The sequence below is a fragment of the Variovorax humicola genome (genome assembly GCF_037889915.1).
In the GTDB taxonomy this organism is placed as follows: Bacteria; Pseudomonadota; Gammaproteobacteria; order Burkholderiales; family Burkholderiaceae_C; genus Variovorax; species Variovorax humicola.
This window is the reverse complement of the sequence record NZ_JBBKZV010000038.1, coordinates 1-50,536: the sequence shown is the minus strand read 5'-3', so window position 1 is coordinate 50,536 and position 50,536 is coordinate 1. Positions and strand designations below refer to the sequence as shown.

Annotated in this window: 49 protein-coding genes, 1 tRNA gene, 2 pseudogenes and 1 riboswitch; of the genes and pseudogenes, 30 read left to right on the top strand and 22 right to left on the bottom strand. The window is 64.4% G+C overall.

All coding sequences use genetic code 11. The features are described 5' to 3' along the window. Together WKW80_RS32430 and arfB are read left to right on the top strand one after the other, a co-directional pair. Positions 1-733, top strand: a 733-nt coding sequence (locus WKW80_RS32430) for an acetyl-CoA C-acyltransferase (RefSeq protein WP_340367703.1), incomplete at its 5' end; no start/stop codon positions are given. A 2-nt stretch (positions 734-735) separates the two neighbouring features. Then, positions 736-1,143, top strand: a complete 408-nt coding sequence (gene arfB / locus WKW80_RS32425; RefSeq protein ID WP_340367702.1) for an alternative ribosome rescue aminoacyl-tRNA hydrolase ArfB — start codon at positions 736-738, stop codon at positions 1,141-1,143. Between the two features lie 41 nt (positions 1,144-1,184). Here the strand turns inward: arfB and WKW80_RS32420 are convergent, their stop codons facing one another. The 4 genes from WKW80_RS32420 to WKW80_RS32405 form a co-directional block, all read right to left on the bottom strand. Next, entirely contained in the window at positions 1,185-1,835 is a 651-nt protein-coding gene (locus WKW80_RS32420; protein ID WP_340367701.1) for a PDZ domain-containing protein, read from the bottom strand. Between the two features lie 10 nt (positions 1,836-1,845). After that, a complete protein-coding gene (locus WKW80_RS32415) occupies positions 1,846-3,540 on the bottom strand; it encodes a SulP family inorganic anion transporter (protein ID WP_340367700.1) in 1,695 nt (564 codons plus the stop codon). 240 nt (positions 3,541-3,780) lie between these two features. Next, entirely contained in the window at positions 3,781-4,164 is a 384-nt protein-coding gene (locus WKW80_RS32410; protein ID WP_340367699.1) for a DUF2501 domain-containing protein, read from the bottom strand. Between the two features lie 22 nt (positions 4,165-4,186). Then, complete coding sequence (locus tag WKW80_RS32405) at positions 4,187-5,062, bottom strand: AraC family transcriptional regulator (protein ID WP_340367698.1); 876 nt, start codon at positions 5,060-5,062, stop codon at positions 4,187-4,189. An 88-nt stretch (positions 5,063-5,150) separates the two neighbouring features. On the opposite strand from WKW80_RS32405, the gene WKW80_RS32400 reads away from it, so the two are divergent. After that, the gene (locus tag WKW80_RS32400; protein ID WP_340367697.1) at positions 5,151-6,401 is read left to right on the top strand and encodes an MFS transporter; all 1,251 of its coding nucleotides are present in this window, start codon (positions 5,151-5,153) and stop codon (positions 6,399-6,401) included. Between the two features lie 19 nt (positions 6,402-6,420). Here the strand turns inward: WKW80_RS32400 and arsC are convergent. The 3 genes and pseudogenes from arsC to WKW80_RS32385 form a co-directional block, all read right to left on the bottom strand. Continuing rightward, positions 6,421-6,771, bottom strand: a pseudogene (gene arsC / locus WKW80_RS32395) (arsenate reductase (glutaredoxin)); the annotation flags it as partial. Positions 6,772-6,784: 13 nt separating this feature from the next. Beyond that, positions 6,785-7,297 carry a 6,7-dimethyl-8-ribityllumazine synthase gene (locus WKW80_RS32390; RefSeq protein WP_340367696.1) on the bottom strand — a complete coding sequence of 171 codons (513 nt, stop codon included), beginning with the start codon at positions 7,295-7,297 and terminating at the stop codon, positions 6,785-6,787. Positions 7,298-7,390: 93 nt separating this feature from the next. Further along, positions 7,391-7,547, bottom strand: a riboswitch (FMN riboswitch). Positions 7,548-7,578: 31 nt separating this feature from the next. Continuing rightward, entirely contained in the window at positions 7,579-9,480 is a 1,902-nt protein-coding gene (locus tag WKW80_RS32385) for a sigma-54-dependent Fis family transcriptional regulator (RefSeq protein WP_340367695.1), read from the bottom strand. Positions 9,481-9,697: 217 nt separating this feature from the next. Between WKW80_RS32385 and WKW80_RS32380 the strand changes: the two genes are divergently transcribed. The 5 genes from WKW80_RS32380 to WKW80_RS32360 all read left to right on the top strand — a co-directional run bounded on the left by WKW80_RS32380 (position 9,698) and on the right by WKW80_RS32360 (position 14,929). Beyond that, positions 9,698-9,913: a hypothetical protein gene (locus WKW80_RS32380; RefSeq protein ID WP_340367706.1), complete on the top strand. Its 216-nt coding sequence runs from the start codon at positions 9,698-9,700 to the stop codon at positions 9,911-9,913. 73 nt (positions 9,914-9,986) lie between these two features. Then, positions 9,987-11,411: an ethanolamine permease gene (gene eat / locus WKW80_RS32375; RefSeq protein WP_340367694.1), complete on the top strand. Its 1,425-nt coding sequence runs from the start codon at positions 9,987-9,989 to the stop codon at positions 11,409-11,411. A 6-nt stretch (positions 11,412-11,417) separates the two neighbouring features. After that, positions 11,418-12,812 carry an ethanolamine ammonia-lyase subunit EutB gene (locus WKW80_RS32370; protein WP_340367693.1) on the top strand — a complete coding sequence of 465 codons (1,395 nt, stop codon included), beginning with the start codon at positions 11,418-11,420 and terminating at the stop codon, positions 12,810-12,812. Next, positions 12,809-13,588: an ethanolamine ammonia-lyase subunit EutC gene (gene eutC, locus WKW80_RS32365; protein ID WP_340367692.1), complete on the top strand. Its 780-nt coding sequence runs from the start codon at positions 12,809-12,811 to the stop codon at positions 13,586-13,588. Before WKW80_RS32370 ends, eutC begins: the two co-directional genes overlap by 4 nt. Positions 13,589-13,666: 78 nt before the next feature. After that, the gene (locus WKW80_RS32360) at positions 13,667-14,929 is read left to right on the top strand and encodes an HAD family hydrolase (RefSeq protein ID WP_340367691.1); all 1,263 of its coding nucleotides are present in this window, start codon (positions 13,667-13,669) and stop codon (positions 14,927-14,929) included. Positions 14,930-15,135: 206 nt separating this feature from the next. On the opposite strand, the gene WKW80_RS32355 is transcribed toward WKW80_RS32360, so the two are convergent. Continuing rightward, positions 15,136-16,227: a DNA glycosylase AlkZ-like family protein gene (locus WKW80_RS32355; RefSeq protein WP_340367690.1), complete on the bottom strand. Its 1,092-nt coding sequence runs from the start codon at positions 16,225-16,227 to the stop codon at positions 15,136-15,138. Between the two features lie 210 nt (positions 16,228-16,437). On the opposite strand from WKW80_RS32355, the gene WKW80_RS32350 reads away from it, so the two are divergent. Beyond that, positions 16,438-18,147 (top strand): thiamine pyrophosphate-binding protein, encoded by a 1,710-nt coding sequence (locus tag WKW80_RS32350; RefSeq protein ID WP_340367705.1) that lies wholly within the window; start codon positions 16,438-16,440, stop codon positions 18,145-18,147. A 327-nt stretch (positions 18,148-18,474) separates the two neighbouring features. Here the strand turns inward: WKW80_RS32350 and WKW80_RS32345 are convergent, their stop codons facing one another. Beyond that, entirely contained in the window at positions 18,475-18,918 is a 444-nt protein-coding gene (locus WKW80_RS32345) for an SWIB/MDM2 domain-containing protein (RefSeq protein ID WP_340333857.1), read from the bottom strand. Between the two features lie 156 nt (positions 18,919-19,074). Then, complete coding sequence (locus WKW80_RS32340; RefSeq protein WP_422823007.1) at positions 19,075-19,935, bottom strand: DMT family transporter; 861 nt, start codon at positions 19,933-19,935, stop codon at positions 19,075-19,077. A 93-nt stretch (positions 19,936-20,028) separates the two neighbouring features. Between WKW80_RS32340 and WKW80_RS32335 the strand changes: the two genes are divergently transcribed. Then, a complete protein-coding gene (locus tag WKW80_RS32335) occupies positions 20,029-20,439 on the top strand; it encodes a gamma-glutamylcyclotransferase family protein (RefSeq protein ID WP_340367688.1) in 411 nt (136 codons plus the stop codon). A gap of 243 nt (positions 20,440-20,682) precedes the next feature. Then, positions 20,683-22,014, top strand: coding sequence for an isocitrate lyase (aceA, locus tag WKW80_RS32330; protein ID WP_340367687.1), 1,332 nt, complete (start codon positions 20,683-20,685; stop codon positions 22,012-22,014). 158 nt (positions 22,015-22,172) lie between these two features. Here the strand turns inward: aceA and WKW80_RS32325 are convergent, their stop codons facing one another. Continuing rightward, complete coding sequence (locus tag WKW80_RS32325; RefSeq protein ID WP_340367686.1) at positions 22,173-23,135, bottom strand: GlxA family transcriptional regulator; 963 nt, start codon at positions 23,133-23,135, stop codon at positions 22,173-22,175. Between the two features lie 120 nt (positions 23,136-23,255). On the opposite strand from WKW80_RS32325, the gene WKW80_RS32320 reads away from it, so the two are divergent. The 11 genes from WKW80_RS32320 (at position 23,256) to WKW80_RS32270 (ending at position 32,711) form a co-directional block, all read left to right on the top strand. Next, positions 23,256-23,558, top strand: coding sequence for a putative quinol monooxygenase (locus tag WKW80_RS32320; RefSeq protein WP_340367685.1), 303 nt, complete (start codon positions 23,256-23,258; stop codon positions 23,556-23,558). 23 nt (positions 23,559-23,581) lie between these two features. After that, complete coding sequence (locus WKW80_RS32315) at positions 23,582-24,370, top strand: thioesterase family protein (RefSeq protein ID WP_340367684.1); 789 nt, start codon at positions 23,582-23,584, stop codon at positions 24,368-24,370. 196 nt (positions 24,371-24,566) lie between these two features. After that, a complete protein-coding gene (gene thrS, locus WKW80_RS32310; RefSeq protein ID WP_340367683.1) occupies positions 24,567-26,474 on the top strand; it encodes a threonine--tRNA ligase in 1,908 nt (635 codons plus the stop codon). Positions 26,475-26,562: 88 nt separating this feature from the next. Then, positions 26,563-27,168 carry a translation initiation factor IF-3 gene (gene infC / locus WKW80_RS32305; protein WP_340367704.1) on the top strand — a complete coding sequence of 202 codons (606 nt, stop codon included), beginning with the start codon at positions 26,563-26,565 and terminating at the stop codon, positions 27,166-27,168. Positions 27,169-27,313: 145 nt separating this feature from the next. Further along, the gene (gene rpmI / locus WKW80_RS32300) at positions 27,314-27,517 is read left to right on the top strand and encodes a 50S ribosomal protein L35 (protein ID WP_132733279.1); all 204 of its coding nucleotides are present in this window, start codon (positions 27,314-27,316) and stop codon (positions 27,515-27,517) included. 24 nt (positions 27,518-27,541) lie between these two features. Then, positions 27,542-27,901: a 50S ribosomal protein L20 gene (gene rplT, locus WKW80_RS32295; protein WP_340367682.1), complete on the top strand. Its 360-nt coding sequence runs from the start codon at positions 27,542-27,544 to the stop codon at positions 27,899-27,901. Positions 27,902-28,020: 119 nt separating this feature from the next. Then, positions 28,021-29,091, top strand: coding sequence for a phenylalanine--tRNA ligase subunit alpha (pheS, locus tag WKW80_RS32290; RefSeq protein ID WP_340367681.1), 1,071 nt, complete (start codon positions 28,021-28,023; stop codon positions 29,089-29,091). A 21-nt stretch (positions 29,092-29,112) separates the two neighbouring features. Next, entirely contained in the window at positions 29,113-31,557 is a 2,445-nt protein-coding gene (gene pheT, locus WKW80_RS32285) for a phenylalanine--tRNA ligase subunit beta (RefSeq protein WP_340367680.1), read from the top strand. 163 nt (positions 31,558-31,720) lie between these two features. Continuing rightward, a complete protein-coding gene (locus WKW80_RS32280; protein WP_340367679.1) occupies positions 31,721-32,083 on the top strand; it encodes an integration host factor subunit alpha in 363 nt (120 codons plus the stop codon). 64 nt (positions 32,084-32,147) lie between these two features. After that, positions 32,148-32,609, top strand: coding sequence for a MerR family transcriptional regulator (locus WKW80_RS32275; RefSeq protein ID WP_340367678.1), 462 nt, complete (start codon positions 32,148-32,150; stop codon positions 32,607-32,609). A gap of 25 nt (positions 32,610-32,634) precedes the next feature. Beyond that, positions 32,635-32,711, top strand: a tRNA-Pro gene (locus tag WKW80_RS32270). 33 nt (positions 32,712-32,744) lie between these two features. Here WKW80_RS32270 and WKW80_RS37515 read toward each other — a convergent pair. Both WKW80_RS37515 and WKW80_RS32260 read right to left on the bottom strand, forming a co-directional pair. Beyond that, a complete protein-coding gene (locus WKW80_RS37515) occupies positions 32,745-33,089 on the bottom strand; it encodes a hypothetical protein (RefSeq protein ID WP_422823006.1) in 345 nt (114 codons plus the stop codon). A gap of 76 nt (positions 33,090-33,165) precedes the next feature. Next, complete coding sequence (locus WKW80_RS32260; RefSeq protein ID WP_340367677.1) at positions 33,166-34,257, bottom strand: IS630 family transposase; 1,092 nt, start codon at positions 34,255-34,257, stop codon at positions 33,166-33,168. A gap of 381 nt (positions 34,258-34,638) precedes the next feature. On the opposite strand from WKW80_RS32260, the gene WKW80_RS32255 reads away from it, so the two are divergent. Together WKW80_RS32255 and WKW80_RS37510 are read left to right on the top strand one after the other, a co-directional pair. Beyond that, entirely contained in the window at positions 34,639-35,859 is a 1,221-nt protein-coding gene (locus WKW80_RS32255; protein WP_340367676.1) for a DUF4382 domain-containing protein, read from the top strand. Between the two features lie 246 nt (positions 35,860-36,105). Continuing rightward, a pseudogene (locus WKW80_RS37510) lies at positions 36,106-36,971 on the top strand (alpha/beta hydrolase fold domain-containing protein). A gap of 38 nt (positions 36,972-37,009) precedes the next feature. Here the strand turns inward: WKW80_RS37510 and WKW80_RS32250 are convergent. From WKW80_RS32250 to WKW80_RS32235, 4 genes are all read right to left on the bottom strand, one after another. Next, positions 37,010-37,189, bottom strand: a complete 180-nt coding sequence (locus WKW80_RS32250) for a hypothetical protein (RefSeq protein ID WP_340367675.1) — start codon at positions 37,187-37,189, stop codon at positions 37,010-37,012. Further along, a complete protein-coding gene (locus WKW80_RS32245; protein WP_340367674.1) occupies positions 37,186-37,626 on the bottom strand; it encodes a TolC family protein in 441 nt (146 codons plus the stop codon). Before WKW80_RS32245 ends, WKW80_RS32250 begins: the two co-directional genes overlap by 4 nt. A 608-nt stretch (positions 37,627-38,234) precedes the next feature. Next, on the bottom strand, positions 38,235-39,632 hold the full coding sequence (locus WKW80_RS32240) for a DUF5666 domain-containing protein (RefSeq protein ID WP_340367673.1): 1,398 nt from the start codon (positions 39,630-39,632) through the stop codon (positions 38,235-38,237). Further along, positions 39,629-40,477, bottom strand: coding sequence for a DUF6502 family protein (locus tag WKW80_RS32235; RefSeq protein WP_340367672.1), 849 nt, complete (start codon positions 40,475-40,477; stop codon positions 39,629-39,631). Before WKW80_RS32235 ends, WKW80_RS32240 begins: the two co-directional genes overlap by 4 nt. Positions 40,478-40,634: 157 nt before the next feature. Between WKW80_RS32235 and WKW80_RS32230 the strand changes: the two genes are divergently transcribed. From WKW80_RS32230 to WKW80_RS32205, 6 genes are read left to right on the top strand one after another with little or no spacing between them, the layout of a single operon-like run. Further along, positions 40,635-41,063 carry a type IV pilin protein gene (locus WKW80_RS32230; RefSeq protein WP_340367671.1) on the top strand — a complete coding sequence of 143 codons (429 nt, stop codon included), beginning with the start codon at positions 40,635-40,637 and terminating at the stop codon, positions 41,061-41,063. A 32-nt stretch (positions 41,064-41,095) separates the two neighbouring features. After that, entirely contained in the window at positions 41,096-41,551 is a 456-nt protein-coding gene (locus WKW80_RS32225) for a GspH/FimT family pseudopilin (protein WP_340367670.1), read from the top strand. A gap of 2 nt (positions 41,552-41,553) precedes the next feature. Further along, positions 41,554-42,162 carry a type IV pilus modification protein PilV gene (gene pilV, locus WKW80_RS32220; protein ID WP_340367669.1) on the top strand — a complete coding sequence of 203 codons (609 nt, stop codon included), beginning with the start codon at positions 41,554-41,556 and terminating at the stop codon, positions 42,160-42,162. Continuing rightward, the gene (locus WKW80_RS32215; protein WP_340367668.1) at positions 42,159-43,229 is read left to right on the top strand and encodes a PilW family protein; all 1,071 of its coding nucleotides are present in this window, start codon (positions 42,159-42,161) and stop codon (positions 43,227-43,229) included. The genes pilV and WKW80_RS32215 overlap by 4 nt, the downstream gene beginning before the upstream one ends. Then, positions 43,226-43,780 carry a pilus assembly PilX family protein gene (locus WKW80_RS32210; RefSeq protein ID WP_340367667.1) on the top strand — a complete coding sequence of 185 codons (555 nt, stop codon included), beginning with the start codon at positions 43,226-43,228 and terminating at the stop codon, positions 43,778-43,780. Before WKW80_RS32215 ends, WKW80_RS32210 begins: the two co-directional genes overlap by 4 nt. Before the next feature lie 55 nt (positions 43,781-43,835). Next, positions 43,836-47,177, top strand: a complete 3,342-nt coding sequence (locus WKW80_RS32205) for a pilus assembly protein (protein WP_340367666.1) — start codon at positions 43,836-43,838, stop codon at positions 47,175-47,177. A 77-nt stretch (positions 47,178-47,254) separates the two neighbouring features. Here the strand turns inward: WKW80_RS32205 and WKW80_RS32200 are convergent, their stop codons facing one another. The 5 genes from WKW80_RS32200 to WKW80_RS32180 all read right to left on the bottom strand — a co-directional run bounded on the left by WKW80_RS32200 (position 47,255) and on the right by WKW80_RS32180 (position 50,259). After that, on the bottom strand, positions 47,255-47,884 hold the full coding sequence (locus WKW80_RS32200) for a voltage-gated potassium channel (protein WP_340367665.1): 630 nt from the start codon (positions 47,882-47,884) through the stop codon (positions 47,255-47,257). A 305-nt stretch (positions 47,885-48,189) separates the two neighbouring features. Continuing rightward, entirely contained in the window at positions 48,190-48,555 is a 366-nt protein-coding gene (locus WKW80_RS32195) for a 6-carboxytetrahydropterin synthase (RefSeq protein ID WP_340367664.1), read from the bottom strand. Further along, positions 48,552-49,187 (bottom strand): 7-carboxy-7-deazaguanine synthase, encoded by a 636-nt coding sequence (queE, locus tag WKW80_RS32190; RefSeq protein ID WP_340367663.1) that lies wholly within the window; start codon positions 49,185-49,187, stop codon positions 48,552-48,554. Before queE ends, WKW80_RS32195 begins: the two co-directional genes overlap by 4 nt. After that, positions 49,184-49,327, bottom strand: coding sequence for a hypothetical protein (locus WKW80_RS32185; protein WP_340367662.1), 144 nt, complete (start codon positions 49,325-49,327; stop codon positions 49,184-49,186). Before WKW80_RS32185 ends, queE begins: the two co-directional genes overlap by 4 nt. Positions 49,328-49,461: 134 nt before the next feature. Then, entirely contained in the window at positions 49,462-50,259 is a 798-nt protein-coding gene (locus WKW80_RS32180; RefSeq protein WP_340367661.1) for an IclR family transcriptional regulator domain-containing protein, read from the bottom strand. Positions 50,260-50,536: the final 277 nt, after the last annotated feature.

Sequence of the window (50,536 nt, the reverse complement as noted above, 5' to 3'; positions counted from 1 at the left end):
CGACCCGTGGGAAAAGATGCACATGGGCATCACGGCCGAGAACGTCGCGGCGCGCCACGGCATCACGCGCGAGCAGCAGGACCAACTCGCGGTCGTGAGCCAGCAGCGCGCGGCGGCGGCCATCGCGGCCGGGCGCTTCAAGGACCAGATCGTTCCGGTCGAGGTGAAGACGCGCAAGGGCGTGGTGCTGTTCGACACCGACGAGCATGTGCGCGCCGACACCACGCTCGAGACGCTCGCGAAGATGAAGCCGGCGTTCAGGAAGGACGGGCTGGTCACCGCCGGCAATGCCTCGGGCATCAACGACGGTGCAGCCGCCGTGGTGCTGGCCGAAGGCGCACGCGTGCAGGCGCTCGGCCTCAAGCCGCTGGCGCGGCTGGTGGGCTACGCGCATGCCGGTGTCGAACCGGCGTACATGGGCATCGGCCCGGTGCCGGCCACGCGCAAGGTGCTGGAGCGCACCGGCCTGAAGGTCGCCGACCTGGACGTGATCGAGTCGAACGAAGCCTTTGCGGCGCAGGCTTGCGCGGTGATCAAGGAGCTGGGCTTCGATCCGGCCAAGGTCAATCCCAACGGCTCGGGCATCTCGCTGGGCCACCCGGTCGGTGCGACGGGCGCGATCATCACGGTGAAGGCGATTGCAGAGTTGCACCGCACGGGCGGACGCTATGCGCTGGTGACGATGTGCATCGGCGGTGGACAGGGCATCGCCGCGATTTTCGAGCGAGTCTGATCATGGCGTTGGCCTCTGCGCAAGTCGACGAGCGCGAGGTCGAATTCAGTGCCATCCGCGCGCAAGGCGCGGGCGGCCAGAACGTCAACAAGGTGTCGAGCGCTGTGCACCTGCGCTACGACATTCCGGCTTCATCCTTGCCCGAAGGCGTGAAGGAGCGGCTGCTCGCGTTGCGCGACAGCCGCATCACGCAAGAGGGCGTGCTGGTGCTGAAGGCGCAAACGCACCGCAGCCAGGAAATGAACCGTGCCGATGCGCTGGCCCGGCTTCAGGAACTGGTCGACAGCGTGGCCACCGCGCCTCGCGTGCGGCGCGCCACCAGGCCCACTTATGGCTCGAAGCAGCGCCGTCTTGAAGGCAAGAGCCAGCGATCGGCGATCAAGCAATTGCGCGGTCCGCTGAAGGACTAGGAAACCGGGCTCGAGCCAACGACAACAGCCTGGTTCGGGCGCTACTTGGTGGCAGCCAGTACCACGGCGGACCCCGGCGCGGTGATCTCGATGGTCAGTTTGACGATCGCACCGTCGCGCCACACGCGCAGTGGTGCCTTGTAGCCGGGGGCCATCAGCCCGACGATGGTCTTGAGTTCGAGCGGCGTCTGCACGCGTTGTCCCGAGATCTCGACGATCACGTCCTGTGCCCGCAGGCCCGACTGCCCCGCAGGTGCCACCACCAATGCGCCGTAGGGCGCTTGCATGCCGAGCGTGCGTGCCATGGCTGGCGTCACCGCTTCGAACTGGACGCCCAATTGCCCGCTCACCACCGGATTGGAAGGCGTTCCAGCCTTGGCATTGGCGCATCCCTTTTCCTGCTGCACCTGCTGGATGGCGTCGACGTGCCAGCCGTAGACCTTCTGCGGGAAGCCGACCGTGACGCGATAGCCCTGCTGCATGGCGCCCAGGAAGCGGCCGAGCATGTAGCAGTCATTGCCGCGGTAGTCAGCGGCTGTCGCGTTCATGCGTTCCGGCGTCTGGGCCGACAGCGCCGCGGCGGTGTCTTCGCCGACGATCGGATTGACCTGGCCCGCGCAACCCGACAGCAGCGCCGCGATCGAGAGCACCGTGCAAAGCGGCACACGCCGGAATGAACCCTTCCTCTTCATGACCCCGAGCCTACGCGGGTTCGCTTGTCAGTGCTGCCAGCGCGTCCGCATCGGTGCGGTAGACGAACAGCAACGGCCCCGGCGCGAGCAGGCCGGCGCGTTCCAGCACCCGTTGCGCCGGCAGCTTGAGGCCGCTCAGGTGCAGGCGCACACCCTCGTTTTCAAGCGCCCGTCGGATCGAGCCGAACACCTCCGCGCCGGTAATGTCGATGCGGTTGATGGGTTGCGCGAACAGGCACACGTCGGTCAGGCCCGGCCGCGCCGCGATGGCTTCGAGGACGGCACGCTCCAGCGTGCTGGCGGAAGCGAAGTCCAGTTCGGCATCCATGCGCAAGGCGTAGAGGTGTGGGGCCAGCGGCGGCAGTTTCCAAAGGTGGCGGTCACGAAGGCTGCCATCGCCGTGCAGGCCGACTTCGATGATGCGCGGGTGCAGGTGGCGGTACATGTAGTTGGCCAGGCTGGCGAGCAGGCCGCCCAGCACGCCCCAGTAGATCGACGGCGCCGTGGCCATGGTGAGCACGAAGGTGGCAAGCGCGATGCCGGCCTCGACACGCGAGATCTTCCACAAAGCCACGAAGGTACGCGGCTTGAGCAGTCCGAGAATCGCCGTCATCACCACCGCCGCCAGCACCGCCTGCGGCACGTGGTACATCAGCGGCATCAGCCACAGAAGCGCGATGGCGACGACGAGCACGCTGAACAGCGTGGCCCAGCCGGTTTGCGCGCCGGCATAGAGCGTGATGGCCGAGCGCGAGAACGACGAACTGGTCGGGAATGCACCGGTCAACCCTGACGCGACCTTGGCCAGGCCCTGGCCGATCAGGTCCTGGTTTTCGTTCCAGAGCGTGCCGGCGCGGGCGTTGTCGATCTTGGCGCTCGACGCGGTTTCCAGGAAGCTCACCAGCGTGATCATGAGCGCGGGAAGCAGCAGCGCCGAAAGACGGTGCAGCGACGAGAAGTCGGGCAGGTACAGCGACGGCAACCCTGAAGGCAGCGCACCCACCACCGCGCCGCCGAGCAGCGCGTAGCTCATCGCATAGCTGATGGCTGCCGCGCCGCCGACCAGCGCCATCGTGGTCGGGAATTTCGGCGCCCAGCGCTTGCCGAGCCACAACACGGCCATGCTGCCGAGGCCGAACGCCATGGCCGTCCAGTCCGGTGGCGTGCCGCCTTGCAGGGCCTGCATGACGGTACGGCCGGTGAACCCCAGGAGGGAAGGCAATTGAGACAGCGCGATCAGGATGGCCGCGCCCTGCGTGAAGCCACTGAGCACCGGCGAGTTGACCAGCCGCAGGATCCAGCCGAAGCCGCCCACGCCGATCACGATCTGGATGGCGCCGGAGATCAGCGTGAGCCACACCGCCATCGCGACCCATTCCGCGCTGCCCGCCACGGCCAGCGGCGCCAGCGATGCGCCCACCAGCAGGCTGGTGAGCGCGGTCGGCCCGACGGACAGACGTTGCGATGAACTGAACAACACCGCCACCAGTGCCGGCCAGAGCGCCGCATACACGCCGGTGACGAGCGGCATGCCCGCCAGCGCGGCGTATGCCACGCCTTGCGGCAACACCATGAGCGCGACGGTGATGCCGGCCAGTGCTTCGTTTTGCAAAAGCGTGCGGCTCGGTCGCGGCCAGCCGAGGCAGGGCATGAAGCGCGAGAGGCGCTGGCGCAGTGGAATGGAGTTGTTGGCGATCGAATTCATGACTGCTCGCGCCGCGCCACGAATTCGGCTGGCTTCAGGATTGGAATGCGATGAAACGGATGAGACACCCGCAAGTCTTCAGGACTTGGTGGAGTCTGCCAGTGTCAATTGATCAGCGGCTTGCTACCTTCCCGCACTGCCCATGCAATTCATCGGACGGGTCTTCCAAAGTAGGATTTGCCCAAATTGTACGAATCCAAGCTCCCGAGTCGTAAATCCGAGGGGGACGCGCACCCCACATCACACCATCGACTTCGCGTTTTTCAACACATAGTCGCAAGCCTTCGTCTTGAGCTTGCCCGACACGCTCTTCAGGTCGAACGACTGGCCGTCGGTGCCCTGCAGCAAGCCCTTGGCGCCGCTGGCGTAGCCGGCCTGCTGCGGTGGCTCGCCGCTGACCATGCCGAGGAGCTTGTCCTTGACAGCGCCGGCGTCGCCGCCAGCCAGGTAGTTGTTCTTCATGCAGTACTGCAGCACGCCGGCGGCGTTGCCCATGGTGCTGGAGCCCATCTCGGGCATCGAGAAGTTCCCGGCCTGGGACTTGAGGCTGCCCAGCAGGTCGGTTGCCGAGGCAGTACCGGCGACGGTGAGTGCGAGGCCGGCGATGGCGATGCGGATTTTCATGAGGAACTCCTTGGTAGCGGCCTTACGACTTCTTCTTGTGTTGAAAAGCGGTTGGCGACTGACCTGTCGCCGCCTTGAACATGGCGCAGAAAGCGCTGTCTGTGGCATAGCCGCTGGCGGTGGCGACCTGGCTCACCGGCATGCCGCGCGCCAGAAGCGGCAGCGCATGCGCCATGACGGCTTGCTGGCGCCATTGCTGCCAGCTCATGCCGAGTTGGTCGCGGAACATGCGCGCCACGGTGCGTTCGCTGGCGCCAATGGCCTGGGCGCGTTCGGCCAGCGTGGCGCGGCTGGCGGGGGCGCGCAGCATCGTTTCGCACAACTGGCGCAGGCGCTTGTTGGCGGGCAGCGGCACGTCGATCCGGATCTGCGTGGCGCGCTCCAGTTCATCGACCAGCAGCGGGGCGATCCAGCGTTCGCGCTGTGCGGCGTGCGGGTCGGCGGGCGGCAGGCCGTCGGGCGTGGTGTCGAGCGCCAGCATCAGTGCGCGCATCAGGCGGCTGATTTCGAGCACCTCGCACTTCTCCCAGCTTGGCGCGATCCACCCATGCAGGTATACCGTGCGCAGTTCGGCGTCTTCGATCAGCGTGATGCTGTGCGGCATGTTGGCCGGCACCCAGAGCGCACGCGAGGGGGGCACGATGTAGCTGCCGTCCTGGGTGCTCAGGCGGATCACGCCCCGCGTCGAGAAGGTGAGTTGCGGCCACGGATGCTGGTGCAGTTCGACCAGTGTGTCCGCCTTCAGGAAGTGTTCCTTGGCGCGCAGCGGGCGCACCGCGTCGGGTGCGTAGAGATGCGGCGTGAGGGGGCCGACGCTGTTGATGGGGGCGGGTGCGGCGCCGCGCGATACGTTTCGCGGCAACTCGCGGATTCGGTCTGGCGTTTCAGTGCTTGGCATGATTACGACAAATGTTGTCCCTCTATCGCCATTCTGACGCTGCTTGCACGGCTAGCATCAAAGTCCGCTTTTGAATTTGTTGCCAGACATGACCGCCGCCTCCCACCCTGCCGCCGCCAACCCGACCTTGCGATCCGACGCGAAGTTGATCGGCCTGGTCGGCCTGGCCCACGCCATCAGCCATTTCAGCCAGTTGACGCTGGCGCCCCTTTTCCCATGGATCAAGGACGCTTTCAACGTGAGCTACACGGAACTCGGCGCAGTGCTGACCGTGTTCTTCGTCGTCTCCTGCCTGGTTCAGGCGGCTTCGGGTTTCGTGGTCGACAAGCTCGGGCCGCGGCCGGTGCTGTTTGCGGGGCTCGGCCTGCTGGCGCTGGCTGCCATCGGCTATTCGGCGGCGCAGAGCTACTGGATGCTGCTGGTCTGCGCGGTGTTCGCGGGCATGGGCAACGGCGTGTTCCACCCGGTTGACTACACCCTGTTCAACCGCAAGGTGGCACCGTCCCGGCTGGGTCATGCCTACAGCGTGCACGGCATTACCGGGAGCCTGGGCTGGGCGCTGGCGCCGGCTTTCGTGGTGCCGCTGGCCATTGCGTTCTCCTGGCGCGTGGCGCTGGCGTCTGCCGGCGCGGTGGCGCTGGGCGTGCTGCTCGTGCTGTGGCTTTTTCGCGAGGTATTGGCGCTCGACGTCAAGGCGGTGCACAAGGCAACCGGGCATCGGGACGGCACACACGTCGGCAGTGACTTCGACTTCCTGCGCATCCCCGCGGTATGGATGTGCTTCGGATTCTTCCTGTTCTATGCAATGGTGATCAGCGTGGTGCAGACCTTTGCGCCGGTGGCGGCCGGCCACTTGCATGCGGTGCCGGTGGCGCTGGTGGCGACGTGCCTCACCGTGTACATGGTGGCGAGCGCAGGCGGCATGGTGGTGGGCGGCTTCCTTGCCTCCGACCCGTCGCGCTGCGAGCGCATCGTGGGCGCGGGGTTTGGCATTGCAGCCGTGCTGGCGTTGGTGCTGGCCTTCGCCAGCTTCCCGGCGGCGCTGGTGCCGGTGTTGTTCGGCGCGATGGGTTTTGCGTCTGGCATTGCCGGACCCTCGCGCGACCTGCTGGTCAAGAAGTCGACGCCCCCCAATGCCACCGGCCGCGTCTATGGCGTGGTGTATGCCGGCCTCGACATCGGGCAAGCGGTGGCGCCGCTGATCTTCGGCCGGCTGATGGACAACGGCCAATACCTGAGCGTGATCCTGGGCCTGGCGCTGACGCAGGGCGTGCTAATTGCAAGCGCATTCAACGTCCGGCGCGTGCGACGCACGCTGCTGGTTCCCGCGTCGGCCTGAACGCCGTCGATCAGCTCGGCGGCAGGATCTCGTTCACCACTTCCTTGGGCCGGCAAATGCGCGCGCCCGTCGGCGTCACGACGATCGGGCGTTGCAGCAGCACGGGATGCGCCTGCATGAAGTCGAGAATTTGCTCGTCGGTCCACTTCGCATCGTCCAGGCCGAGTTCGTCATAAGGCGTGCCTTTCTGGCGCAACAGGCCGCGCACGGTCGTGCCCATGGCGCCTGCGAGTTCTCGCAGCTTCTCTCGCGACGGCGGCGTCTTCAGGTACTGGACTACTTCAGGCTCGATGCCGTGCTCGCGAATCATCGCCAGCACGTTGCGCGAGGTGCTGCAGTTGGGGTTGTGAAAGATGGTGACCCTGGTCATTGCAGCCCGCCGCTCATGCTGTCGTCAGCGCCTCGATCTTGCGCAGGCTCTCCAGCGTCTTGATGCAGGCATCGGCCGCCTCGGTGCCCTTGATGGCGAAGTGGCGGTGGAAGTACTTGCGATGCTCCACGTGCTCGTGGAAGTGGTGCGGCGTGAGCACGGCCGACAGCATCGGCACGTTGGTTTCGAGCTGCAGCGACATCAGCGTGCTGACGACCGTATTGGCGACGAACTCGTGACGGTAGATGCCGCCGTCCACCACCAGCGCGCAGGCGACGATGGCGGCATAGCGGCCCGACAGCGCCAGCCGCTTGGCATGCAGCGGGATCTCGAACGCGCCCGGCACGTCGATGACGTCGATGCGGTCGCGCGCGAAGCCCTGGCGCTCCATCTCGTCGAGGAAGGCATCGCGCGCCTGGTGCACGATGTCGGAATGCCATTGCGCCTGCACCAGGGCAATGCGCAGTCCGCGTGATGCGTCGGACGCCGGAATGGCGGAAAGGGGAAGGTCGTTGATCTGACTCATGGTGCCTCTTGTGTTAAAGCAGGTTTCCTGAATCAGGGCTCGCGAAACCACACACTGGCCGCGCAACGAACAGCGCGCAGCCAAGCCTGCGGTTCGCGCTCTCTTTCATCCGGACTGTGACCGTCGGCTTCGGAATCGCACCGAAATCTGCTGACCCTCGGCCCCGTGGGAGCCAAGGCGCTCGCGGGCTTGTGCAACTTTCGCTGCCATCACCGCCGGTGGGGAATTGCACCCCGCCCTGAGAACGCTTCGCCCCGGCTTGCGCCGGAACAGTGTGGATTCTAGTTAATCTGCCGTGAGTAGTCCTGTTTGTGACGCCGGTGCGCGAGATGTCGATAAATAGTGCTGCGATGCACGCCCAGGCGGCGCGCCGCATTGGCGATGTCATGGTCGCAGGCGTTGAGAGCGTCGTCGATGGCGCAGCGCTTGATGTCCGTCAACTGCACCGTTGCAGGTGATGCGGAAATGCGGGACGGGTACTCTTCATTGGACGTTGCGCAGGCATCGCGCAGATGCTCGGGAAGCATTTCGGTCGTAACTGCATCGCCCATGTCTGCCAGCGCGACGACGACGCGCAGCGTGCTTCGCAGCTCCCGCATATTGCCGGGCCACCGGTATGCCGCAAGCACCTCGAGCGCATCGCTTTCCAGCTGCAGGTGCTTGGCCGCACCGCCCGATTCGAGAAACAGCCGCGCGATCAGCGCATGCCTGTCGCTGCGCCGGCCCAACGAAGGCAGGCAGACGCCGAAGCCCGCCACGCGGTACATCAGGTCGGCGCGGAAGCGTCCAGCCTCGACCAGTGCTGGCAGGTTGCCGTGCGTGGCGCAGATCAGATCGAAATCCACCGCCACGCCCTGGCCGCCGCCCAGCGGCATGACCACGCGTTCCTCCAGTACACGCAAGAGACGTGTCTGCAGTGCCAGCGGTATCTCCGCGATTTCGTCGAGAAACAGCACGCCACCGTGGGCTTGACGGATTCGGCCTGCCATGCCCTTGCGCCTGGCACCGGTGAAGGCGCCGTCTTCGTAGCCGAACAACTCGGATTCGATCAACGTCTCGGGCAGCGAGGCGCAGTCGACCGCGACGAAGGGGCCCGTTTTGCGGCGGCTCGCGGCATGCAGGCGTCGGGAGAAAACTTCTTTGCCGCTGCCGGTTTCCCCGTTGACCAGCACCGAGACGCCTTCGTTCAACACCCGGACGGCCCGTTCCAGCAAGGGCACCACGTCGTCGGCTTCTGCTGTCGCCGTGCCTTCGGGCGCATGCATGCGCCTGTTTGCGGTGCGTGGGCTGCCCGGCGTGGCCGAGCGCTCCATCACGGTGGCGATCTGGCGTCCGCCCGGCAGGGTGAGCAGGCTGCGCCGGTCTTCCATGCGCGGCCAGTTCGCGCCGAGGAAGTCGCGGGCGTCGAGGTCGAGCAGATCCTCCCACGACCGGCCGAACAACTCGAGCGCGACACGATTGGCTGCGGCGATCCGCCCGCCCTCGATCACCATGAGCCCCTCGCGGGCGGTGCCGATCAGCGACGGCCGCGCGTGAAAGCGCAGCACATGGCCGCCGGCCTCGGCCAGCATCATCCGGTGTTCAACCTGCTGCGCGGCCATCCGAACCAAGCCCAGCGCATGCTGGTTGACGCGCGCGGTCTCGCCCGAGATGTCGAGCGCGCCCGCCAGTTCGCCGCGCCCGGTGAAGATGGGCGCCGCTGCGCAGCCCAGTGCGCCGTTCTGCACGAGGTAGTGTTCGCCGCCCAGCACCATCAGCGCCTCGCGTTCCGCCAGAGCGGTGCCGATGGCATTGGTGCCTCGGTGGTTTTCAGACCATTCCACGCCGGGCTGCAGTGCGACGCGCTCGGCCTTGGGCAGGAAGTCGGGGCTGCCGATTTCTTCGAGGATCAGCCCGCTAGCGTCCGACAGGATGACGACGCAGCCGTTGCCGACTGCGTGCTCGGCCAGGCCATCGAGTTCGGGTTGCGCGCAGTTGAGCAGTCGCCTTGCGTGTTCGCGCCTCTCGCTCAGCCGCGCCAGCGCCATCGGCTCGGGATCGATGCATTGGCGGTCGACCGGCCGGCTGCGCTGCCACGAGCGCGAGATGTGCGGCGCGATCCACGGCGCGGGGCCGCGGCCCTGCCTGAAGAACAGCTCGCGAGCCTGCTCCACTCCGTCGGATGGCAACTGCGCTTCACTCATGCGTGTCTCCCTGGGTTTCCGTTCGCCTTGTGCGACATCCTAGTCCCCATGTTCGCGCGTGCATGTCGCACATTGCGAATGGAAACCCTCTGCGGGGCTTTGCTGCCACGAGGAAGTACTCAGGGAATGTCCCGATCCGCACGGGTACGCGCCTTGCGGTTGTCAGCGCGGGTCGCCGCATGTCGTGGCGCCATCAGCAGCAAATGGGGACGAGTCAATGGACATGCTCGAATCGGGCAAATTCGACACCGCGGTGCTGTTCAAAAAATGCGCTACGGCTATTTCATCGGCGGTAGATGTCGGCCGGCGCGGAGCGCGGCACCTCGTGGAAGAACTTGCCGGTGACGGGTGTGATGTTCTCGAAGTACTGGTTGTCCACCGGCGCAACCCACTGCTCGCAAACTGCAGAGAGAACAAGCTGGGCTTCTTCTGATTGCGGCAGGCTCCATTCCTTATTTGAACCATGACAACGCGCTGTCCACATCCACAAACGAGAGGAAGCCCCCATGCACCCTACTGAAGCCTCGACGACCGCATCGACTGCCCATGCCGGCACAGGTCATTTGAAAAAGGTACTCGGCCCCATCCAGCTCTGGGGCATCGCGGTGGGCCTCGTCATCTCGGGTGAATACTTTGGCTGGAGCTATGGCTGGAACACCGCCGGCACGCTCGGCTTTCTGGTGGCCACAGTGCTGGTGGCGACCATGTACACCACCTTCATCTTCAGCTTTACCGAACTGTCGACGGCCATCCCGCATGCGGGCGGGCCCTTCGCGTATGCGCGGCGCGCCTTCGGGCCGCATGGCGGTTTCGTTGCGGGCTTCGCGACGCTGGTCGAATTCGTCTTTGCGCCACCGGCCATCGCGCTGGCCATCGGTGCGTACCTCAACGTGCAGTTCCCGGGCGTCAACCCGAAATGGTTCGCGCTCGCCGCGTATGTGATTTTCATCGGGCTCAACTGGATCGGCGTAGGAATCGCGGCGGCCTTCGAGCTGTTCGTCACGGTGCTGGCCATCGTCGAGCTGCTGGTGTTCATGGGCGTGGTCACGCCGGGCTGGACCATGGCCAACTTCGTGGCCAACGGCTGGGCCGGTGGCGACGTGCTCAATGCCGCAGCCCTCTCGGGCATCTTCGCGTCGATCCCGTTCGCGATCTGGTTCTTTCTTGCCATCGAGGGCGCGGCCATGGCGGCCGAGGAAGCGCGCGATCCGCACCGCACCATTCCCATCGCCTACACCACGGGCATCGTCACGCTGGTGGTGCTGGCCTTCGGCGTGATGATCTTCGCGGGCGGCGTGGGCGACTGGCGCAAGCTCGCCAACATCAACGACCCGCTGCCGCAGGCCATGAAGGCAGTGGTAGGCGACAACAGCGGCTGGCTTCACATGCTGGTGTGGATCGGTCTGTTCGGGCTCATCGCCTCCTTCCACGGAATCATCATGGGCTACTCTCGCCAGATCTTCGCGCTGGCGCGCGCGGGCTATCTACCGCGCTACTTCGCCGGCCTGAGCCCGCGCTTCGACACGCCGCACCGTGCGCTGCTGGCGGGCGGGGTCATCGGCGTCATTGCCATCTTCAGCGACGAGTGGGTGCAGTTCGGCGGCCAGACGCTCACCGCCAACATCGTGACCATGGCCGTGCTCGGCGCGATCGTGATGTACCTGATCTCGATGGCGGCGCTGTTCAGGCTGCGCCGCACCGAGCCGAGCCTGTTGCGCACCTACCGCGCGCCCTTTTACCCCGTGTTCCCGGCCGTCGCGCTCGGCCTGGGCGTGGTGTGCCTCGGTGCGATGGTGTGGTTCAACTTCATGCTGACCGTGTTGTTCCTGGTGCTGATGGGGGTGGCCTACGGCTACTTCCTGCTGACATCGGCGCAACGCAGGGCGGCCGCACCGGACGAGATGCTGTCTTCCTCGGCCACCGGCGTCTGAGAAACGATGCGCTATCGCACCACCATCGCATCCCGGGTCTTCGCCTTCGAGGACCTGCGGCAGGTCATGGCATTCGCCAGCCCCGCGCGCTCGGGCGATTACCTTGCGGGTGTCGGTGCCGCCACGGCGCAGCAGCGCATGGCCGCGCGCCATGTGCTGGCCGACACGCCGCTCAGGCAGTTCCTGACGGAAGCGTTGATTCCGTACGAGAACGACAACATCACGCGGCTCATCATCGACAGCCACGACGCGCAAGCCTTCGCGTCGGTGTCGCACCTCACTGTCGGCGACTTTCGCAACTGGCTGCTGTCCGAGAAGGCCACCACCGCCACGCTCACCGCGCTGGCGCCCGGCCTCACGCCCGAGATGGTGGCGGCGGTGTCGAAACTCATGCGCAACCAGGACCTGGTGTCAGTCGCCAAAAAGTGCAGCGTGAGCACGCGTTTTCGCAACACGCTCGGCCTGCCCGGCCATCTCGCAGTGCGCCTGCAGCCCAACCACCCGACCGACGATCTGCGCGGCGTGGCCGCCTCCACGCTCGACGGACTGCTCTACGGCGCCGGCGACGCGATGATCGGCCTCAACCCGGCGTCCGACAGCATGCAGGTGCTGGGCCAATTGCTGCACATGCTCGACGAGGTCATCCAACGCTTCGAGATCCCCACGCAAAGCTGCGTGCTCACGCATGTGACGAACACGCTCAAGCTCGCGGAAGCGGGTGCACCGGTCGACCTCGTGTTCCAGTCCATCGCCGGCACTGAAAAGGCGAACCTGTCGTTCGGCGTGACGCCCGAGTTGCTCGACGAAGCCTATGCAGCCGCGCTGGCGCTCAAGCGCGGCACCATCGGCGAGAACGTCATGTACTTCGAGACCGGCCAGGGCAGCGCGCTTTCGGCCGATGCCAACTTCGGCGTCGACCAGCAGACCTGCGAGGCGCGGGCCTATGGGCTGGCGCGGCGCTACAAGCCCTTTCTCACCAACACCGTGGTCGGCTTCATCGGGCCGGAGTATCTGTACGACGGCAAGCAGATCATTCGCGCCGGGCTCGAAGATCATTTCAGCGGCAAGCTGCTGGGCTTGCCCATCGGCTGCGACATCTGCTACACGAACCATGCCGAAGCCGACCAGGACGACATGGACACCTTGCTGGTGCTGCTGGGCACGGCGGGCATCAACTTCATCATGGGCATTCCGGGCGCGGATGACGTGATGCTCAACTACCAGAGCACCTCGTTCCACGATGCGCTGTTCCTGCGCGACACGCTGGGCCTGAAGCGCGCACCGGAGTTCGAGGCCTGGCTGCAGCGCATGCGGATCACCAATGTCGCGGGGCAACTCGCACCACCGTCTTCCAACAGGCTGCTGGCCGACATGAGCGGGCTGGCCGCCCTTGCGCCATGAGCGAATCGGTCACACCCAACCCCTGGGCGCAGTGGCGCTCGGCCACGCCGGCGCGCCTGGCGCTCGGCCGAGCCGGCGCCGGCATGCCGACCGACGAGACGCTGCGCTTCGGCTGGGCGCATGCGATGGCGCGTGATGCGATCCATGCGGCGCTCGATGTCGATGTGCTCGACGCCGCCTTGAGCGCGCAGCACTGGGAAGTGGTGCGCGCGCGCAGCCGCGCCGCCGACCGCACCACCTACCTGCGCCGCCCCGACCTGGGCCGCCGGCTCGACGAGGACGATGGCGGCCGCTTGCGCGTCACAGGGCGCCATGGCTGCGATGTCTGCGTCGTCATCGGCGACGGACTCTCTTCGCTCGCCGTGGCGCGTCATGCCGCGCCGCTGCTCGCGGCCCTGCGCTCGCACCTGCCGGCCGAGACGCGCTTCTCGCCGGTGGTCATCGCCACGCAGGCGCGCGTGGCACTGGCAGACGAGGTGGGCGAGCTGTTCGGCGCCATGCTCTCGGTCATGCTGATCGGCGAGCGGCCGGGGCTGAGCTCGCCCGACAGTCTCGGCATCTACCTGACCCATTCGCCCCGACGCGGGCGAAACGACGCCGAGCGCAACTGCATCTCGAACGTGCGGCCCGAGGGCCTGCCTTGCGAAGCCGCCGCCCTCAAGCTGGCATGGCTGATGCGGGAGTCCTTGCGGTTGGGGCTGACCGGCGTCGGACTGAAGGACGAAAGCGATCTCGCGGTGCTCGATCAACGCCTGGCGCCGCTGCTGGTGCGCTGAACGGCGAACTGTCCCAGACCTGTCACTGGTGTTTCGCATGCCCGTCTTTTTCATCGCTTTGATCACAGGGAGAAAACAATGCAACGTCGTCTCGTCCTTCACACGCCGACGGCCGCCGCGCTCGTCGCTGCCGGCTGCGCCAGCCTGTCGCCCTCCAGGGGTTTGACACCGGGCCACTGGGACGCCTTCAACCGCGGGCAGATCGAGGGCCTCATTGCCAGTCTCGGCAAGGGCAGCGCGGGCTACAACCCCGCGAAGCCGCCTTATGTGGTGTTCGACTGGGACAACACCAGCGTCTTCCTCGATATCGAGGAAGCCTCGCTCATCTACCAGCTCGAAAACCTCGTCTTCGGTGCCACGCCCGCGCAGCTCGAAGTCGCGCTGCGCAAGAACATCCCGAAAAAGGACTTCCTGCCTGCATACGACAACGCCGCCGGCCAGCCGGTCAACATCGACCGCGTGGTGTCCGACATCGTGGCCAGCTATGCCTGGCTCTACCAGAACTACAAGGGCCTGAAGGGCGACCAGTCCCTGGCCGTGGTTGCACTGAGCCCGCACTACTCGGCGTTCACGACCAAGGTGCGCTATCTCTACGAGGCCGTTGGCGGCACTTTCGACCACGATACGGCCTACCCCTGGGTCACCTACCTCTTTGCCGGCATGACCGAGTCGCAAGTACGCAAGCTCACGGCCGAAACCCTGGCATGGCAGCTGAAGGAGCCGATCGCCAAGGTCAAGTGGACTTCGCCCGCCGTCCTGCCGGGCCGCGCGGGCGTGGTGTCGGTGAGCTGGAAGAACGGGCTGCGGCTGCAACCCGAGATGCAGGAGCTGTACGCGGCCTTCCGCGACGCGGGCTTTGACGTCTGGGTGTGCTCGGCATCGTTCGTCGATGTCATCAAGGAGATTTCGTCGAACCTTGCCTTCGGCTACAACAACCCGCCCGAGCGCGTGCTCGCCATGGAACTGGAGCGCGACACCTTCGGCGTGATCCAGCCTGAGTTCCGCCACGGCTACGACCAGACGCAAGGGCCTGGCAAGACGAAGAACATCCGGCGCTTCCTGGTCAGCAAGTACGGCTACGGTCCGAGCTTCGTGGCCGGCGACAGTGAAGGTGACCAGAACATGATGGCCGACTTCGCCGACACGAAGAACGTGCTGATCGTCAACCGCCTGCGCGACCCGAAGACCGACATCGGCAAGTTCTCGGCGATGGCCGTGCAGAACTACGGCAAGTCTGACACGCGATACCTGTTGCAGGGGCGCGATGACAACACGGGCGCGTGGGTGCCCTCGCAGCTGCACACGCCGCTGGGGGCCGCGCAGGGCAAGGCGCTCAAATAGACGACTTGCCAAGGTGCGCGATCAATCCTGGCCAGTCGCACAACGATCGGTCAACTCCGTTGTACGGCTTCCGGTGGCGAAATTTCCCCGGATTTTGGCAACGCGGCTCTTGATCGAACGACGCAGCGCCATCGAGCCAGCGATCGGGCACCTGAAGCTCGCGCTAACGCGCCGTCACGCAGGGGCCAGGCCCCCCCGGCACGGGGTCAGCGTCGCGCCAGGAACTGCGTCATGCGTTGCAGGTCGTCGTCGAGCGCGGCTCGGAATGCCGCCCCGCGCGGCTGGACGCCCGCATAGCCCAAGGCCGGCTGCAGGCCGCCTGCGCTGGCCGTGACGTTGGCCCAGCCGATCACGCGGTCGTGCCACAGCATCGGCAGCGCGTAGTAGCCGAACTGCCGCTTCGAAGCGGGCATGTAGGCCTCGAACTTGTAGGTCCAGCCCCAGAGCAGTTCGAAGCGGCGCCGGTCCCAGACCACCGGGTCGAAGGGTGCGAGCAGGCGCACCGCATCGTCGGGCGCGTGGCGCCTTGAAGCGGGGTTCTCGTCGCCGGGCCAGTACCAGGTCGTGCCGTCGATGCGGCAACTGGCCAGTTGCTCGCGCGCCTGGAGCAGCGCAGCCTGCGTCTGTGCTGCCAGGTGCGGCGCGCCATAGCCGAGCAGCCGCACGAGGTAGGTGAGGCTGGCTGCCGGCAGCGGCGCGTACTTGCGCACCACGAGTTCGACCAGCGCGGCCGCGCGCCGAGCGCGGCCGGCGGGGCTGTCGTCGCACGGCGCATGAGCTACCGCCTCGTAGACACGGGTGCCGCTGTCGCGCCGCGCCACGCGCAGCATGCCACGGTAGTGCATGCCGTCGAGCAGGTGCGTGGTCGCGTTGCTGGAGCCGCCCCAGTAATTCTGGATGCGTCCGTGCGCGAAGTGCTGCTCCACCTCGCGCGGGTGCACTGGCCCATGTTCGCGCACGAAGGCCAGCACGTCGGCTGCCTTGCGTCGGGTTTCCGCATCCCAGTCGCGCCTGGCTTCGCGCGGATGCATCAGCGCCAGGTGTTCGCGGGGCAGGAAGCCGTAGTTGACGAGGCAGTCTTCCTCCACGGCCAGGCGGGCGTATCTGCGCTCGAGGTCGCCCGCGCGATAGTCCTTCACGCGGTGCCGCAGCGTCAGGTCTTGGGCCCGCGCCGGTGCCCGGATCGGGTCTGCCTGCACGAAACCCAGGCGCTGGATGGCGCGCGGCAGTGTCGTGGGCTTGAAAAGTGTTCGTGCGATGGCGTAGCGCCGAAGATCATCGAGTGTCGGATCGAGCATGGGGTCGATTGCAGCACAGACCCATAATTCACCGCGACACGAAGAGCTGCCACAGCGCTTTCCCGAGGGGCCACGGTGAATCGAGCGTTCCCGATAATCGGCCATCAATCGAGATCACCTGAATCACCTGAGAAGAGGCCCCGCGTGACACAAGCCAACCCCACCCCCCCGCAAGACGTCGTGAGCGGCGCAACCTCTCCGTCGCCTGTCATGGCCGGCCACCTGCTCGTGTCGTGCCTCGTCGCGCAAGGCGTGACGCACGCATTCGGCGTGCCTGGCGAGAGCTTCCTCGCGGTGCTCGACGGCTTTCATGCGCATGGCGATGCGATCCGCTTCATCATCAACCGGCAGGAAGGCGGCGCTGCCTTCATGGCCGATGCGCATGCGCGCATCACCGGCCGGCCCGGCATCTGCTTCGTCACGCGCGGACCGGGCGCAACCAACGCGTCGATCGGCGTGCACAACGCGTTCCAGGATTCGACGCCGATGGTGCTCTTCATCGGTGACGTGGGCAGCGACTTCCGCGACCGGGAGGCGTTCCAGGAAGTCGACTTCGGCAGCTTCTTCGGTCCGAGCACGAAGGGGTTTGCCAAGCGCGTCGAGCGTATCGACGATGCCAGTCGAATCCCGGAGTACGTTGCGCGCGCCTTTTCAACTGCGATGAACGGACGGCCTGGCCCCGTCGTCCTGGTACTGCCCGAGGACATGCTGCGCTCGATGACGACGGCGCAGCCGCTGCCGCGCGTAGAGGCGGTGCAGCCGTGGAGCGACCCCGGTGCGCTGCGCACGTTGCGCGAGATGCTGCTCGAGTCGAAGCGCCCCTTCGTGATCGCCGGCGGCAGTGGATGGACGCCCCAAGCCGCGCAAGCCCTGCAGCGATTCGCCGAGAACTGGCAGCTGCCGGTCGGCAACGCCTTCCGCTTTCAGGATACTTTCGACAACCACCATCCGCTCTATGCCGGCGATGTCGGCATCGCGATCAACCCCAAGCTCGCGCAGCGCGTGAAAGACAGCGACCTTGTCATCGCGATCGGCCCGCGCCTGGGCGAGATGACGACCAGCGGCTACACGCTGCTCGAAGCACCGCGGTCGAAGCAGAAGCTCGTCCACATCCACGCGAGCGCCGAGGAGCTGAATCGCGTCTACCAAGCCGACCTCGCGATCAACGCCGGCATGAGCGCGGCGGCGCGCAGCCTCGAGGTGCTCACGGCGCCGACCGAGCTGCCCTGGCAGGCGTGGACAGAAGCAGCCAATGCCGACTACCTGGCCAATCTGCAGCCACAGCCTCTGACCGGGCTTCCGCCCGAAGCACCACGCGGCGCGGTGGACATGGCCGCAGTCGTCGCGCTGCTGCAGAAACACCTTCCGCACGACGCCGCCATCACCAACGGCGCCGGCAACTTTGCCAGCTGGGTGCATCGCTTCTTTCGCTATCACGGCCTCGTAAAGGGCCACAAGACGCAGTTCGCGCCCACCAGCGGCGCCATGGGCTACGGCGTGCCGGCAGGCATCGCTACAAATCTGGTGAGCGGACGCATCGCGTTCACCATCGCCGGCGACGGCGACTTCCTCATGAACGGGCAGGAGCTTGCAACGGCCACGCAGCACGGCGGCAAGAGCATCATCGTGCTGCTCAACAACGGCATGTACGGCACCATCCGCATGCATCAGGAGCGCGAGTATCCGCAGCATGTGAGCGGCACTGCATTGCGCAACCCCGACTTCTGCGCGCTCGCGCGCGCCTACGGCTACGCGGCCGAGCAGGTCACCGCTACCGACCAGTTCGAAGGCGCGTTGCTGCGCGCGCTGAAGGCCGATACGGGCACGCTGATCGAGATCCCGCTCGACCCCGAGATCATCACCACGCGGGGCACGCTGAGCGGCATCACGAAGTCCGCGCTCGGAAAAGAGTTGAAATGAAACACCCCCGAAGCGCCTGCGGCGCCTCCCCCTCGAGGGGGCGATACCAGCGGCCCGGCAAAGCCGGTTCCGCGGTATCCCTGGTGAAATTGAAACACCCCCGAAGCGCCTGCGACGTCTCCTCCTCGAGGCCCCTCGAGGGGGCGCACCCGGTGGCCCGGCAAGGCCGGTTCCCTGGGTGCCCACGAACGGCCTTCGCAGCGCGCGTCCTGGTTTCATGCGTTGCGGCGAGTCACTCGATAGCGTGGTGGAAATCCGGCGTCGAGACGAAAAAAAGCCGGCACGCGAGGCCGGCTTTTTTGGGCAAGCGCACAAGGCGCCTGCGGCTTACTTGACGTGCTTGCCGATCAGCGAAGCGAGCTCGAACATCGACACTTGCGGCTTGCCGAAGATTTCCTTCAGCTTGGCGTCTGCGTTGATGTTGCGCTTGTTGGCCTTGTCCTGAAGGTTGTTCTTCTTGATGTAGTCCCACAGCTTGCTGACCACGGCGGTGCGCGGCAGCGGGGTGGAACCGACCACGGCGGCGAGTGCCGGGCTGGGGGTCAAGGCCTTCATGAACGCAGCGTTGGGAGTGCGCTTCTTGGCGGGAGCCGCCTTCTTTGCCGGTGCGGCCTTCTTGGCCGGAGCTGCCTTCTTTGCAGGAGCAGCCTTCTTCGCCGGGGCTGCCTTCTTCGCAGGAGCAGCCTTCTTTGCCGGAGCTGCCGCCTTCTTGGCCGGAGCGGCCTTCTTCGCGGGAGCCTTTTTGGCCGGAGCCTTCTTTGCAGTTGCCATGATTGATTTCCTTTTTTTGGGTGAGACATTCACCAATGAAAAACACCGTATCCACTGGCACTGCGGATGCTAAATGAGAAAAAACGCGTTTCCAAGGGAAAACAGGGTTTTTTCATTGGGAGATGTTGTTTTTTCAGAGGAGAGAACGCCCTTGCTTCACTCGCGACGCGCGGGCCATGTCGCGAGTACCACGCCCAGCAGTGCGAGGGCGAAGGCCAACAGTTGCATCAACGACAGCGTTTCCCCTAACACCAGCACGCCGACGAGTGCTGCGCTGACGGGCAACATCACCGTGAACACGCCCGCTTGCGCAGCAGGGATGTGCTTCAGCCCGGTCATCCAGAGCCACACGGTCCAGATGCTCGCAGCCACTGCATACACGACAAGCAGCAGCCATGTGCCCGCATGCACCGCGTCGAAATCGAAGCGCAGCGCGAACCAGATGCCGAACGGTGCAGACAGCAGGAAGCCCCAGAGATTGATCAGCGACGAGATGCGCTTCGGCCCGAGCTGCCCCGTCAACGACTTGCCGATCACCGCATAGGCGGCTTCGCAAAGCACTGCGCAGAACACCAGCAGATTGCCGAGCCATGGCATTGCAGCGGTCCGCGCGCCCGGTGCGACAGCGTGCGCAGGCGTGAGCGCAAGCAGCCCGATGCCGATTGCCGCGCAACCGATCGCCATCACCACGCGCGCCGTGATGCGTTCGCGCAGGAACATCCAGCTCAACACCGCGACCACGGCAGGAAGCGATGCCATGATCACACCCGCCGACACCGCACTGGTCAGGCTGACGCCGAACAGCATGCAGATCGAGAACATGAAGTTGCCAAGGAACGATTCGAGGAACACGAGGCCACGCGTGCGGCGCGTCATCGGTGGTTCGTTGGCGGGTCGGCGCAGCCAGTGCGGCATCGCCAGTCCGGCAATCCCGAAGCGCAGCCAGGCCAGCAGCAGGACCGGAAAGGTCGCGACCAGCGGCTTGGAGAGTGCGACGTAGCTGCCCACAAGCGACATGCTGAGCGCGAGGCACGCGTAGGCCAGCAAGCGCTGGCCGGTGGTGTGATGGGGGTTCAATAGACTGCGAGCCGTTCAAACGAAAGAGATTCGATGATGCCGCAGTCGACCCACGCAGACCGATGCGCAGACCGATACGTGTTCGTCTATGGCACCTTGCGTGCCGGCGGCAGCAATGACATCGCGCGGTATCGACCGTTGCCGCAGCGCGTGGCCGATGGCGCGATCGCCGGCACGCTGTATGACCTGGGCGCCTATCCCGGCGCGGTGCTGGGCGGCGAGGGACGCATTCGCGGCGAGGTCTATCGCATCGGGCCCGCAGTCGAAGCCGAACTCGACCTTCTGGAAGGCGTGATGCCGGACGGCAGCGGCGAGTACCTGAAGCGTGAACTCGAAGTGGTGATCGGAGCGCGTCGACTGATTTGCCTGGTCTACGAAATCCACCCGCGGCACATCGACGGGCGCAGTGTCATCGCGAGCGGTGACTGGTTCGCGCGGGACTGAGTGCGAAAAGGGCAGTGTTTTCACGGCAAAGGAGCGAGTTGCACATCGTGAAACGATTGGGTGTTGCGCTGCAATAAATTTTCTCGATATGAGAAAGAGCGTTTTACATTGAGGGAAGTTTCCGTAACTTGTTGATTTTGTTGAGAGAAAATTATGTCTTCTATAAGACATAAGACTCGGGATTGCGGCTACAGTAAGACCCAAGGCGCCAGCCGACCCATCAACCAACACTCCGGAGTGACCATGCCCCAAACCATCACTGAACAACTGAGCCGCGAGCAGCAAATCGCCGCCCTCGAAAAAGACTGGGCCACCAACCCCCGCTGGAAGGGTGTCAAGCGCGGCTACAGCGCCGCCGACGTCGTGCGCTTGCGTGGTTCGCTGCCGATCGAGCACACGCTGGCCAAGCGCGGTGCCGAGAAGCTCTGGGAAAAGATCAACGGCGGTGCCAAGAAGGGCTACGTCAACGCATTCGGCGCGATCAGCGCCGGCCAGGCCATGCAGCAAGCCAAGGCCGGCCTCGAAGCCGTGTACCTGTCGGGCTGGCAAGTCGCTGCCGACGGCAACACCTCGGAAACCATGTACCCCGACCAGTCGCTCTACGCGTACGACTCGGTGCCCACGATGGTCCGTCGCATCAACAACACCTTCAAGCGCGCTGACGAGATCCAGTGGGGCCGCGGCATCAACCCGGGCGACAAGGAATTCATCGACTACTTCCTGCCGATCGTGGCCGACGCCGAAGCCGGTTTCGGCGGCGTGCTGAACGCCTTCGAGCTCATGAAGAACATGATCGCCTCGGGTGCTGCCGGCGTGCACTTCGAAGACCAACTGGCTGCCGTCAAGAAGTGCGGCCACATGGGTGGCAAGGTGCTCGTGCCGACGCAAGAGGCATGCGAGAAGCTGATTTCGGCCCGCTTCGCGGCTGACGTCATGGGCGTGTCGACCATCGTTCTGGCTCGCACCGACGCAGAAGCCGCCAACCTGATCACGTCGGACCACGATGCGAACGACAAGCCCTTCCTGACCGGCGAGCGTACGCAGGAAGGCTTCTACCGCGTCAAGAACGGCCTGGAGCAAGCCATCAGCCGCGGCGTTGCCTACGCGCCGTACGCCGACCTGGTGTGGTGCGAAACCGGCGTGCCGGACATCGGCTTCGCCCGCGAGTTTGCGCAAGCGGTGCATGCCGCCTGCCCGGGCAAGCTGCTGTCGTACAACTGCTCGCCGTCGTTCAACTGGAAGAAGAACCTGAACGACAGCCAGATCGCCTCATTCCAGGAAGACCTGTCGGCCCTGGGCTACAAGTACCAGTTCATCACGCTGGCCGGCATCCACATCAACTGGTTCAACACGTTCCAGTTCGCGCACGCCTACGCCCGCGGCGAAGGCATGAAGCACTACGTGAACATGGTGCAGGAGCCTGAATTCGCGGCTCGCGACAAGGGCTACACCTTCGTGTCGCACCAGCAGGAAGTCGGCGCAGGCTACTTCGACGACGTGACCACGGTCATTCAAGGCGGCTCGTCCAGCGTCAAGGCGCTGAGCGGCTCGACCGAAGAAGAACAGTTCCACTGATCAGGTTCGCTGTCACATTCTTCGAGCCCGGCGTGTGCCGGGCTTTTTTTTGTCTGCGCACTGCATGGGCGGCAAGTCGTCCCCGCACTGGCGCCAGCGTCGCGAGGTGCGAGGTGCGAGGTGCGGCGGCGCCTTGATCGGCACCGTTCCGAATCCCGTTATTCGTTCATTCGCATTTCGCGCACACCGCGACCGAGCTTTTGCCGCAGCAGGCTGCGCAGCGTGACCCCATCCGCGTAGCCGACCATCCCGGCGATCTGCTCCAGGCTCTTGTCGCTGGTCTTCAGCAGATGCACCGCCCGTTCGACGCGCAGGTCCTGGAAGTACGACAGCGGACTCTTGCCGAGCACCTGCTGCATGCGCCGCGCCAGCGTGCGCTTGCTGGTGCCGGCCGCATCGGCCGCGTCGTCGAGCGAGAAGCCGTCGGCCAGCCGGCCGCGGGCCCAACGCTCGAAGCGCTCCACCAATGGGTCCGAGTGCGCGAGGTGGTCGGAGATCACATAGGCCGATTGCGAAGGCCGCGAATCGACGATCAGGTAGCGCGCGACCAGACTCGCCAACTCGGGGCTGGCTTGCCGAACGAGCCAGAGCGCCATGTCGACGTGGCTCAGCGCCGCGCCCGCAGTCACCACGTCGCCGCAATTCACCACCATGCGGGAGTCGTCCAGTTGCACGGCCGGGTAGCGCTGCCTGAACATCGACGCGAGCCACCAGGTCGTCGTGGCCTTGTGGTGGTCGAGCAGGCCCGACTCGGCCAGCACGAACGTGCCGATGCAGGCTGCCGCAATCTTGCTGCCGGCGGCCGCGCCTTCCTTCAATGCGCTGCAGGCATCACGCACGTCCGGGCGTTGCAGCGCAGGCACCAGCACATCCGGCATCTTGCAGCCCAGCGCAGGCACGATGAGCCAGTCGGCCACATTCGCATTGGCGAGCCGGGCCACCGGGACCGTGAAGCCTTGCGAGGTCCGCACCCTCGCGCGCATCCCGACCACGGTCACCTCGAAGCGCGCGACATCGAGCTGCAACATGCCTGCAAGTTCGTTCGCCGTGGTGAGCACGTCGAGCACCGTGGAGAGACCCGTATCAAAAACGCCGTCGAGCACGAGGACTTGGAGCTTCATGGCAATAACAATATCAAAGATGTCAAAAATGCCAATAGCTTCAACCAGAATGGTTGCCTAAAGTCCATTCCGGGTCGCGCAATACCGCGCGTCGCACCACGCACATACCGGAGTACCGAGATGATCAAGCTCGCACTGTTCGCCCGCCTTGAAGCCAAGCCCGGCAAGGAGGCCGATGTCCAGAAGTTCCTTGAAACCGGCCTTGCGCTGGCGCATCAGGAAAAGACAACGCCGATCTGGTTCGCTCTGCGCATCGGCCCGACGACCTTTGGCGTCTTCGATGCGTTCGAGGACGAGGCCTCCCGCCAGGCGCACCTCAAGGGCCCCATCGCGCAGGCGCTCATGGCGAAGGCCGACGAGCTGTTCAGCGAGCCGCCGTCGATCCAGCCGATCGAGGTGCTGGGTCTGAAGAACGTCGCCTGATGCCCGTCAAGCGAGGGACAACGATGACCGATGTTCGCAATGCCGTGTTTCGCACTGATGGCGCGGCCTTCATTCCCGGCGACGCGGCCATCGGTCCATGGTCAGCCGATGCGCTGCAGGGGAGCGCCACCGCCGCGTTGGCTGTGCGCATACTTGAAGCCGACGCTTCCACGCAGGGGCGCCAGATTTCGCGATTGAGCTTCGACTTCTGGAGGCCAGCCAACCGTTCGCCCATCGAGGTACAGATATCGACGGTGCGCGATGGGTCGAAGGCACGCACGGTTGCGATCGATTTCGAGCAGCAGGGCAAGCCCGTGATGCGATGCAGCGCCTTGCTCCTGCGCACCGGCCTGACGCCCGAGTTGCCAAGCTTCGAGGAAGAAGCGCGCTTTGAGCCGCCAGAACAAGGCGCCGAAGTGCCATCTGCCGCGTTCCGTATGAGCCCGTTCTTTGCGGGCGTCGGCGTGCGCATGGCACGTGGCCAGATACTTGAGCCTGGCCCGGCAGCTGCATGGATGAAGCTCGAACGGCCCCTGGTCGACGACGAAGCACCATCGCCCCTCGCTCAGGCTGCGTCCGCATCCGACCTGGTGGCGGGCATTTCGCAATGGGTCCATCCGTCGAAGCTCGGCTTCGTCAACGCCGATCTGACGATCAATTTGCGACGTCCACCCGCAGGCGACTGGATGCTGCTCGATGCCCGGACCTTGCCGGGCCCGAACGGCAGCGGCTACGCGACCGGCGCGCTGCATGATCGCAGCGGACCCTTTGGGCAATGCAGCTCAAGTTTGCTTTTCGAGGTGCGCGGCTAGAATGGAGGGCTGTACTCTCAACAAGGGCGAGAAAGGCAATCTGGTTATGACACCGCGAACTACGGCAACCGTTTTCAACGGCTCTTTCCTTCAAGGAAGCGGCCGGTAGCCCGCGCACGCTGGTCGCACCAGCACTCAGACCATTGCAAAGCGCGGCTTCCCACCGCGCTTTTTGTTTTTCCGCCAGAGGTTTTCCATGATCCAGATCACGCTCCCCGACAACTCGCAGCGCGAGTTCCCCGGCCCCCTTTCCGTCGTGGAAGTGGCCCAATCCATCGGTCCCGGCCTGGCCAAGATGACGCTGGCCGGCAAGGTCGACGGCAAGCTGGTCGACGCTAGCGACATCATCGACCACAGTGCCAAGCTGCAGATCATCACGCCGCGCGACGACGAGGGCCTGGAAATCATCCGCCATTCGACGGCGCATCTGGTCGGTCACGCGGTGAAGCAGCTCTATCCGACGGCCAAGATGGTGATCGGCCCGGTGATCGAGGAGGGCTTCTACTACGACATCTCGTACGAGCGCCCCTTCACGCCCGAGGATATGGCGGCCATCGAGGCGCGCATGCGCGAGCTGATCGCGCAGGACTACGACGTCGTCAAGAAGATGACGCCGCGCGCCGAAGTCATCGAGGTCTTCAAGTCGCGCGGCGAGGATTACAAGCTGCGCCTGGTGGAGGACATGCCGGACGAGCAGGCCATGGGCCTCTACTACCACCAGGAATATGTCGACATGTGCCGTGGCCCGCACGTGCCGAATACGCGTTTCCTGAAGGTCTTCAAGCTCACGAAGCTGGCCGGCGCCTATTGGCGCGGCGACGCCAAGAACGAGCAGTTGCAGCGCATCTACGGCACGGCCTGGGCCGACAAGAAGCAGCTCGACCAATACATCCAGCGCATCGAGGAGGCCGAGAAGCGCGATCACCGCAAGCTCGGCCGCGAGCTGGACCTTTATCACATTGACGAAGTGGCGCCGGGCGTGGTGTTCTGGCATCCCAAGGGCTGGGCGCTGTGGCAGCAGGTCGAGCAGTACATGCGCCGCGTCTACCGCGACACGGGCTACCAGGAAGTGAAGGGCCCGCAGATCCTCGACAAGAGCCTATGGGAGAAGACGGGGCACTGGCAGAACTATCGCGAGAACATGTTCGTCACGGAGTCGGAAAAGCGCGAGTACGCGCTGAAGCCGATGAACTGTCCCGGCCACGTGATCATCTTCAAGAGCGACCTGCGCAGCTACCGCGACCTGCCGCTGCGATATGGCGAATTCGGCCAATGCCACCGCAACGAGCCGAGCGGCGGTCTGCACGGCATCATGCGCGTGCGCGGCTTCACGCAGGACGACGGGCACATCTTCTGCACGGAAGACCAGATCCTCGACGAGTGCATCGCCTACACGGCACAGTTGCAGAAGGTCTATTCGGACTTCGGGTTCACGGACATCCTCTACAAGGTCGCGACGCGGCCCGAGAACCGCGTCGGTTCGGACGATCTGTGGGACAAGGCCGAGTACGCCGTGATGGAATCGCTGCGTCGATCCGGCGTCGATTTCGTCATTGCCCCCGGCGATGGCGCCTTCTACGGCCCGAAGATCGAATACACGCTGAAGGACGCCATCGGCCGCCAGTGGCAGTGCGGCACGATGCAGGTCGACTTCAACACGGCCGAGCGCCTCGGGGGCGAATACGTCACGGAAACGAGCGGCCGTGCCTATCCCGTGATGCTCCACCGCGCGATCGTCGGCAGCCTGGAGCGCTTCATCGGCATGCTGGTCGAGCACCACGCCGGCGCAATGCCCGCCTGGCTCGCGCCCACGCAGGTCGCGGTGCTCAATATCAGCGAAGGGCAGGCCGATTACGCGTCGGAGGTTGCGAAAGCGCTGCAGAATCAAGGGCTTAGAGTCCAGCTAGACCTGCACAACGAGAAGATTACGTATAAAATACGGAAGCATTCGTTGCAAAAGCTTCCCTACATCCTAGTCGTGGGCGACAAAGAGAAGGAAGCAGGTGCCGTCGCAGTGCGCGCCCGGGGAAATAAAGACCTCGGAGTCATGTCGATGCAGGCGTTCTCTGAACTGATCGCCGGCGACATCCAACACAAACGCTGATTTTCTGGTTCGGTTTCTGGTAAACGGTTGTTTGTGGGCGTGGTTGCTACGGTGTTCGCTACATTTTTTGTAGCAAATTGATTGAAGGATTCTGACCATCGCTACTGCATTTCGCGACCGCCGCCACCGCGAGGAACGCCAACACCGCCTGAACCGGGAAATCATGGCCCCGGAAGTTCGCCTGATTGGGCCCGAGAACGAGCAATTGGGTGTCGTCAGCCTTGCTGAAGCGCTGCGCATGGCAGGCGAAAGCGACGTGGATCTGGTCGAGGTTGTCGCTGCGGCCAACCCGCCGGTCTGCCGCCTGATCGAGTACGGCAAGTTCAAGTACCACGAGCAGAAGAAGGCGGCCGAAGCGAAGTCCAAGCAGAAGGTCATCGAGGTCAAGGAAATCAAGTTCCGGCCCGGTACCGACGACGGCGACTACAACATCAAGATGCGCAATATCAGGCGCTTTCTTGAGGATGGCGACAAATGCAAGATCACGCTGCGCTTCCGCGGCCGCGAGATCACGCACCAGGAGCTGGGTCTGGCACTTTTGCAGCGCATTCGCGACGAATTGGGTGACACGATCATGGTCGAGCAGTTTCCGAAGCTCGAAGGCCGGCAGATGATCATGATGATCGCGCCGGGCCGCAAGAAGGCCGGTGGCGGCGCGCCAAAGGCCGCGACCGAGCCGGCAACCGCCGCTTGAGTCGGCAAAAGCTGTAGCCAGCAGAGGATTGAAGGGATTTCGCCCTTGCCTGCAAAGGCAGGGGCGGGATGAAGAAGTGTCTCGGGGCCAACAAGTACGCGGAGCATCCACGTCGCCTCACGAGCACAAACTAAAGGAGCATTCAATGCCCAAAATGAAGACCAAGAGCAGCGCGAAAAAACGTTTCCGCGTTCGTCCCGGTGGCACCGTCAAGCGCGGTCAAGCCTTCAAGCGTCACATCCTGACCAAGAAGACCACCAAGAACAAGCGCCATCTGCGCGGTGCAGTGACGGTTCATGAAACCAACATGGTTTCGATGGCCGCCATGTTGCCCGGCATGGGCATTTAACTCAGACGAACAAGGAGTACTCACATGCCTCGCGTCAAACGTGGTGTAACGGCTCGCGCCCGCCACAAGAAAGTTCTCGCACTCGCCAAGGGTTTCCGCGGTCGTCGCGGCAATGTCTATCGCATCGCCAAGCAGGCGGTGATGAAGGCGGGCCAATACGCCTACCGTGACCGCCGCACCAAGAAGCGCGTTTTCCGTCAGCTGTGGATCGCGCGTATCAACGCCGCCTCGCGTGAACTGGGCCTGACCTACAGCCAGTTCGCCAATGGCATCCGCAAGGCTGGTATCGAGATCGACCGCAAGGTCCTTGCCGATATCGCCGTGCACGACAAGGCCGCTTTTGCCGGCATCGTGGAGCAGGTCAAGGCCAAGCTGGCTGCTTGATCCTGCAATCGCAAGTCGCCGTCTCTCGGGATGGCACCTTGTGTTCACGGCCTGAACGGCATTGAGGGCTGGCGCTAGAAATGGCACCAGTCCTTTTTTATTTCCCTTCCTGAATTGCTATGAACGAGTTGGACACCCTGGTCGACACCGCCCGCGCTGACTTCGCCCAGGCGAGCGCACCGGCGGACCTGGAAAACGCCAAGGCACGCTTCCTCGGCAAGGCCGGCCGAATCACCGAACTCATGAAGGGCATGGCCCAGTTGTCGGTTGACGAGAAGAAATCTCGCGGCGCGGCCATCAACGTGGCCAAGCAGACAATCGAGGCGGCCTTGAACGCCCGCCGCCAGGCGCTGGCCGATGCCGAACTCGACGTTCAACTGCGCGCAGAGGCACTCGACGTGACCTTGCCCGGCCGCCAACGCGTGGGTGGCGGCTTGCATCCGGTGAGCCGCACCATGGAGCGCATCGAAGCGATCTTCTCGAGCATGGGCTTCGACGTGGCCGACGGGCCCGAGATCGAGAGCGACTGGCACAGCTTCACCTCGCTCAACAACCCGCCGAACCATCCCGCGCGTTCGATGCAGGACACCTTCTACGTCGACATCGACGGCGAGGACGGCATCCCGTACAACCTGCGCCCGCACACCAGCCCGATGCAGGTGCGCTATGCGCATCAGCAGATCAAGAAGCACGCGGCCGTGTTCAAGGCCGCGGAGACCGACCCGAACGTCAGGCCGCCCGAGATCCGCGTGATTGCGCCGGGCCGCACCTACCGTGTCGACAGCGATGCGACGCACTCGCCGATGTTCCACCAGTGCGAAGGCCTGTGGCTGGGCGAGAACGTGAGCTTCAAGGACCTCAAGGTCGTGTTTACCGACTTCTGCCGCACCTTCTTCGAGACCGACGACCTGGTGCTGCGCTTTCGTCCCAGCTTCTTCCCGTTCACGGAGCCGAGCGCCGAGATCGACATCCAGTTCCAGAGCGGCCCGCTGGCCGGCCGCTGGCTCGAAGTCGCGGGCTCGGGCCAGGTCCACCCGAACGTGGTGCGCAACATGGGGCTGGACCCCGAGCGCTACATCGGCTTCGCCTTCGGCATGGGCCCGGACCGGCTCACGATGCTGCGCTACGGCGTGAGCGACCTGCGCCTGTTCTTCGACGGCGACCTGCGCTTCCTTTCGCAGTTCCAGTAACCAGACAGAGAGCTAGACGACATGCAATTCCCAGAGTCCTGGTTGCGCGAGTTCTGCAACCCGCCACTCACGAGTGAACAACTGGCCGAGACGCTCACGATGGGCGGCTTCGAGGTCGAGGAGCGCCGCCCTGTAGCGCCGCCTTTCACGAAGATCGTGGTCGGCGAGATCAAGGAGGCCGAGCAGCATCCGAACGCCGATCGCCTGCGGGTGTGCAAGGTGGATGTGGGGCAAGGCGACCTGCTCAACATCGTGTGTGGTGCGCCGAATGCGCGCGTGGGTATCAAGGTCCCCTGCGCATTGGTTGGGGCTGAACTGCCGGCTGGCGAGGATGGGAAACCGTTTCTCATCAAGCTGGGCAAGCTGCGTGGGGTGGAGAGCCAGGGCATGCTGTGCTCGGCGCGTGAGCTGAAACTCAGCGAAGACCACGGTGGGCTGCTGGAGTTGTCTGCCGATGCGCCCATCGGCGGGGACATCCGCGAGGTCCTGAAGCTTGATGATTCGCTGTTGACGCTCAAGCTCACGCCGAACCTTGCGCATGGGCTGAGCGTGTTCGGCATTGCGCGTGAACTGGCTGCGCTGACTGGTGCGCCGCTGCAAGCGCCGGCCGTTCCGAAAGTCGCGGTCTCGTTCGCCGACGTGCTGCCGGTCAAGGTCGAAGCGCCTGACCTGTGCGGCCGATTCTCGGGCCGCATCGTGCGCGGCGTGAACACCAGGGCCGTGACGCCGGCGTGGATGGTCGATCGTCTCGCGCGTTGCGGTCAGCGCAGCGTGACGGCGCTGGTCGACATCTCGAACTACGTGATGTTCGAACTGGGCCAGCCCTCGCACATCTTCGACCTCGACAAGATCCACGGCGGCAGCCTGACGGTGCGCTGGGGCAAGGCCGGCGAACAGCTCAAGTTGCTGAACGGCAACACGATCACGGTCGACGAGCAAGTCGGCGTGATCGCCGACGAGCGCGAAGTCGAGTCGCTGGCCGGCATCATGGGCGGCGACGCCACTTCGGTGACGGACGCCACGCAGAACATCTACGTCGAGGCCGCTTTCTGGTGGCCCGAGGCGATCCAGGGTCGCTCGCGGCGCTTCAACTTCAACACCGATGCGGGGCATCGCTTCGAGCGCGGTGTCGATCCGAGCCGTACGGTGGCTGTCATCGAGCGCATCACGCAATTGGTCCTTGAGATTTGCGGCGGACAGGCCGGTGCCGTTGACGATCGGATTTTGCGTCTGCCCGAAGCAAAGCCGGTGACACTGCGCGTGGCGCGTGCGTCGCGCGTGATCGGCATGCCCCTGACGCAAGCTGATTGCGTCGCTGCACTGAAGCGACTCGGCCTGCCGATCGAAGAGGGAGACGGCATCGTCCGCGTGACGCCGCCGCCGCACCGCTTCGACCTGCTGATCGAGGAAGACCTGATCGAAGAGGTTGCGCGCTTGGTCGGCTACAACAACCTGCCCACCACGCCGCCGCTTGCGCCGATCACCGCGCGCGTGCGGCCAGAAGTGCAGCGTGGCCGCTTCGACGTGCGTCGCCGCGTGGCTGCGCTTGGCTATCAGGAAACGATCAACTTCAGCTTTGTCGAAGCGCATTGGGAGCAGGACCTGGCCGGCAATGCGAGCCCGATCAAGCTGCTGAATCCGATCGCGAGCCAGATGAGCGTGATGCGTTCGTCGCTGCTCGGCTCGCTGTTGCAAGTGCTCAAGTTCAACATCGATCGCAAGGCCTCGCGTGTGCGCGTGTTCGAGGTGGGCCGCGTATTCCTGCGCGACGACAGCGTTGCGACGACGGACAGTACCGTCAAGGGAATCCATCAACCGATGCGCATCGCGGGCCTGGCCTGGGGCGATGCGGAAGAATCGCGCTGGCAAGGCAAGGCGCAGAGCACTGATTTCTTCGACATCAAGGGTGACGTTGAAGCACTGCTGGCGCCATTGATGCCGTCCTTCGAACCGACGGAGCATCCGGCACTGCACCCGGGCCGCGCGGCGCGCGTGCGCGTGGATGGCTGCGAAATCGGTGTGGTCGGCGAACTGCACCCGCGCTGGCGGCAGAAGTGGGAACTGTCGCAGGCGCCGATGCTGTTCGAGCTCGACCTGGACGCTGTGATGGCTCGGCCGTTGCCGATTGCCCAACCCGTGCCGCGTCACCAGGCTGTAGAGCGCGACATTGCCGTGGTGGTGGCCGAAGACGTCACGCACGATGCACTGATGCAAACCATCGCGTCGGCCTCCGGCGCCGATGGCCTGTTGCAGGGTGCGAGCCTGTTCGACATCTACCGCCCGCAGGTCGCGCGCGATGGCACCGTCGCTGCGTCGGGTGGACTTGCGCAGGGCGAAAAGAGCATGGCTGTGCGCCTGTCATTCCAGAGTGATTTGGCCACGTTGACCGACGAGCAGATCGAACCGGCAGTTCGCGCCATCGTCGACCAACTAGGTGCCAAGTTGGGCGCTCGTCTGCGAGGATGAATTGAAATGAAACACCCCCAAGGCGCCTGCGGCGCCTCCCCCTCGAGGGGGCGCACCCGGCGGCCCGGCAAAGCCGGTTCCACGGGTGCCCACGAACAGACTTCGCCGTGCTTGTCCTGGTTCATGCATCGCGGGTCACGCGATAGCGTTGTGGAAGATTGATATGGAATTCACGCTGGAAGTCCTCGAAACGCCCGCGCTGACCAAAGCGCAACTGGCCGACCTGCTGTTCGAGCAGATCGGCCTGAACAAGCGCGAGTCGAAGGACATGGTCGAGGCGTTCTTCGACCTGATCGCGGCAAGCCTGATCGAGGGCAGCGACGTGAAGATCTCGGGCTTCGGCAATTTCCAGATCCGCACCAAGGCGCCGCGGCCGGGCCGCAATCCGCGCACTGGCGAGGCCATCCCGATCGGCGCGCGCCGCGTTGCCACGTTCCATGCGAGTGCAAAACTCAAGGAACAGATTCACGGAAGCATCACGGAAGTGGATGCCCGAGAGGTCGAATGGAGCATCGGGGCCGAATAGTTCTTTGCGGTGTTGATGCAGGTGGAGTAACCTCTCAAGTTTCGCGCGCACGGCTTTGATTTCAATGGAGAAAACACTCCCCCCGATTCCTGTCAAACGCTACTTCACGATCGGTGAGGTGGGCGAGCTTTGCGGCGTCAAGCCCCATGTGCTTCGTTACTGGGAGCAGGAATTCACCCAACTGCGCCCGATGAAGCGGCGCGGCAACCGGCGCTACTACCAGCACCACGAGGTGCTGATGATTCGCCGCATTCGCGAGTTGCTCTACGACCAAGGGTTCACGATCAGCGGTGCGCGCAACAAGCTGCAGGAACTGGTGCAGCACGAGCGCGACCGCCGCAGGACAGGCGAGGTTCCGCTCGAGGGCGTCGAGGCCATCGAGATCGATCGCGAAGAGTTCGACGCTGCCGTGCAGGACGAGCAGCAAGATCTCGCTGCCCCATCGCCGCAACTCGGCCAGACGCTGATCAATCAGCTTCGCCGCGAACTATTCGAAATCCGCGAGCTACTGGGCGCGGTGCACTGATTCTGCTGGTTATAATTGAAGGCTTCGGTGTGTGGCGCAGCCTGGTAGCGCACTTGCATGGGGTGCAAGGGGTCGAAGGTTCGAATCCTTTCACACCGACCATAAGAAACGACAAAGGCCGCTAGCGAGATATAGCTAGCGGCCTTTTTCATTGGGAGAACCGACGTTTTGGCCGTCAAGGTCGTACAGGGCGCGACATTGACTGTCAGCGCAAAGCGGGGTTACAAACGGGGGTACAAGAAGCCGTTTCTTCAGCAGCCAGCCGAAGCTGGCCACCCTTGTGTCCAGGTCGATCTCTGACCATGCCGCGCCGCGCAACTCGTTGGGGCGCTGGAACAGCATGGGCGCGAGTTGCAGCGCCGCGCGCACGATAGCACCCCCTTGGTAGGCCCGGATAACGCGGTTCAGTTCGCCCAGTTTCTTCGGGTCGGTGATGGCGGCGAAATGTCGCTTTTTGTGCGGCGTGAGGGCACCCTTCAAGTCGGCGGTAATGTCGCGTGGTGCTCGTGCAGTAGCGACCGCATAGCGCCATACGGCCCGCTCGGTGAACGGGGAACTAGTGTAGTGTTGCGTTCTGTTTGGAACTTAAGCGGGGGGCACGAATGACCTTCTGCAGGATGTCGCGAGCGCTCTTGGTCCAGATGAACGGTGGCTTGGGTTTGATGTTGTGGTGGGCGACATACTCGTCGATGGCAGCGACGAGTTCGGGCACGCTGGTGAACACGCCTCGGCGCAGCCGCTCGGTGGTGATGTCGCGAAAGAAGCGCTCGACCATGTTCAGCCACGACGCCGAGGTGGGCGTGAAATGCATGTTGAAGCGCGGATGCTTGGCCAGCCACTGCTGCACGGCCGGATGCTTGTGCGTCGCATAGTTGTCGGTGTCGGCGATCAGATACAGCGTCTTGTCCTTGGGCGTCTCACGATCGATTTGGCGCAGGAACTTCAGCCACTCGACGTGGGTGTGGTGCTGCTGGCACTGGCCGATGACCTGGCCGTCCAGCACGTTGAGCGCGGCAAACAAGGTGACGGTGCCGTTGCGCTTGTAATCGTGCGTCATGGTGGCCGCGCGCCCCTTCTTCATCGGCAGTCCCGGCTGCGTGCGGTCCAGCGCCTGCACTTGGCTTTTCTCGTCGCAGCACAGCACCAGCGCATGCTCGGGTGGCGACATGTACAGCCCCACGAGGTCCTCGAGCTTCTCGATAAACTTCGGGTCACGCGAGACCTTGAAGCCGCGCACGATGTGCGGCTTCAAGCCGTGGGCGTGCCAATGGCGCATGACAGTGCTGGCGTTCACGCCCAACTCGGCGGCCATCTTGCGCGTGCTCCAGTGCGTGGCCGCCGCGGGCGCGCTCTGGGTCGTCAACGCCACCAGGCGAGCAACGTTCACCTTCACCGCCGGCGCCCCGCGTGGCAGGTCGCGCTCGATGCCCGCAAGCCGCGACTCGAGATAGCGCTCACGCCAGCGCGACGCCTGCACCCGGCCCACGCCCACCTGCGCGGCAATCTCCTTGTTCTGCCGCCCTTGCGAAGCCAGCAACACAATGCGTGCGCGCAGCGCCAGCCTCACGCTGGTGAGCTTGGAGCGAGCCAGCCGCGTCAACTCGCCTCGCTCCTCATCGGTCAGCACAATCTCGGGGGCAACTCGCACTTGCGTTCTCCACTCTGCTTCGTAGTAGAGCATCGGAGACCCGCTCTTGATTTAAGTTGCCACAAGCGCGCAACACTACACTAGCAGTTTCCTTTTTTTGCCTGTCCGGGCGGGCATTGCTTTCCGTACCCGCCGCCGGGATTGCCTGGGGCCTCGGGGTAGACAACACACCCGCCGAGCATGGCCGTTGCGAAGAGTGCTGCGACTAGCTTCTTCATGGAATGTCCTTTTCCATTGTTGGAATGCGAGCATAGCCGCCGTGTTTTGAGATCGCGCCGGATGCGTTGCAAGGACGCCGCAAACTGTGTGCGGGCCTTGCTCGGAGCGTTTGCGCGTGCACAGAATGTGAAATATTCCCATATTCCATTCTGGAGATAGAAAATGAAAACCTTCGCCTGCATACGTGCCGCGTTATCCGCGGTAGTGCTGGGATCCCTCCTGGCCTGCGGAGGCGGCGGCGGCGGAGGCGGCGGCTCGGTTCCCGTCGCCGCCACACCGACCCCGACCCCCACCGCCGAGAAAGGCACGCTGCGGCTGGCCATGACCGACGCGCCGGCCTGCGGCTATGACGCCGTCAATGTGACCGTCACCAAGGTGCGTGTCCACCAGGCCGCGAACGCGGCAGAAAGTGAAGCTGGTTGGCAGGACCTGCCGGTGGACCCGCCGGCGCGCATCGACCTCTTGTCGCTGACCAACGGTGTGCTGCTCGAACTCGGGCAAATGCCACTGCCGGTGGGCAAGTACACCCAGCTGCGCCTGGTGCTGACTGAGAACAGCGGCAGCACGCCGCTGGCCAATTCGGTCATTCCCACTGGCGAAAAGGAAATTGCGCTGAAGACGCCCAGCGGTCAGCAATCGGGCTTGAAGGCGAACGCCAACATCGATGTGGCGGCCAACCAGATGGCGGACTTCGTAATCGACTTCGACGCGTGCAAGTCAGTGGTGAAAGCCGGCAATTCCGGACAGTACTTGCTCAAGCCGGTACTGAGCGTGGTGCCGCGCCTGGTCTCTGGCGTGCTCGGCTATGTGGACGTTGGCGTGGTCGGTCCGCAGACCAGCGTTTCGCTGCAGCAGAACGGGGTCATCGTCAAGGCGACGGTGCCGGACAGCGCGGGTAAATTCGTGGTGCAGCCGGTGCCTGCCGGAAGCTACCACCTGGTGCTGACGGCGCCCGGCCACACCACCGCGGTGGTGACCAGCGTGCCCGTTGCCGATCAAACCGTGACCACGCTCAACGCCACGACTTCGGCGCTCGCCGTGTCCACTTCTCCGACGGCCACCCTGTCTGGCGCCGTGAGCACCGCCAGCTCGCCGATCGAGGCACAGGTGCGTGCCCTACAGCCGCTGTCCGGTGGCCCGACCATCGTCGTGGCCGACCGTGCGGTGGACGGCGACACCGGCGCCTACACCTACGCGGTGCCGGTGAATGCGCCGCTGGTGGCGCCTTATGTCGTGTCGCCCGCGGCGCTTGTCTTTGCGCCGAACACGGCTGCGGCTGGCAAGTACGTGGTGGAAGCCAGCGGGGCCGGCGCGGTGAAGACGGCGACCTCGCCGACGCTGGCGGGGGGCGCGACCTTCGCCACCAACTTCACCCTGCCCTGAGTGGACTTGAGCGGCGCCCCCGATGACCGGGGCGCGCTGCAATGGGGGTGGTTGCCTCCGCGATCGGTGGACGACCTCACGGGGCTCGCTCAACGGCCGCTTCAGAAAAATCCGTGCAACTGGGTTGGGCCCGAAGCTCCCCGGCGACGACACGCGACTGCCGCCTCTTGGCCGAGGCTTGTCCACAATAGGCGCGCGTCTTAAGCTGCCTTGAGGCCTGTAGTGCGGAAAGAGGTGCCCCGATGAATGAGCTTGAACGACTGGAAGCCATGCTTCGTGCGCAGCCGGAGTCCCTCGCTATTGAGCAACGTCGGGCAGCGTCCGACGCTCTGGGAGATCTCTTCCCGCTGGCAGCGGATGTCCGTGTGGAACAGGTGGAGGCGCACGGCGTTCCCGCTGAACGGACGTCCACGGGTGTCGCGAGCGCGAGCGAAGTCATCCTCTATCTGCACAGCGGGGGATATGTTTGGGGCTCGCTGCCACCGGCACCTCGTGAGCGAGTTGGGCCGCGCGGCGACGATGAGAACGCTCACCCTCGACTACAGGCGTGCCCCTGAGTTCCCGTTTCCGCATGCCCTGGAAGATGCGGTCAGTGGATACGGATTCCTCCTGGATTCCGGCTTCAAACCTCGTCAGATCGCGGTCGCCGGCGATAGCGCGGGAGCGGGCTTGGCCGTGGCATTGCTTGTTCGGCTGAAAGAACGGGGCATGCAGCAGCCAGCCTGCGCATTGCTTCTCTCGCCCTGGGCCGACATGACGGCGACCGCGGACAGCTACAGCCGCAACGCGAAGCGAGATCCGGTCCTCAACCACGAGATCATGCAATTTTTGGCCGAGCAGTACCTTGGAAGGCGGCCACGAGAGAGACTCCTCTCGCGTCGCCGGTTTTCGCCGATCTCGGCGGCATCGCGCCTCTCACGATCTTCGTGGGGGCCACGGAGGCCTTGCTGGATGACGAGGTCGCACTTGCCCGCGCGGCGGGACTCGCCGATGTGAGCGTGCGGCTGGAGATCTGGCCGCGGCGAGATGATCGCTTCTCTGACTGCGGCCTGCTATTGGGTCATTGCTGTTTGGCTCCGCATGCGTGGGAGGCAATACCTCGATCTACGTGAGACGACGACTTCAGCGTCTCGACAAAATGCCAGCCCGTTCAGCGAACACCGGAATCGAAGCAGCGGTCCCACACGACAAGTTCTTCCTCAGTCAAATTCCCGCCGCGAATGCGCAGGGCAACTACGTCGCGCAAGTAGTCGTAACGCGCCTTCGCACCTTCGGCGCGCGACTTGAACAGCCTCCGGCGCGCATCGAGCAAGTCAGTGATGCGGCTCACTCCAGCTCCAGCCCAACCTCCTGCGCCTTCACGGTCTGTTCAAACGCAAGAACTTCGGCCTCTGTGGAACCAATGCGAGCATGGTTGGCTCGGGCGCTCAGCCAATGGGTGATGGTTTCCCGTTCGACCTCGCGCCTTGCCGCCTCCAACTGTTGCTCGGCTGCTCCTTGGCGCGCCGCAGCTTCGCGCGTCAACGCATTCACCCTTCCGCCCTCGTAAAGGGGCATGCGCAATTCGAGACCGGCTGCTGCGCCGTGCCGGCCTGAGTGGGTTGAAAAGATCCCCCGAGGACACGACCGAACGCACTTTTTACGCGTCGCGTCCGGTGCGGGCGCGAGGATTGAAACAATTGGACCGACGTGGAGCGGGATTAGGAGAACTCGTCGCGCCTCGTGCGGGCGCGTGGGTCGGAACGCCAGCTTGGATGACGATTGCATGTTGCTTGCCTCAGGCGCGGTCATAGCAGCTCGAGGGGGTAGCGAGGTCGAAGCGGGGGTACATACGGGGGTACAAACTCTCATAGGCAACTTCGAAACCTAGCATCTGTGCGGGATTGGAAGCATCCTTAGATCGGTTTCACACGACCAGTATTGACGGGGGTTAGCAGCGTAGTAGTTGCTAACCCCTTTGTCATTTCTGGCTGTCTCCTGCTGGTTCAAGTCCAAAACGGCTTCTTCCTACCCGGCCCAATTCGGCCACTTGCAGCAGTGGCGTTTTTGGAAATGGGGCAGTGAGTAGCTTCAGTTCAGTTTGCCGGGACGATGCTGGATGCAGCGGCCCAGCCAGGAATGGCCTCAGAGGGCTTGCCCCGATTTCTATCGTCATGCCGCGCTGCGCGCCTGCGGCTGTGCCACCGGGTCGCCGTTGACCGTGACGGACGTCGAGGTCAAGAAGCCTGCGGGATCCGAGGCGGTTTTCAACCGGCCTGGACGGGCTTGCCAGGCTACGTCCTAGACGCAATTTCCGGTTCGTTCGTCGTACCTATCGAGGTCGCAATGCGTCGCGCGGCGCTGAGATCCAACTGCCAGGCGGCCGAACCGGAAGATCAGTCGAAGATCACCTGCGTGGCGATCAGCACGCCATCCATCACCTGCGACCCTGACACCGTGACCTTCGTGCCGTTTCGCAGATCGGCCGCGCTGCCATTCACGAAATCGACATCGGACCCACTGGCATCGACTGGCTTGCCGCGAACCTGGAAACTGGCGGACGAGGTGTAGTACCCCACAGTGCCGATCAGCATGAATGATGCGGGCCCGCCGGTGCCGGGTACGTGGCGAATCTTGAGCGTCGTCGCCAGCAGACGGCCGTTGCTGTCGAAGGTTCCGCCAACGATCACCTTCACGCCGTTGCCCAACGCGCTTGCGCCAGGGCCCCCGGTGATCTTTGCTGCGGACGCGTCGACGGGCGTATCGAGAATCTTGAAGCCCCCCACGCCGGTGTACTCGCTGATGACACCTTCCAGCAGGGCGACGGTGCCGGCAGTCGAGGCATGGCCGTACCATGACTGGACGACGCTGGCGGTGAGGACGCCCCCTGCGGGCGCCTGCGTTGCGCGCACTCGCACGATAGCGCCGTTGGCAAGCGTGGCTGCGTTCTGGCCCCCCGCGAATGCGGCCGAGCGATAGTCGACGACGAGCCCGCCGACGTTGAAGACTCGAGCCGCCATATCGAGGTTTTGCACCGTGCCGGTGACGATCGGCGCGGCAGCCCCGGCGACCTGGGCGATTCGAGTGGCGCGCAGCACGCCCGGTGACACCGGCAGGCCCCAGATCTGCAACGTCGCACCCGCCCCCAGACTCGACATTCGCAGCGTGTCGGCCCATACCGTCGTGCTGTCGGTGGTCACCGTCGTGCCCATCACGAGCAGGTTGCCGGTCGATGGGTCCACGGCTGTGAGTGGTCCGCGCAGTTCGGCGGCGGAACTCAGTTCCCTGGCCACGCCTGATGTGAAGCCTGCATCGACGGCGCCGATCACGCGCGCCGTCATGCCGATCGCGAGTTCCTGTGCATCTTCCAACGTGACGACGGCGGAGTCGATGTCATAGCGCAGCCCGTTGACGATGACGCTGCCGAAACCATCGACGCTGCCAACCCCGACGGCGCTGGCGGAGGTCACACCCGTGCCACCGGAGCCCACGCCGGACCCGTCGCCGTTCGAAGCAGTGCTTGTCGAGCCGTTGCCCGACCCATCGGTCGTTCCCACTGTAGTACCGCCGCTCGATCCATCGGCGGACCCCGCAGTCGTGCTGCCGCCCGATCCATCGGCGGACCCGGCCGTCGTGGTGCCGGACGAGCCCGTCAAGGCGCCATTCTGTGAGCCGCCCGCACTGCCGGGGATTCCAAATCCCGAGACCGAGCCCGACCCGCCGCCTCCGCAGGAGAGCAGCGCGGTGAGTGCCAGCACCAGCAGTCCGCTACGCAAAAGTCTTGTGGTCGTCATGTCGCTTTTGGTGGGAAGGATCCGGATGCCACGTCGGTCGATGCGTCAGGGTCGACCGGATCGTCTTCGTAATAGGTGTAGATGCCAACGCGGACGCGGCCGCTGGTGCCGCCGGGGGCTTGCAGCACGCCGCGCGACATCTCATGTGTCAACTCGTGATGCAGGGTCTGCCAGCGGGCGCGTGCGATCGTCTCTACGTTTTCACTGCATTCCCGCGTGACCCCGCTTGCAAACACGGCGCGTTCGAGCATGCGTGGTCCGGTGCCCAATGTGTTGTGAATAGCCGCCAGCAGGTGGTCGCGCACATTGTCCCCCAGGAAGGCGAGCATGGCCTGCAAATCTTCCGTTGGCACGAAGCCGTCGGCAATGAGTTCGACGTGGCCCTCGTGCTCACGGACCATGTTCAGCCGGACGAGATCGTCGAGGATCGACCGGTGATGCACATTGCCCCGCCCGGCGGAACGGGCCAGTTCTTCAAATGAAAAGGCGCCTCCCCCGGCAACGATCGGCAACCGCCGGCGCTCGGCGTTTTGCGAAGTCATCTGCAGCCAGGTCGTAAAGGCCCGTGCCGTGGCCGAGGTTTCGGAGTGCGGAAGGGCGCTGTCCAGGTCCCGGATCCTGGCCGTCACGGCCTTGCGGTTGAGGCCGGTCGTGACAGACAGCTGGCTGACGTTGGGCTTGCGGGTGCCCCGGCTTTTCCAGGTCCGACTCGCCTCGTCCAGCATCAGGTCGCGCAACAGTTCTTCGAGTTGCGGGTATTTGACCCCCATGGCGAGCGCCAACCTGACGACTGGGCGCATCACACGCGCGCACGCGGCAACGGTCCAGGCGAGCTTTTTTTCCATTCAGTAGGGTCGTCTATCCGACGGACGGCGCAATTTGAGACGCAAGCGTGAAGTTTAGCTCTAGCTAACAAAGTGACACAAATGTAATATGCGACAAAATCACATTTGTTACACAAGGTTGCGCATCGTGTCCGCGACGATTTTCTAGAAGAAAACTATGTCATTGGCTCCCTCTAAGTCCAGTCAGCGTGCGCGCGGCTTCTCGTTGATCGAATTGATGATTGCGGTCGCCATCATCGCGATCCTGGCGGCGGTCGCTTACCCGTCCTACACCCGCTACATCGTGCGCTCGAACAGGGCCGCGGCACAGGGCTACATGCTCGAGGTCAGCGGCTTGCAGCAGCGCTATCTGCTGGATGCGCGCGCCTATGCCGTCCAACTCAGCGACCTGCCCACGACCGTGCCTGCCACCGTCGCGAGCAACTACCTCATCTCCACCGAGCCAGTGACAGGCCCACCGCCAGGATTCCTTGTCAAGGCGGTCCCGATCAATTCGCAACTCGCGCATGACGCCGAGTGCGGGACGCTCAGCGTCAATCAGGCAAGTACGAAGACGGTCACGGGGACGGGGACCACATGCTGGTAAGAACGCGCCGCCCACATCCGCCCGGTGCGCCGATGCGCGGTTTCACCCTCATCGAACTTGTATTCACCATCACGTTGGTTGCCCTGCTGGCCACCCTTGCTGCGCCATCGTTCCGTGAATTCATCATGTCGCAACGCGTGCGCAACGCTTCCTTCGACTTCATCACGGCCCTGACGCTGGCGCGCAGCGAAGCCATCACCCGCAATGCGAGCGTGGACCTGGTCCGCACCTCGAGCGACTGGAATGGCGGCTGGACGGTGGCCGCAGATGCGGGTGTCACAACGCTGCTGAACCAGCAGGCCATGAGCGGCGTGTCGATCACGAATTCCGCAAGCCTTGCCAAGGTTTCGTATTCGAGCGATGGGCGCTCGACGACGGCGAGCACGCAATTCACCGTCGGGCCGGCGACGTCGATGCCGGGCGTGACGCCACGGTGCATTTCCCTCGGGCTGGGCGGCGTACCCAGCAGCAAGATCGGAGCTTGCTAGACATGACCAAACACCCTTTCGAACGACGCCGCGGCCATGGCACGCGCCAATCCGGTTTCGCGATGATCGAAGTCATGGTCGCGCTGGTGATCCTGCTGTTCGGCCTGCTGGGCCTGGCCGGCGTCAGCAGCCGCGCCAACATGGCCGAGATGGAGTCCTACCAGCGTGTGCAGGCGCTGTTGTTGCTCCAGGAAATGGCCGAGCGGCTCAACGCCAACCGCAAGGTGGCGTCCTGCTATTCCAACAGCGCGACAGGCTTGCAAGTGGGCACGGGCAGCACCACGGTGCCGGCCTGTACCGTCGGTACGGCGTTGCAGCAGGCGCAGGCTGTTGCGGACCTCTCAGCGTGGGACGGCATGCTCAAGGGCCAGTCCGAACAAGTCGCGGGAAGCAAGCGCGGCGCCATGATCGGCGCTGTCGGCTGCGTGTTGCAATCCGATGCGGCCTCCAATGTCTACATGGTCGCCGTCGCTTGGCAAGGGCTGCAACCGACCTTTGCGCCCAAGCTGGCCGGCGGCGTCACCGCCTTTCCATGCGGCAACGGTTCTTTCGGTGACGAGAAATTGCACCGCGTGGTGACCACCAAAGTCCGGATCGGGGCGCTCTCGTGAACCACACATCCGCATCGACATTCCTCGCGCGCCGGGCCCCGCGGCGCGCGACACGGGGCTTCACCCTTATCGAGCTGATGGTGGCGATCACGCTCGGGCTGTTCCTCATCATCGGGCTGATCACTCTGGTCGTTTCCAACGTCACGACGCGAAGCGAACTCGACAAGTCGGCCCGCCAGATCGAAAGCGGGCGTTACGCCATCCAGGTGCTGGCCGAAGACCTGCAGAACGCCGGCTACTTCGGCATCGCCGCCACCACCGAGTACACCGGCGTCACGCCCGCCATCTGCCCGGCGGCGGTTGCCGACCTGGGCTACGTGCCCAAGACAAGCCCCGGTATCTCGACGGTGCCATTTCCGGTCTACGCGGTGACCACCGCTCCGAGTTGCATCACCGACGTGATGCCAAACACCGCGATCCTGATCGTCTCGCGAACCAGCACCCAGCCGATCCTGGTCGCTGCCAAGGTGGCGACGGAGACCTATATGCAGCTGTCCAACTGCGCCTCGGACCTCATGCCCTTCGCCGTCGGAGCCGGTTCCTCGTCGTTCCCGCTCCTGAACAAGGATTGCGGTGGAGTTTCGACCCTGCGCAAGGTCGTGCATCGGATCTACTTCCTGAGCACCTGCAACGTGTGCGGCAGCGACACGACGCCCACGCTCAAGGTGGCCGAACTCGTCAACGGCGCGATGGTCACGACGGCGCTGTCGGAAGGTATCGAGAACCTGCAATACGACTACGGCATCGACATGGACGGCGATGGCGCCCCCGATTGCTACACCAGCAATCCGACCTCGCCTCCCGCGGCCGAAATCGCGGCCTGCCCGGTGACCGTGCCGCCGCACGTGTGGACCGACCCCACCGCCAACTGGACAAACGTGATGGCAGTGCGAGTCCACCTCCTTGCGCGCAACACCGACAAGACCGCCGGCTGGTCCGACGCCACCAAATACGACATGGGCCTGGCAACGGGCCAGGTCGGTCCATTCGCCGATGCGTTCAAGCGTCACGTCTACAGCACCACGGCGCGCCTCTACAACGGCTCCGGACAACGCGAGCAGCCATGAAGAATCCGAAACTGACCCAACACAGCCGCAGGTCCCAACGCGGCGCCACGCTGATGATCGCGATGATCTTCCTCGTGATCCTCACGCTCATCGTTGTCTCGTCGATCAAGGTGACCAACGTCAACACGAAGGTCGTCGGCAACATGCAGGTACGGAAAGAGGCACAGTCGGCGGCGCAAGAGGGCATCGAGACCGTCATCAGCACCGATTTCACCAAGCTGCCCGCGCCGTCCAAGGTGAGTGTGGATATCAATGACGCCGGGCAAGCCGCATCGACCTACGTCGTGGACGTCGCGGCGCCGCAATGCACCAGCGTCAAGCCGATCAAGCTGAGCGAGTTGGACGCGTCCAACGCCGACGACGTGCCCTGCTACGCCAGCGGCGCGGCACAGAACACGGGCATCGAAGGCGCCGGCCCCAACGGCAACTCGATGTGCTCGAACTCCAACTGGGACATCAGTGCCACGGCCAACGCACCCGGCGTTGCAACCACCACGACGACCACACGCCAGGGCGTTGCCCTGCGCGTGGCACTCGATTCTGCCTGCTGATGGCGGTCGCGGTGAAATTTTCAGAATCAAGGCCTGACCAAGGCCAGGGGAAGCAATGACAAAGCGAAACTTCACGATGTGGACCACGGTCGCCGCGCTGGCGCTGGCGAGTTCCATTGCCAAGGCCGAAGACATCGACATCTATCAGGCGAGCGGGGGCGGCTCGGCGCCGAACCTGGTGATCATCCTGGACAACGCGGCGGCAGCCGATGCCAGCTCGAGCTACAGTTGCCCCACATTGACGGTGAACGACCCGTCAAAGAACTTCGGATTCGAGCAGTGCGGGCTGTACAACGCGGTGTCGTCCATCGGCAGCAGCAAGGCACTGAACGGCAATATCAACCTGGGCCTGATGTATTTTCCGACAGGGCCGACGGACGGCGGCACCTTTGTGCTGCCCAAGCCTTCGCCCGCACCCGGCTCCTTGCTGCTCATGGATGGCACCGGCAGCGATGGCAAGGGCGTCGACAAGATGCTGACGCGGATCAAGGCGCTGAGCCTTTCGGCCGACAAGGGCAACAACAACGCCATCGCCCAGGCCATGCAGGAAACCTGGGCCTTCTACAACGGCAAGACCGGCCTGTCCGGCACGACTTACCCGGGCACGAACTCGGCGCTGACCTGCGCAAGGAATTTCGTCCTCTACATCACGCTGGCGACCAACAATCAGAAGCCGCAGGACAGCGGGAACCGCGCGGGCTCGGCGCTGCAAAGCGCTGCGGCGTTGTCGGGCTCGCCGACGCAGTTGACGCTGCCCGGCTGGAAGTCGCCGATCTCGAACAGCGCAGCCTCGGCCAAGTACAAGAGCGACTACTCCGACGAGTGGGCCAAGTTCATGTACACAGGTTCGTCGCCCAATCTGGCCACCACCTACCCGGCCATCACGACGTACACCATCGTGCTGACGGACGGCAGCAACCCTGACTACGAGCAACTCATGGTCAGCATGGCCAATCAGGGCGGCGGCAAGTACTTCATGGTGCAGCTCGGCGACCTCGACGCCCTGGCCAAGGCCATTGGCGATGTGTTCAGCGAAGTGCAGGCCGTCAACAGCGTGTTCGCAGCCCCCGTGCTTCCGGTGAGCACCAACGCGCAGGGTACCTACCTCAACCAGGTCTATATCGGCATGTTCCGCCCCGACGCCAGTGGCAATCCGCGCTGGACCGGAAACCTGAAGCAATATCAGTTCGGCGTGGATGTGAGCGACCCGCAATCGCCGGAACTCTTTCTTGCCGACGCGTCCTGGGGCCCGTATGCGGGCAACACAAATGCCAACCGCGCGCTGAGCGCCGCGGGCACCGGCTTCGTCTCGCCGACGGCGGTGAGCTTCTGGACCTCGAAGGACACCGCGACGCTGCCGGATTCGAAGGGCGGGTTCTGGTCGGCCGCCGTGGCCTTGCAGGGCGGCAACGACGGCTTCGACGGCCCCGACGGGCAGGTCGTCGAAAAGGGCGGCGTGGGCCAGCAGATTCGTCTCAAGTACCTCGCCGAAAGCTACACCGGCGCGAGCGCGACCACCTCACGCAACCTTTTCACTTGCGGCCTGGCCACCCCCTGCCTCACGGGCGGTGCGCTGAGCAGCGCGAAGTTCAGCACCAGCAACGCGTCGCTGGCCACTGACCTGGGCTATACGACGGCGCAGGCGACAGCCAGCGCCAATTTCATCAACTGGGTGCGCGGGGAAGATACCGTCACGCAAGCGGCGGATGCCGTTGCCGGCGCGGAGACCAGCGTTCCTCCGGACCCGAGCATCACGGTACGCGGCTCCATACACGGCGACGTGCTCCACTCCCGCCCCGTCGTCATCAACTACGGTGGCACGACCGGCGTCGTGGCCTTCTACGGTTCGAACGACGGCGTGTTCCGCGCCATCAACGGCAATCAGCCCAACAACACCACCGACAAGACCAAGCCTCGCGGCTTCTGCACGGTGTCGAGCACTTGCTCGATCGCCGTGACCGATTCGAAGGGGAATTCCGCCAGCGTACCGCCGGGCGGCGAATTGTGGGGCTTCGTCGCGCCGGAGTTCTATCCGGGCCTCAAGACGATGTACACCAACAACCCGCAACTCACGCTCGGCGCCAAGACCAGCGGCAAGAACTACTTCTTCGACGGTCCCACCAGCGTCTACCAGAACGCGGCCACCGGCAACGCCTACATCTTCCTTACTGCGCGACGCGGCGGCCGTCTGCTCTACGCGCTGGACGTGAGCGACCCCGCCAACCCGAAGTTCATGTGGAAGCACACGAGCGCGGACCTCGGCTTCAGTGAACTGGGCCAGACCTGGTCCCAGCCCAAGGTGGCGCGAATCAAGGGAAACACGAATCCGGTCTTGATCTTCGGCGCCGGGTACGACCTTGCCGAAGACGACGAACCACCATCGGCCGGAAAGATGGGCCGCGGCGTGTTCGTGCTGGACGCGGTCACCGGTGCGCTGCTTTGGCAGACCGTGTCGGCCAATAGCACTTGCGCCGTCGTCACCGGCGCGACCTGCGTGAAGACAACGGGCATGGACTTCGCCATGCCGGCGGACGTGACCCTGGTCGACCGCGATTTCGACGGCTTCATCGACCGTGCCTACGCTGCCGACGTCGGCGGAAACATCTGGCGCATCGACTTCCAGCCCAAGGGCGGCGACCCCGTGCCCGACTACTCCAGTTCGACCTGGGCGGTCACTCGACTGGCTGCACTGGGCGGCAGCGGCACGACCAGGCGCAAGATGTTCTTCGGCCCCGACATCGTCATCACCAAGTCGTATGACGTGATCGTGGCGAGCACCGGCGACCGCGAGCACCCATTGGTCACGCACCAGGCCAACGACATCGTGAACCGGTTTTACATGATCAAGGACACCAACATCGGCATGAGCGTCGCGACGGGCACGCCCGTCGTGCGCGACGACACGAGCAGCACCGCCAACGCGGCCCCCCCGGACTTCTTCAACGCGACGTCGACGCCCTACGACGGGAGCCTGAAGGGCTTCTACGTCACGCTGCTCGGCCTCGATGACAGCGGCGCGTCGACCAAGGGCGAGAAGGCGGTGAACGCACCCACGACCGTGGGCGGCACCGTCTACTTCGGCACCAACCAGCCGACGCCGCCGTCAACCAACAGTTGCAAGGCCAACCTCGGCAAGGCGCGCAGCTACGCGGTGAATTTCATGACCGGCAATTCGAAGAACGTGGTTTTCGACGGCGGCGGCCTGCTGCCGTCACCGGTGTTCGGCATCGTCACGGTCGACGTCAACGGCTCGCCCAGGAAATTGCCCTTCCTGATCGGCGGCGGCGGCGGCTCCGGCGCCGATTCGCGGTCGGGTCTGGGCGCGCAGAAGCCGGTCATTCCGATCAAGGTGAAGAAGCGCCGTACCTACTGGTATCGCGACATTGACCGGGTGTAGCAGATGCGGCCCAGAGGCGCCGGCGTTGCGCCGCTGGCGCAGCACGGCGCCCGAATGGTTGGCGGGCGGCAATCGCGTCACTCGCGCCCGACGCGCCCTCTCGAAGGGTAGATGCCTGCCAATCGCGCAATGAGGATCGCCACGAAAAGCGTGCCGGCCAATTGTTCAAGGGTGGCAAGCGTGCGCGCCTTCGGACCCGTCACCACGATGTCGCCTGGTCCGTTGCTGGTCAGGTAGCCGACGCTCATGAAAAGCAAGTCATGGAAAGAGCGCAGCGCCTCGCCGGGCTTGACGCCGAATGCCGTGGGGTCCAGGCGCTGCACCAGGCCGTAGGCGACGGCCCAGGCAATGCCAAGCATCAGGTAGGCAGCCGCGGCGCCGAACAACTTGTCGTCGGTCATGACGTCCGGACTGAACACGTAGCGCAGCAGATACACCAGGGCTGCCAGGTAGAAGGCGAGAAAGAACGAACTCGAAAGCACGAAGGCATGCGCCGGGTCGTCGCCACCCAGCACGGCCATCACCTGGAAGGCGAGGGCCGGCAATCCGAGGAGCGACGCGATGACGAATGGAACCACGGTGCGTCCAACCGCCGCAACCGCTGCCAGCAACACCAGCACATGTCCCAAGGGAAGAAGCAGGCGGCCTTGCACCGTCTCGGTCAAGAAGGGTGCGATGCCGACCAGCACCACGAGCGATGAGAACAAGTAAAAGCAACGCTGGCGAAAGACTCGGCCTAACGACGAGTGCAAGCGAGAAATTCCCATGCTGGGCGCCTTTCAAACAACAGTGGTGAACCGCTCCGGATTTTGTGGAGGCTCGGGTTGAACCCGGCCGGGATGGCCTGGTGCTCGAGTTGGCGATGGTAGTCGGCGAAACATTTGCGCCGCACGGTCGGCGGCGCGGACGACGGCTTCCGACACGACCACCTCGGTCACAAGGGAAGTTGCGCGGCCCGACAGCGATAGGCATGCGCTGACATTTGCGCCGTGCAAGGCAAAGATCGTCGACGCTAAGAAGAGCGCAGAACGCACCTGTCGCCACTGGCCGGGCGCTCTACCGAAACCGCGACCAGGCGGGGGCAGCGTGCGACCAGCTTGGTGAATATGAACTTGCAGAGGTTTTCCAGCGTGGCCGGGCCGAGGCCGGGCACATCATCCAGGAACTGGTGGTCGAGCAATTCGCGTATGGCGTCGATGTGCCCGCGGACGCTTCCGAGGTCCTGGACCATGCCGGAGCTTCCATCCGGCTCGCCGACGAGCGTGACCTCCGCGTGATAAGTGTGCCCGTGGATACGTCGGCTGCCGGCGGCATCCATGTGCCGGTGCAAGGTGTGGGCGGCCTCGAAAAAGAACTTCTGACTCAGCTCGTAGATCATCGGATGCCAATCATCTTGTGCGTTTGCACACTCAGACTCCATTGCGGATGCTGCTGGCAATAGGCAATGGCCCTGGCGGTGTTGGCGGCCCTGTCGGGACCGTCCATTGGCTGCAGGTAGTGGTGGTCGAAGGGCAAAGCGGCAAAATTCTCAGGATCGACGCCAGGCTGCGGGAAGACCAGCTTCAACTCCTGGCCTTTGCGCACGGCCAGTCGGGCGTCGGCCTTGGGGCTGACGCAGAGCCAGTCGATGCCCTCCGGGGGCACCAGCGTGCCGTTCGTTTCCATCGCAATCTTGAAACCCTTGTGGTGCAGCGCAACGACAAGGGGTCGATCCACTTGCAGGAGCGGTTCGCCGCCGGTGAGCACCACGAAGCGACGGTCCGGCCTGGCGGAGGGCCACATCGCCTCGATCGCGTCGGCCAGGTCTTGCGCCGTACGAAACTTGCCGCCCCCGTCGCCGTCGGTGCCGACGAAATCGGTGTCGCAGAACGTGCAGGTCGCCAACCTGCGGTCTTCCTCGCGGCCGCTCCATAGATTGCAGCCAGAAAATCGGCAAAAGACCGCCGGGCGGCCGGCGTTGGCGCCTTCACCCTGCAGCGTGTAGAAGATCTCCTTGGCGCTGTAGGTCATGCCGATGCCCCTTCGGCGAAGGCCGTGCATTCGTTGCCGGGCAGGCCGCAGGCCGAGCGGTGATGGCGCTCGAGTGCCCGTGCCAATGAAGTGGTGGGGTCCTGGCCACCCGGAAAAAGGACCAATGCCTTGGAGTTCATGGAGGTCTTGCCGCTTGCAATGCGGCGAGGTTTACGAGGGACGCGCGTGATCACGCCTCGCCCGGTTGAAGTGCACCAGGCGTGCTCGGGCGCCTTCGGCCCGCATCTTACCCAGGGCGGCGCGACAGGCCTGGTCAGAGGAGCGGCCGCAACGACTGCGCCGTCTCGCTCAATGCTGGCACCAGTTTGGCGATCACCGATTCGCGTGACCAGGCGCGCATCTGCAAGGTGATGCCTATTGCGGCGACCGGTTCGCCGCGACGATTTCGCAAGGTCATCGCCACCCCGAGCAGGGCGGGGTCGAGGTGCTCCTCGATGATCCAGTACCCCAGTTCGCGTGCGGCTCGCACATGCTGCAGAAACTGCTGGGGGTCGGTCACGGTCTTCGAGGTGAACGCCGTGAACCTGTGTTCGCCGACCCAGCGTCGCAGGGCAGCGTCGTCGAGCGTCGAGAGCAGCGCCACGCCCGGCGTGACCACGTGCGCCGGAACGCGCAAGCCCGGGTAGAAGCCGACAGACACCAGGCGCGGGCTGTTGCTGCGCGAGATGTAGACCACGTCGTGGCCGTCCAGCACGCAGACGTTCACGGTTTCGCCGGTGCGGGAGGACAGGTGCTCGATGGCCGGCTGGACCGCGCGCGGCAAATGGGCTGCGTCCAGGAAGCTTTCGCCCAGTCGCAGGACGCGCGCCGTCAGCCAGAACAACTTGCCGTCGGAGTGGGCGTAGCCGTGATGACACAGCGTCAGCAGGTGCCTGCGCGCCGCCGTTCGACTCAAGCCGGTGCGGGCCGCCACATCGGAGGCGCTCATGCGGGCATTCGCCGCATCGAAGGCCTCGATCACCGACAGGCCGCGGGCCAGGCCTTCGATGTGGTCCTTCGGATCGATCGGAAAACCATCGTGCGGCCCCAGAACTGAATCATTTGCGGACATCAGTGAAAACCATGGAAACGATCGTTGATCGTGCAAAGTGGTCGATGACCGCCGGAGTCGGGAAGGCAATCGTTGCGAACAGGGTCCATGTTGACTACTTTACAGGGCGTCCAGGGAGTTAGACATCACCGGAGACAGAAGCGATGGCAAGTAATTCGTCCCATGAGCCTCACGCCAGGCACCAGACCAAGAAGGCCACCGCCAGCGGGTGGATCGGCTCGGCGCTGGAGTACTACGACTTCTTCATCTACGCGACCGCCGCGTCGCTGATCTTCCC

Excerpts from the sequence above, each read along its gene's own strand:
- arfB (WP_340367702.1), top strand. The coding sequence starts at position 736 with ATGGCGTTGGCCTCTGCGCAAGTCGACGAGCGCGAGGTCGAATTCAGT.
- WKW80_RS32420 (WP_340367701.1), bottom strand. The coding sequence starts at position 1,835 with ATGAAGAGGAAGGGTTCATTCCGGCGTGTGCCGCTTTGCACGGTGCTC.
- WKW80_RS32415 (WP_340367700.1), bottom strand. The coding sequence starts at position 3,540 with ATGAATTCGATCGCCAACAACTCCATTCCACTGCGCCAGCGCCTCTCG.
- WKW80_RS32410 (WP_340367699.1), bottom strand. The coding sequence starts at position 4,164 with ATGAAAATCCGCATCGCCATCGCCGGCCTCGCACTCACCGTCGCCGGT.
- WKW80_RS32405 (WP_340367698.1), bottom strand. The coding sequence starts at position 5,062 with ATGCCAAGCACTGAAACGCCAGACCGAATCCGCGAGTTGCCGCGAAAC.
- WKW80_RS32400 (WP_340367697.1), top strand. The coding sequence starts at position 5,151 with ATGACCGCCGCCTCCCACCCTGCCGCCGCCAACCCGACCTTGCGATCC.
- WKW80_RS32390 (WP_340367696.1), bottom strand. The coding sequence starts at position 7,297 with ATGAGTCAGATCAACGACCTTCCCCTTTCCGCCATTCCGGCGTCCGAC.
- WKW80_RS32385 (WP_340367695.1), bottom strand. The coding sequence starts at position 9,480 with ATGAGTGAAGCGCAGTTGCCATCCGACGGAGTGGAGCAGGCTCGCGAG.
- WKW80_RS32380 (WP_340367706.1), top strand. The coding sequence starts at position 9,698 with ATGGACATGCTCGAATCGGGCAAATTCGACACCGCGGTGCTGTTCAAA.
- eat (WP_340367694.1), top strand. The coding sequence starts at position 9,987 with ATGCACCCTACTGAAGCCTCGACGACCGCATCGACTGCCCATGCCGGC.
- WKW80_RS32370 (WP_340367693.1), top strand. The coding sequence starts at position 11,418 with ATGCGCTATCGCACCACCATCGCATCCCGGGTCTTCGCCTTCGAGGAC.
- eutC (WP_340367692.1), top strand. The coding sequence starts at position 12,809 with ATGAGCGAATCGGTCACACCCAACCCCTGGGCGCAGTGGCGCTCGGCC.
- WKW80_RS32360 (WP_340367691.1), top strand. The coding sequence starts at position 13,667 with ATGCAACGTCGTCTCGTCCTTCACACGCCGACGGCCGCCGCGCTCGTC.
- WKW80_RS32355 (WP_340367690.1), bottom strand. The coding sequence starts at position 16,227 with ATGCTCGATCCGACACTCGATGATCTTCGGCGCTACGCCATCGCACGA.
- WKW80_RS32350 (WP_340367705.1), top strand. The coding sequence starts at position 16,438 with ATGGCCGGCCACCTGCTCGTGTCGTGCCTCGTCGCGCAAGGCGTGACG.
- WKW80_RS32345 (WP_340333857.1), bottom strand. The coding sequence starts at position 18,918 with ATGGCAACTGCAAAGAAGGCTCCGGCCAAAAAGGCTCCCGCGAAGAAG.
- WKW80_RS32340 (WP_422823007.1), bottom strand. The coding sequence starts at position 19,935 with ATGTCGCTTGTGGGCAGCTACGTCGCACTCTCCAAGCCGCTGGTCGCG.
- WKW80_RS32335 (WP_340367688.1), top strand. The coding sequence starts at position 20,029 with ATGATGCCGCAGTCGACCCACGCAGACCGATGCGCAGACCGATACGTG.
- aceA (WP_340367687.1), top strand. The coding sequence starts at position 20,683 with ATGCCCCAAACCATCACTGAACAACTGAGCCGCGAGCAGCAAATCGCC.
- WKW80_RS32325 (WP_340367686.1), bottom strand. The coding sequence starts at position 23,135 with ATGAAGCTCCAAGTCCTCGTGCTCGACGGCGTTTTTGATACGGGTCTC.
- WKW80_RS32320 (WP_340367685.1), top strand. The coding sequence starts at position 23,256 with ATGATCAAGCTCGCACTGTTCGCCCGCCTTGAAGCCAAGCCCGGCAAG.
- WKW80_RS32315 (WP_340367684.1), top strand. The coding sequence starts at position 23,582 with ATGACCGATGTTCGCAATGCCGTGTTTCGCACTGATGGCGCGGCCTTC.
- thrS (WP_340367683.1), top strand. The coding sequence starts at position 24,567 with ATGATCCAGATCACGCTCCCCGACAACTCGCAGCGCGAGTTCCCCGGC.
- rpmI (WP_132733279.1), top strand. The coding sequence starts at position 27,314 with ATGCCCAAAATGAAGACCAAGAGCAGCGCGAAAAAACGTTTCCGCGTT.
- rplT (WP_340367682.1), top strand. The coding sequence starts at position 27,542 with ATGCCTCGCGTCAAACGTGGTGTAACGGCTCGCGCCCGCCACAAGAAA.
- pheS (WP_340367681.1), top strand. The coding sequence starts at position 28,021 with ATGAACGAGTTGGACACCCTGGTCGACACCGCCCGCGCTGACTTCGCC.
- pheT (WP_340367680.1), top strand. The coding sequence starts at position 29,113 with ATGCAATTCCCAGAGTCCTGGTTGCGCGAGTTCTGCAACCCGCCACTC.
- WKW80_RS32280 (WP_340367679.1), top strand. The coding sequence starts at position 31,721 with ATGGAATTCACGCTGGAAGTCCTCGAAACGCCCGCGCTGACCAAAGCG.
- WKW80_RS32275 (WP_340367678.1), top strand. The coding sequence starts at position 32,148 with ATGGAGAAAACACTCCCCCCGATTCCTGTCAAACGCTACTTCACGATC.
- WKW80_RS32255 (WP_340367676.1), top strand. The coding sequence starts at position 34,639 with ATGAAAACCTTCGCCTGCATACGTGCCGCGTTATCCGCGGTAGTGCTG.
- WKW80_RS32245 (WP_340367674.1), bottom strand. The coding sequence starts at position 37,626 with ATGCAATCGTCATCCAAGCTGGCGTTCCGACCCACGCGCCCGCACGAG.
- WKW80_RS32240 (WP_340367673.1), bottom strand. The coding sequence starts at position 39,632 with ATGACGACCACAAGACTTTTGCGTAGCGGACTGCTGGTGCTGGCACTC.
- WKW80_RS32235 (WP_340367672.1), bottom strand. The coding sequence starts at position 40,477 with ATGGAAAAAAAGCTCGCCTGGACCGTTGCCGCGTGCGCGCGTGTGATG.
- WKW80_RS32230 (WP_340367671.1), top strand. The coding sequence starts at position 40,635 with ATGTCATTGGCTCCCTCTAAGTCCAGTCAGCGTGCGCGCGGCTTCTCG.
- WKW80_RS32225 (WP_340367670.1), top strand. The coding sequence starts at position 41,096 with ATGCGCGGTTTCACCCTCATCGAACTTGTATTCACCATCACGTTGGTT.
- pilV (WP_340367669.1), top strand. The coding sequence starts at position 41,554 with ATGACCAAACACCCTTTCGAACGACGCCGCGGCCATGGCACGCGCCAA.
- WKW80_RS32210 (WP_340367667.1), top strand. The coding sequence starts at position 43,226 with ATGAAGAATCCGAAACTGACCCAACACAGCCGCAGGTCCCAACGCGGC.
- WKW80_RS32205 (WP_340367666.1), top strand. The coding sequence starts at position 43,836 with ATGACAAAGCGAAACTTCACGATGTGGACCACGGTCGCCGCGCTGGCG.
- WKW80_RS32195 (WP_340367664.1), bottom strand. The coding sequence starts at position 48,555 with ATGATCTACGAGCTGAGTCAGAAGTTCTTTTTCGAGGCCGCCCACACC.
- queE (WP_340367663.1), bottom strand. The coding sequence starts at position 49,187 with ATGACCTACAGCGCCAAGGAGATCTTCTACACGCTGCAGGGTGAAGGC.
- WKW80_RS32185 (WP_340367662.1), bottom strand. The coding sequence starts at position 49,327 with ATGAACTCCAAGGCATTGGTCCTTTTTCCGGGTGGCCAGGACCCCACC.
- WKW80_RS32180 (WP_340367661.1), bottom strand. The coding sequence starts at position 50,259 with ATGTCCGCAAATGATTCAGTTCTGGGGCCGCACGATGGTTTTCCGATC.